Here is a 57,487-nt window from a genome sequence, read left to right on the forward strand (position 1 = left end):
CCCGACTCCACGCGCTTCAGCGCGTCCATGATCTGGCTGTCCGTAAATCTCGACTTCTTCATTCTGTAGAATCCTCTCAACGAGAAAATTCTACTTCTGATCCCGAGGGTTCTGCGGGGGGACTACCGATGTAGCAATTCGATTTGGCGACAGAAGGCCTGATACCGCACTCTGTTTCACCTATCCATGCTTAGTTTCGATACCAGAGCAAAGTAGATCCATAACAAAGCGATACCTTGCCTTGCTAATCGCTACGCTTGTTAGTGGCATTTGGGGGTGTCGACAGGGGCAACTGTGATGGGTGACACGCTGGTTGCCCCCGATTTTGCCCCCAGCTTTCAAGGAATCTCTTGGGACGGCTGCGAACAAAGAAAAAGGCCGGAACCCTCGCTGTTGCTTGGGCTTCCGGCCTTCTTAGTACGTCCGAGGACGCTTTATTGGTGGAGGTGGGCGGAGTCGAACCGCCGTCCGAAGGCGTTTGACGCCCGGTACTACATGCTTAGCTCACCGTTAGATCTCGTCCCGCGACAGCACAGTGTGCAAAGCGCATCGAAGGACCAGCCTGCTTTATTTAACCCTTACCGACAGGCGGCAGCTTCGGGCGATCTCGTGATAATGACCCTACATCCACGAGCACGAGCACAAGTGGGTTCGGGGCTAGGCCTTAAGCGGCCAGAGCGTAGTTGTCGTCGTTGGCAACTATAAGTTTGCTGCTGGATTAACGAGGAAAGCTGCCCCCTCGGCATGCACCAAGCCATCTCACTACCCCCGTCGAAGCCAGGACACCCCCGGGGAAAGCTAAAGCTGGTCAGTCAGTATATGGAGCTTGCGGGTCTTTCATCAAGGCCGCGCGTGGAGGTTATGGTGTGCGGGGTCCACCAACGGAGCGGAATAGCCATGGTGCGGATACGTCAGGCGGGTGTGCCCGATGCGGGCGTGATGACCGAGTTGCGTTGCGCGTTCCTGGAAGAAGAGCTTGGGCACTCGTTGCCTGATGGCTTTGCCGATCAGTTGCGTGGCTGGATTGAAGAGGCCGCGTTGGATGGGCGCCTGTTGTTCTGGCTGGCCGAGCTGGAGGGGAAGGTGGCCGGATGTGTAGCGGTGAATCCGTATCCGCATATGCCTTCGGCGTACTTCTCCGCCGGTGTTGGCTGGTATCTGCTCAACATGTACGTAAAGCCGGCCTATCGGCGTCAGGGCGTGGCGGCGGCCTTGCTGGCGACGGTGGGCGCTGCCGCCAGAGAGTACGGGGTGGATGCGATCAATCTGCATGCCACGCCCGAGGCGCACGATTTGTATGAGCGCTTTGGCTTTACCACCTCGATCGATGCGATGAATTTGTCGCTGACGGTGCGCGAGGAGGCACCGGTGGAGCGTGTGGCTGCGGGCGAGGGTGGTTGAGGGTGAGCGTGGGCGCCGGACGCGCGCTTGTTGACGGCCATCCCTGGGCAGGTGCGGCGCTTTTCAGCAGCCAAAGGGCGGCTGACCTGGCGTGTTGGTGATGGGCTGAAGTCGCTGGATGCCCGCTTTCGCGGGGATGACGGTCAATGGCGACGCGGCGTGTTCGCGGGATGATCGTCCACAGGGATACAGCGGGCTCGTCAGTGATGCCGGCTTAAAAGGGCAGTGGACCGCTGAGGTGGGGCCTCAGCGGTTGTGCGCGCGCATGGTGCGTTGCTTTTCGCGCTGCCAGTCGCGTTCCTTCTCCGCATCGCGCTTGTCGTGGGCCTGCTTGCCCTTGGCCAGGCCGATTTCCACCTTCACCTTGTTGCCTTTCCAATACATGGCCATGGGGATGAGGGTGTAGCCCTTGCGTTCGACGGCGCCGATGAGCGTGTCGATCTCTTCGCGATGCAGCAACAGCTTGCGGGTGCGTCGATCGTTGGCTACGACGTGCGTGGAGGCGCTGATCAGGGGCGGAATGGAGGTGCCTACCAGTTGGATCTCGTTGCGGATGACCATGGCGTAGCTGTCGCCAAAGTTGATACGACCGGCACGCAGTGACTTGACCTCCCAGCCTTGCAGCTCGACGCCGGCCTCGAAGCGCTGATCGATGTGGTACTCGTGGCGTGCGCGCTTGTTGAGCGCGATGGTGCCGCCAGCGTGTTTGTCTTTGTCCTTAGGCTTGGCCATGTCCGTTAAACTTCGGGCTGTTTGCCCTTATGAGGGTCCGGCCAAAGGGGCCTGGATCCAGAGATTTTAGAAGAGGCTGAAGTGATCGAGATCCGCCGTAGTGCCCTGGTGCGATATTCGCCGGCCCAGATGTTTGACCTCGTCAATGAGGTCGAAGCATACCCAAAGCGTTTCCCTTGGTGTGTTGGCGCCCAGATTCTGGAGCGCGGCGAGGATGTGCTGGTGGCGCGCCTGGATCTCAAGTACGCCGGATTCCGCCAGAGCTTTACTACCCGTAATACCACTGTGCGTCCGCAGCGTCTGCATATGAGCCTGGTGGATGGACCGTTCCGCAGTCTGGATGGGCTGTGGGAGTTCACCGCGCTGGGCGATGCCGGCAGCAAGATCACCTTTGCGCTGGATTTCGACTATGCCGGCAAACTGGGTGGCACGGCACTCAAGCTGGGTTTCCAGGGGCTGGCTGGCCGCATGGTCGACGATTTCTGTCGCGAGGCGGAGCGTACCTATGGGTGAGCAGGTCAGCGTTGAGGTGGTCTACGCCGAGGCGTCGAGCCAGGTGGTGCGTCGCGTATCGCTGGCGACCGGCAGCACGGTGATGCAGGCCATCGAGGCTTCGGGGATCGCGCAGGCGGTAAGCGGCCTGGTGATCGATCCGTCGCGGCTGGGCATCTTTTCGCGCAAGGTGACGCCGGAGCAGGTGGTTGCCGAGGGCGACCGGGTGGAAATCTACCGGCCGCTCATGCTCGATCCCAAGGAAGCACGCCGACGCCGCGCCCACGAGGGCTGACGCCGGCCGCAAAGGCCTTAGTGGCCCTCGTCGCCGCTGCCGCCGTCCTTCTTCTCGGGCGTGCCGCTAGTGTTCTTGTCGCCCTGGGTTTCGTCGACCGGATAGTTGGCGTGGTACTTCTTGCTGTCGTCGACCAGCTTCTTGGCGTCTTCGGCAAAGAAGTCACCTTCCGAGCGCACGAGCACGTCGTTGTTGAAGGTCAGCGTCAGCGTGCGGATCTTGATCGGGCCGCCACGGTGCTGCTGGGTGGAAACGTAGTCCCACTGGTTCTGGTTGAACGGTGAGTTCACCGAGGGCGAGCCCATCAGTACCAGCACCTGGCGCTTGGTCATGCCCGGCTGCAGCTGATCCACGTTTTTCTTGTCGAGCAGGTTGCCCTGCTGCACGTCGGGGGTGTAGATGAGGCGGCAGCTGGCCAGCGAGAGGGCCAACATGGCAAAACCCAGCGTGCGAATCAGCTTGTGCATGCGTGTTGCGTCCGGATCGTAAAGGTGTCGGATGATACACTAACGGCCTTGTGGCGCCGTGTGCGTGGAGCTTGAAATGGAACAGGAAACCAAAGAACTACGCAAAGCCGGGCTTAAGGTCACGCACCCCCGCATGCGCATTTTGCAGATCTTCGAGGACGAGGATGCGCGCCACCTCACCGCCGAAGACATCTACAAACGCCTGCTCGCCGACCAGGAAGACATCGGCCTGGCCACGGTTTACCGGGTACTGACCCAGTTCGAGGCGGCCGGCATCGTCGTCAAGCACAATTTCGAGGGCGGCCAGGCCGTCTACGAGCTGGACCGCGGCAAGCATCATGACCACATGATTGATGTGGACAGCGGCAAGGTCATTGAGTTCGTCAGCGAGGAGATCGAGCGCCTCCAGCACGAAATCGCCGCCCGCCACGGCTATGTGATCGAGGATCACAGCCTGGTGCTGTACGTGCGGCCCAAGAAGGGCGCCAAGTAGCCGCATTCTGCCCAAAAGGCAGCCGAGGCCGGTAGCGTTCCCACGCTGCCGGCCTTTTGCCTTTCAGGGGCAACGGTCGGGTGACTCAAGGGCCGTTTCAGCGCGGGATGCGCGGGCGCAGGGATGAGGCTGGCCCGCTGGCCTTGGTCAGTCAGGCGCGGCTGGCCTTGCTGGGCTTGGAGCAAGGCAGGGGCAGGGCCGGCGAGCAGGCAAAAAAAAGCCGCGGGAGGACTCCTGTCCGCCCTGCGGCTGAGCCGTTACCGGATGGCTCCTTTGGTAGGCGAGTTGCTCGCGCTACCCGGTTGCGCCACCGACTCCGGCGGAACGGCATCCTGCCGTTCTTCATGCCCACCGTCCCCACGGTTGGCATGGCTCACCATCTTGCGATGGTGGCTCCCCCACATCGATGGATTGAGACTAACGAAGCCTTCACGGCCCGGCTATTGGAAAATTTCCTATGTAACCGTTATTCAGGAGCGCGCCGGATCGGCGACGTTCGTGCTGCTTCGCAGCAAAATCCTGAGATGTACGCCCTGGGACTCAGGGCGTACGCGGAATAGGCCACCCAAAGACGTCACCCGGTCACGCATGCCCTGCATGCCCCGGCCGCCTCGTGGAATGCGCGCGGGCAGACCGATGCCGTTGTCGCGGATGTCCAGCAGGGCCAACGCCACGCCCTGGCGCGCGCCAATGCGCAGGCGCAGTTGGAACAGGTCGGCATGTGCGTGTTTGACGGCGTTGGTGGCGCTTTCCTGCACAAGTCGATAGACCACGGTGCGGGTGTCGTCGTCCAGCAGGCGGGGGTCGCCGTGCAGGTCGGTGCGATAGGCCACGCCAGCGGCGGCCAGCAAATCGCGGATCGGGCCTTCGTCCAGGGCGCGCAGCAGGCCGAACTCGTCCAGTACGGCCGGGCGCAGGTCGTCCAGCAAGCGATGCAGGGCGCGTCGCATGTGGCCAAGGATGGTGTTGATCGAAACCCCGATGTCGTCCATGCCGGCCTGGGCCAGGCGCGACTGGGCGAGCTTGAGGTGGGTCTGGATGGCGGTAAGGTTCTGGCCCAGCTCGTCATGCAGCTCGGCGGCCATATGGCGGCGCTGGTTCTCTTCCGTACGCAGGTTGCCGCGAGCGGCATCGCGTAGCTGGCGTGCCAGGTGATCCAGTCGGCGATTTACCGCGGCGAGGTATACGTTCTGCTCCGCCACGCGTTCGCTGCTGCGACGGAGCGCGTCGGTGGCCGAACCCAGCATCAGCGCACCGGTGCCCGCTACCGCCAGGAACAGCTCGCCGGCCGCGCCAGGCGCGCCGTGACCTGCGTAGTGGTCCACCAGGGTCATGCCCAGGCTGGAGATGAGCATGGCCAGGCTGGCGCCGCGCCAGCCATGACGAAAGGCAAAGAACAGCACCGGCGCCAGCGAGAGCACCCGGGCGAACTGGGGCTGCGGCGCCTCGTGCGAGGACAGCACCAGCAGGATCGCCATGGACGGCAGCAATACCAGCAGGCCATCCATCAGCAGCCGGCCCAGCGCGCGGCGTGCGAGGCGGGCGCGGGCCAGCATCACCAGCAGCGGGACTACCAGCAGTACGCCGACGTAGTTGCCGAGCAGGTCTTGCCCCAGCGCCTGCACCATCATCTGGGGGTTGGGGCTGGCGTGGATCAATGCGAGCAGCACCGCATCCGTGGCGGTGGTGGCCGCTACGGTGAAGGCAGCCGACAGGAGCAGGCGGGCGACATCTTCCGGGTCGCGCAGGCTGGCGTGCAGGTTGGCGCGGCGCATCAGCGAAAGGCAGATCGCCACCACCACCGGCTCGGGGAATTCGCCCAGGATGAAGCCGCTCCAGCCCAGGTTGAAGCCATGTACCAGGCCAATCAGTCCGCTGGCCGCGAATTCCGCGCCCAGCAACCACGGCCACATGCGCCAGGGTGCCAGCAACAGCGCCCCGAAACGCAGCCCATAAGGCAGCATCCAGTACGGTTGCTCGGTGGGCCATAGCAATAGCCAGAGCAGGAAATAGGCTACGCCGAACAGCAGGTCTGAGCCGGAAAGCGCAAAGGATTTCGATCGCATGCGCGGGATGTTACATGGCTGGCACAAAGGTATAGGCGCCCCCTCTCGGGACTGCTATACATACAGCCCATGTACAGCATCGTCTTGGTCGATGACCACGCCATCGTCCGCGAGGGGTTCAAGCGGCTTATCGAACTGGAACCGGATCTTGAGGTGGTGGCGGAGTGCCGCTGCGCCGACGATGCGGTGGAAGCGGTGGGTTCGCGGCGGCCAGACCTCGTGGCGCTCGATCTTTCGTTGCCCGACGGCAGCGGGTTGCCGTTGATCGAGCACCTGCGCAGCGTGGCGGCCGACACGCGCATCGTGGTGCTGAGCATGCACGACGGCGAGCCCTATGTTTCCGAAGCGCTGCGCCGCGGTGCCAGTGGCTACGTGACCAAAGGGGTGGCGCCGGAGGAACTGGTGGCCGGCCTGCGGGCGGTGATGCAGGGCGAGTGTTTCCTCAGTTCGGACCTGCGCAAGCGTCGCGCCGAGCGGCCCAACGAATCGCGCGATCCCATTCACCGCCTCACGGCGCGCGAGCGCGAGGTGTTCCTGTTGCTGGCGGCCGGGCGTGCGCCCAAGCAGGTGGCGGGCGAACTGGGTATCGGTCAGAAGACCGTCTACATCCATCGCGCCAGCCTGATGGGCAAGCTGGGCGCCGGCTCGGAACTGGATCTCTATCGCATGGCGGCTGAGCGCGGGTTGCTGCCGCAACGTAGCTGATGGCCCATGGCATCAGCCCTCGACTAGGGCTGGGCTGGCTAGGGCGACTTCGTTTGCATGCGGATAAAAGAAGCCCTCCTGGACAAGGAGGGCTTTGGGGCGTCAGTTGAGGATCCGTGGCATGGACCAGGCTTGCGCCACCGCGCCGCTGCAATGCCAGACTTGCAACGGCACGTCGTCGCTTGGTCGGGCATTGGGGACGTCCAGGCGCCGTCCATCTGACGAATCCGGGCTGCGCACTTCTGCGGCTGGCCATGCCTTTTCACCCCTTCATCCCTTTACGGATAAGGGGTGGTTCGGGGCCTTCCCGGCGGTTAAGCCTGCGCTCGCTCCAGCATCTGTTTGGCGTGTGCGCGGGTTTCACGGGTGATTTCCACACCGCCGAGCATGCGGGCCAGTTCGTCGCGGCGACCGTTGGCGTCGAGCTTCTCGATGCGGGTGCGGGTGGACTCGCCGTCGCTGGCCTTGCTCACGCGCAGGTGCGCGTGGCCTTGTGCCGCCACCTGCGGTAAATGGGTAACGCACAGCACTTGGCGCTGCCCGCCCAGGGCGCGAAGCTTTTGGCCGACCACTTCGGCCACCGCGCCACCGATGCCGGTGTCCACCTCGTCGAAGACCATGGTGCCAATGGTGTCCTTGCCCAACGTGGCGACCTCGATGGCCAGGCTGATGCGGGCCAGTTCACCGCCGGAAGCCACCTTGCGCAGGGCGCGCGGCGGCTGGCCCGGGTTGGCGCTCACCAGCAGTTCGCAGCGTTCGCGGCCTTGCGGGTCCGGATCGGTGTCGGCGGTGGCTTCGAGCTCCACCAGCAGGCGGCCGCCACTCATGCCGAGCTCATTCATCAGTGCGCTGACTTCTCCACCCAGGCGGCCGGCGGCCTCATGGCGGGCGTGACTGAGCTTGCCGGCCTGCTCGTCGTATTGCTGCTGCAGGCGGATGCGTTGACTGGCGAGTTTCTCCAGCGCATCGCCCGCGCCTTCCAGTTCGTCCAGTTCGCTGCGCAGCGTGGCGGCCTTGTCGTGCAATTCGGCCACGGTTACGCGATGGCGGCGCGACAGTTCGTGCAGGCGGGTGAGATGGGTGTCCACTTCCGCGTAGCGATCGGGGTCCAGATCGACATCCAGCGCGTAGCGGCCCAGGCCGTCGGCGGCTTCGCTGAGCTGGATGGAGGCGTTGTCCAGCAGCTCCAGCATGGGCGCCAAGCGGTCGTCGAGCCCGGCCAGCTTGCTCATTTCCAACTGGGCACGGCCCAGGGCGCGGCGCAAGGCGAATTCGCTTTCGCCATCGAGCAATTCGACCACGTTGCCGGCGCCTTCGGCCAGACGGCCGGCATTGGCGAGGCGTTTGTGGCTGGCTTCCAGCTCGGTGAGTTCGGCCACGGGCAGGGCCCATTTGTCCAGTTCGCCAAGCTCATGGCTCAGCAGTTCGATGCGCTGCTCGCGGTCGTCACCGCCGCTCAGCTTGCGGATGCGCTGGCCCAGCTCACGCCATTGCTGCGCCAGTTCGCGCACCTGGGCGACCAGGTCCTCGTTGCCCGCATAAGCGTCGAGCAGCTCCATCTGGTGGGCGCGCGAGAGCAGCGCCTGATGCTCGTGCTGGCCATGGATTTCCACCAGCAAGGTCGCCAGCTCGCCGAGCTGGCTGGCATTGGCCGGGCGGCCGTTGATCCAGGCGCGGGAGCTGCCTTCGGCGCGGATCACGCGGCGCAGCTGGCAGCTGTCTTCTTCGTCCAGTTCCTCGCGCTGCAGCCAGGCGCGGGCCTCGGGCAGGTGGGTAAGGTCGAATTCGGCGGTGAGTTCGGCGCGGTCGCTGCCGGCACGCACCATGCCGCTGTCGGCACGTGCGCCGGCCAGCAGCATCAGGGCGTCGACCAGCAAGGATTTGCCAGCGCCGGTTTCGCCGCTGACCACGGTTAAGCCGGGGCCGAAGGCAATCTCGGCTTCTTCGACGACGGCGAAATGACGAACGTAGAGCGAGGTGAGCATGGGCGCTGGTGTGGTGAAGTCGGTCGATTGTAAGGGGCGGGGGCTGGGGAACGGATAGAGGGTAGCCCTTCCGGTTGACGCCCCGGTGTCGGCGCGCCCTCCTGGATACCCGTCCCCTGGCCGATTCCAACCGGTTTCTTGCAAACTTTTTCCGGAGACCTTATTTCTTTGGTGTCTCACGGATTGCTACAGCATGCCCGCCGCCTATCTCGATGCACGCGCACGTCGCCTGTTGCGCACATTGATCGCCCAATACCTTGCCGATGGTGAGCCGGTGGGCTCGCGCACGCTTTCGCGTTCGTCCGGGCTCGATGTCAGCCCGGCCACCATTCGCAACATCATGGCCGACCTGGAAGAGGCCGGCCTGGTCGCCTCCCCGCATACCTCGGCGGGCCGGGTGCCCACGCCGCGCGGGCTGCGCCTGTTTGTGGACAGCCTGATCGAACTGCAGCCGCTGCCGCACGAGGAGATGGCGCGGCTGCGTCGCGAGCTGCCGCCGGGACCCACCACCACGCGCGACCTGCTGGGCAATGTCTCCACCCTGCTGTCGGCCATGACCCGCTTCGCCGGCGTGGTCACCGTGCCGAGGCAGGCGGACTTCCCGCTGCGCCATATCGATTTTGTCCCGCTGCCGGACGCCCGGGTGCTGGTTATCCTGGTGTTCGCCGACAACCAGGTGCAGAACCGCATCGTGCAGTTGCAGAAGCCGCTGGACAGCCGCGAGCTGGAACAGGCGGCCAATTACCTCAACAGCCAGTTCGCCGGGCTGCGCCTGGACGATATCCGGGCCCACTTATTGCTCGAGCTGCGCGAGGCCAGCAGCGAACTCAACCGCCTGCTCTCCAGCGCAGTGGAGCTGGCGGCCGCCTCCTTCGCGCCGCAGGCGGGCGGCGACGATGTGCTGGTGAGCGGCCAGACCAACCTGATGGGGTATTCGGAGCTGGCCAACCTGGACCGCCTGCGCGAGCTGTTCGAGGCGTTTCAGCAGAAGAACGAGCTGTTGCAGTTGATGGAGGTCTGCGCCAAGGCACCCGGCGTACGGCTGTTCATCGGCGAGGAATCGGGTTTTGCCGCGCTGGACGGTTGCAGCGTGGTCACCGCCAGCTATGGCGCGCAAGGGCGTGTATTGGGGGCGGTGGGGGTCATCGGCCCCACCCGCATGGCTTATGAGCGGGTGATCCCGGTGGTGCAAGCTACGGCCGGATTGCTCAGCGACGCCTTGAATCGCGTCGCAACGACCTTATAACGCGCCCGGGAGGCGGGTTTACCCGCAAGTTTCTTGACGGCTGGCGCCCTTGGGGGCCGGCCATGGATAAGGCTTGGAGTCTTTTTATGCAAAGCAACGATCCAACGACCTCGAACGAGGCACAGGGCGCGGGCGATACCCCGAACGCCGAACTGGCGGCGCTGAAAGCGCGCATCGCGGAGCTGGAAGCCAGCAATGTCGAGCTGCGCGACACCGTGCTGCGCGAAAAGGCTGAAATCGAGAACCAGCGCCGCCGCTTGCACCGTGACGTGGAACAGGCTCGCCGCTTTGCCAACGAGAAGCTGCTCAACGAGCTGCTGCCGGTGTACGACGGCCTGGAGCGCGGCCTGCAGGTGGAGGGTGGTGACGTCGCCAGCGTGCGCGAAGGTATCGCGCTCACGCTCAAGTCGCTGCTCAAGATTGCCGAGAACAACGGCTTGGTCCAGGTCGACCCGCTGGGCCAGCCGCTGGATCCGGAGAAGCACCACGCCGTGAGCATGGTGGAGGCCCCGGGCACGGCGCCCAACACCGTGGTGAACGTGCTGCAGAAGGGCTATGTGTTGAACGATCGGTTGTTGCGCCCCGCGTTGGTGGCGGTCGCCAAGGACTAACGCCGTCGTCGGCGGTCCAGGACGCCTGAACCGCGTCCTCCGCCGCCGCCACAGGCGAGGCATTGGGCGTCTTGCCGGCATTGAGTTGCCACACGGCGAGCCCCATCTGAAAACCAGTCGCGGCCGAGGGGTCGCTTAAAGCATTCGGGAGTAGACAAGTATGGGCAAGATCATTGGTATCGACCTGGGCACGACCAACTCGTGCGTCGCCGTGATGGACGGCACCACCGCCAAGGTCATCGAGAATTCCGAGGGCGATCGCACCACGCCGTCGATCGTGGCTTTCACCAAGGACAACGAAGTGATGGTGGGCGCGCCGGCCAAGCGCCAGAGCGTGACCAACCCCAAGAACACCTTCTACGCGGTGAAGCGCCTCATTGGCCGCAAGTTCACCGACGCGGAAGTCCAGAAGGACCTGCACATCGTGCCCTACGGCATCGTGGCGCATGAGAACGGCGACGCTTGGGTGGAAACGGCCGACGGCAAGAAGATGGCTCCCCAGGAGATCTCGGCCAAGGTCCTGATGAAGATGAAGAAGACCGCTGAGGATTACCTCGGCGAGCCGGTGACCGAAGCGGTCATCACTGTGCCGGCCTACTTCAACGACAGCCAGCGCCAGGCCACCAAGGACGCCGGCCGCATCGCGGGCCTGGACGTCAAGCGCATCATCAACGAGCCGACCGCGGCCGCCCTGGCCTATGGCCTGGACAAGAAGGGCGGTGATCGCAAGATCGCCGTGTACGACCTCGGCGGCGGCACCTTCGACGTGTCGATCATCGAGATCGCCGAAGTGGACGGCGAGAAGCAGTTCGAAGTGCTGGCGACCAACGGCGACACCTTCCTGGGTGGCGAAGACTTCGACATGCGCGTCATCGACTACCTGGTCGAAGAGTTCAAGAAAGACCAGGGCATGGACCTGCGCAAGGACCCGCTCGCGCTGCAGCGCCTGAAGGATGCCGCCGAGCGTGCCAAGATCGAGCTGTCCTCCAGCCACCAGACCGAAGTAAACCTGCCGTACATCACGGCCGATGCCTCCGGTCCGAAGCATCTCAACATCAAGCTCACCCGCGCCAAGCTGGAAGCGCTGGTAGAAGATCTGGTCAAGCGCACCATCGAGCCGTGCCGCACCGCGCTCAACGACGCGGGCCTGCGTGTGTCCGACATCAACGAGGTCATCCTCGTGGGCGGCCAGACCCGTATGCCCAAGGTGCAGGAGTCGGTGAAGGACTTCTTCGGCAAGGAACCGCGCAAGGACGTCAACCCGGACGAGGCCGTCGCTGTCGGCGCCGCCATCCAGGGCGGCGTGCTGGGCGGTACCGTGAAGGACGTGCTGCTGCTGGACGTGACCCCGCTGTCGCTCGGTATCGAGACGATGGGTGGTGTGATGACCAAGTTGATCGAGAAGAACACCACTGTGCCGACCAAGGCCTCGCAGGTGTTCTCCACCGCCGACGACAACCAGACCGCGGTGACCGTGCACGTGCTGCAGGGTGAGCGCGAGCGCGCCAGCGCCAACAAGTCGCTGGGCAAGTTCGACCTGCAGGGCATCGAGGCGGCGCCGCGCGGCATGCCGCAGATCGAAGTGACCTTCGATATCGATGCCAACGGCATCCTGCACGTGTCGGCCAAGGACAAGAAGACCGGCAAGGAACAGAAGATCGAAATCAAGGCCGGCTCGGGTCTGTCCGAGGAAGAAATCAACCGCATGGTGGCCGATGCCGAGGCCAACAAGGAAGAAGACCGCAAGTTCCACGAGCTTGTCGGCACCCGCAACAAGGCCGATCAGCTGGTGCACGCCACCCGTGGCGCGCTGAAGGAGCACGGCGGCAAGGTGCCGGCCGATCAGCTCAGCAGCATCGAAGGCGCGCTGTCGGATCTGGAAAAGGTCAAGGACGGCGACGACAAGGGTGCCATCGAGTCGAAGATCGAAAAGCTCGAGCAGGTGGCCCAGGCGCTGTATGCCGCCGCCCAGGGTGGCGCCCAGGCCGATGCCGGCGCACGCGCAGGCGCGCAGCAGGGCTCGGCGGCTCAGGACGACGTGGTCGATGCCGAGTTCACTGAAGTCAAGGACGATAAGAAGTAAAATAGGCCGGTCGGCGCTGCCGATCTGATGCAGCCCGCGCCCGGGACACGAACCTAGGCGCGGGCTGTTTGCTGAGGAGACATGGATCGGCCGATTCATGTGGCAAGAGCGATCCATGCCGGATGCAACGATGAGCAAGCGTGATTACTACGAAATCCTTGGTGTCGAACGCACCGTCACCGAGGTCGAACTGAAGAAGTCCTTTCGTCGCCTGGCGATGAAGTACCACCCGGACCGCTGTCCGGACGATCCGCATGCGCAGGAGAAGTTCAAGGAGGCCAAAGAGGCCTACGAAGTGCTCTCCGACGCGCAGAAGCGCAGCCTGTACGACCAGCACGGCCACGCCGCTTTCGAGCACGGCATGGGCGGGCGCGGCAACGCCGGTGGCTTTGGCGACATGGGCGACATCTTTGGGGACATTTTCGGCGACATCTTCGGCATGGGCGGAGGCGGCCGTGGCCGTACCCGTCGCGGCTCGGATCTGCGCTACATCATGGAGCTGGATCTCGAAGAAGCCGTGTTCGGCGTCGAGAAGAAGTTCGACATTCCCACCCAGGTGAACTGCCACCATTGCAATGGCAGCGGTTCGGCCGACGGCAAGACTGTGCCCTGCAAGACCTGCGCGGGCCATGGCCGCGTGCGCATGCAAAACGGCATCTTCTCCATCCAGCAGGCATGCCCGCATTGCGGCGGCAGCGGCCAGGCCATCGAAAAGCCGTGCAAGGCCTGCGATGGCGAGGGTCGCCTGGAAGAAACCCGCGCCTTGTCGGTGAACATTCCTGCCGGCGTGGACAATGGCGACCGTATCCGCCTGGCCGGGCAGGGCGAAGCCGGTCCGGCCGGCAGCGAGGCGGGCGACCTCTATGTCGAGGTGCGCGTGCGCGAGCACGCCATCTTCCAGCGCGATGGCAACGACCTGCATTGCGAGTTGCCGATACGCTTCTCGCACGCGGCGCTGGGCGCGGAACTCAAGGTGCCGACGCTGGACGGCGAAGTATCGATCAATATCCCGCCGGAGACGCAGACGGGTCAGCTGTTCCGTTTGCGCGGGCGTGGCGTGAAGTCGGTGCGCAGCACGCGCACGGGCGACCTGATCTGCCGCGTGGTGCTGGAGACGCCGGTGCGCCTCACCAAGCAGCAGCGCGATCTGCTGGAGCAGCTCGAGGCCACCTTCGCCAACGGCAATGCCGATACGCACTCGCCGCGCGCCAAGAGCTGGGTCGATGGGGTGAAGCAGTTTTGGTCCAAGGTGACATCCTAAATTCCATTGCCCATCCATACGCCCGCTTCGAACGAAGCGGGCTTTTTTTTGTGCCCTTGGTGTACGCCGGTCGATGGTGCCGCTAGCATCGCGTGTCCCTGTCGTTTTGCCCGATCCTGGGCCGGAGTCCACGCATGAGCCACCCCGTTCGCCTTGCCATCAATGGCGCCACTGGCCGCATGGGCCATGCTCTGCTGCAACTGGTGAAGGGCGATGCCCGCTTTGCGCTGGTGGTCGCCACCTGCTCGTCCGGCTCCCCCGTATTGGGGCAACGGGTGTATGCGGGTGAGGATGAGCTGCGCTACACGCACGGCTGGCCCGAACCCGGCACGCTGGATGTGGTGATTGACTTCAGTGGCCCGGCCGGGCTCGCCGAGGCGCTCACCTATTGCGAGTCCAACGGCGTCGCACTCGTCACCGGCACGACCGGGCTTGACCTCACCTTTGCGCAGCGACTCACCGCTTCGGCGCAGCGCATTGCGCTGCTGCGTGCCGCCAATTTCAGCCTGGGCGTGGCGGTACTGACGCGCTTGCTGCGACAAGCCGCTGCAGCGTTGCCCAACTGGGATCTGGATATCGTCGAGGCCCATCACAACCGCAAGGCGGATGCCCCGTCCGGCACCGCGCTGGCACTGGGCGAAGCCGCGGCCGCGGCGCGCGGCACCTCGCTGGCCGAGAGTGCGGTCTATTCCCGCGAAGGCCTGGTCGGGCCGCGCGAGCACGGCACCATCGGTTTTGCGGTGGTGCGCGGCGGCGATATCGTCGGCGAGCATGAAGCCTTGCTGATGGGCGAGGGTGAGCGCATCGAACTGGTGCATCGCGCGACCGATCGCTCGATCTTCGCGCGTGGCGCGCTGGAGGCGGCGCATTGGATCAGCGGACGTGCCGCGGGCGACTACGATCTCGACACGCTTTTGAGCGAACGCGCGGGACACTGACGATTACACGCGCCGGACGGTGCGCCTTACCTACGAAGGAACGCCATGAGCCAGCCATTGGAAGATCATCTGCTCCACGGCCGTCGCCAACGCCCCGAGGGGCCGGCGCCGGTGGACATCATCTCGGTGCAGTCCCAGCTCGTCTACGGTTACGCGGGCAATAGCGCAGCGGTGCCGCCGCTGCGGCAGTGGGGTTTGCGCGTGGCCGAGGTGCCCACGACCTTGCTGAGCAACACGCCGTTCTACGCCACCATGCGCGGCAAAGTGCTGCCGGTCGATTGGTTTGGCGGCTTGCTGCAGGGCGTGCGAGAGCGGCAGCTGCATGCGCGCGCGCAGGTATTGTTGTCGGGCTACCTGGGTAGCGTCGATAACGGCCACGCGTTCGCCGATTGGGTGGAGCAGGTATTGCAGGAGGCGCCGCGACTGCGCTTTTGCCTGGACCCGGTGATAGGCGATACGCATACCGGGCCCTATGTCGAGCCGGGTTTGGAGGCGGTGTTCCGGGAGCGTCTGTTGCCGCTCGCGTGGCTGGTCAGCCCCAATGCGTTCGAGCTCGAGCGCCTCAGTGGATTGCCGGCGGTCACCGAGCAGGAAGGGCTCAAGGCCGCGCGCGCCTTGCTCGTGCGTGGCCCGGAATGGGTGGTCGCCCATAGCGTGCGTCATGCTTCTGGCCATCTGGTCACGCTGGCGGTCAGCGAAGGCGAGGCCTGGAAGGTGGTTTCACCGGAGCTGCCGATCGATGTCGCCGGCACGGGTGACGTGCTTACCGCCTTGATTATCGCCAGCCTGCTGGATGGCGAAGCCATGCCGCGCGCGCTGGAGCGCGCCGTGGCGGGCGTTCATGCGGCCCTGGAGGCTACCCTGTCCCATCAGCATGAGGAGCTGGACATCATGGTGGCGGCCCCTGCCGCGCGCTTTGATGGGGCGCCGCGCTTTACCGCCGAGCGCGCCTGACCGGGCGGGCGCCTCGCTTGTCCGCCTGGACAGGGCTGGGTACCATGCACGGGTTGTCATTGGGGAGTAGCCATCCTCACCCCCTTCACCCGCCTGGCGGGTGACTTCAGAGGAGTCCGCGTCAACAGACTTGAAGCCTCGGCTTCATGGTGCGGATGGCCTTCGATATCGACTGATATCGATCGCCCGGCGAGACCTTTGGCCGCGACGCGCTCACCTTTGCCGGGCGAGCTCGCGTCGTCGCGCCATGGGTATTGTGCTCGCTCGGCATTGGAAAACGCATGCTTACTGCCTTGTTGTTCCTGCTCTCGGCCGGTGCGATCTATCTCGCTTGCGAATACTTCGTCAATGGCGTGGAGTGGTTTGGCCAGAAGCTCAGCCTGGGCGCCACCGCCACCGGCACCATCCTGGCCGCCTTCGGTACGGCCTTGCCAGAAAGCGCGGTGACCTTTGTAGCGGTGATACTGGGGCGTACGCCCGAGCAGAAAGATATCGGCGTGGGCGCCGCCCTGGGTGGCCCGCTGGTGCTCGCCACGATTGCCTACGCGGTGGTGGGCGTGGCGTTGTGGATGAATCGCCGACGCCTGCAGCGTGCCGACAACCTGGTGCGCGTGGCGCATGGCCGGCTGGCGCGCGATCAGTCGTGGTTCCTGGCGATCTTCGTGGTGAAGTGCGGCCTGGGCCTGGTGGCCTTCGCGTTCAAGCCGTGGCTGGGCGTGCTGTTCCTTGCCGCGTACGCCGTGTATGTGTGGCGCGAACTCAAACACAGCGATACCGCGCCCGAGGAAGAGGCGCTGGAGCCGCTGAAGTTTCAGCCGAAGGCGGCCGACCCGTCGTGGTGGTGGGTAGCGGCGCAGACCTTGCTGGCGCTGCTGGTGATCGCCCTGGCCTCGCACGTGTTCGTTAAGCAGATCGAGGCGATCGGCATAGCGCTGCAATGGTCGCCGCACCTGGTGGCGTTGGTGTTGAGCCCGGTGGCGACCGAGTTGCCCGAGACCGTGAATGCGTTGATCTGGGTGCGTCAGGGCAAGGAGCGTCTGGCGCTGGCGAACATTTCCGGCGCCATGATGATCCAGGCCACCATTCCCAGCTCGCTGGCGCTGTTCGCCACGCCCTGGCTATTCGACGCGCCGCTGATGGTGGCCGGCGTGCTTACCGGCGTGGCGGTGATCTACCTGTGGTGGCTGTTCCGCCGCGGCCAGGTGGATGCGCGCTGGCTGCTGCCGGTAGGGCTGTTGTACGGCGTGTTTGCGGCCTACATCGCCTGGCACTACGGCACTCAGCTCTAGGCGTGCCGAGTGGGTCAGTCCGGATGCGACGCGTTGCGATCGCGTCCGGCGCCCAGCTTGCGATCGAGCGAGCCGAAGAGCTTTTTGAAGGCGCGCGAGAACTTGCCGCGCTTGGTCTTGCGCAGCTTTTCGTCCTCGCTGGTGAGCCACGCCACCTGGATTACGCGGCGTTCGCCTTCGAATGGCAGGTGGCCGTGGAAAGAGTTCTCGCAGCGCTTGAACACGGCGAATTCGCCGTACAGCGGCTTGAGTTCCGGCGCCACGATGCTGTCGATGTTGTCGATGCTGCCCAGGAAGCGCAGGCAGCCGTCGCTGGTGTCGGGCCACTGGTTATTGAGGTAGAGCAGGGCCGTGGCGACCTTGGAGCGGCTATCGGTGTGGATAGTGCCGTGGCGCTTGTTCAGCGATCGGCAGATCGTGATGAGCGTCGGGTATTGGCCCAGGTTTTCGATGCCCAGACGCTTGCCGATGGCGCTGGCGAACTCCGCCGAGCTCAGGCGCTGCACCAGCGCGTTGATCGTGGGGCCGCAGTCGGCCGGGTCATAGGGAAAGAAACCAGCGCTGGCGTAGCGGGGAAAATCACGCTCCAGGTCCCCTCGCGCCTCGTCCGGCAACTGGCCGTGGGCGATCATGAAGGGGAAAGGCTCCAGCCGCACGTCCGTGTCCGGTCGGTCGAGACGGGCTGGATCGAGGAGCGCGGCAGTGTTCATGGAGATCCGGGGCTGGCGAGACGCTACGTAGTGTAGCGCTCGCCGTGGCTCCCGTTAGAGCTTTCCGGAAGCGTCGCGTTCAGCTGTTTTTTGGTGGACACCAAGGGGTCTCTCACCTATCATTGCCACCCGCCCTGAAACGTTCCTCGACCAAGGTCCACAAGCTGCCTTTGCAGCGGCTTGCGGACTTTGCTGCACCTAAAAGGCGGTCTCCCATGCCTATCCCTGCTCTGCTTGCCCTCGAAGACGGCAGCGTGTTCCACGGTCATGCCGTGGGCGCGACTGGTGAAACCGTCGGCGAGGTGGTTTTCAACACCGCCATGACCGGCTACCAGGAGATCCTCACCGATCCCTCGTACGCCAAACAGATCGTCACCCTGACGTATCCCCATATCGGCAATACCGGCGTCAACGTCGAGGATGCCGAGTCCGATACCGTCCACGCCGCCGGCTTGATCGTGCGCGACGTGCCGCGACGCGCCAGTAACTGGCGCAGCACCGAAAGCCTGCCCGATTACCTCAAGCGTCACGGCATCGTGGCGATTGCCGGCATCGACACCCGTCGACTCACCCGCATCCTGCGTGACAAGGGTGCGCTGGCCGGCTGCATCGTGGCCGGTGAGACGGTGGATGCCGAGGCCGCCCTGGCCAAGGCGCGCGCGTTCCCCGGCCTCAACGGCATGGACCTGGCCAAGGTGGTCAGCGTCGGTGAATCGTATGGCTGGAACGAAGGTGTCTACGATCTGGACAAGACGGCCTTCAATCAGCCGTCCAAACGCTTCAAGGTCGTGGCCTACGACTTTGGCGTGAAGCAGAACATCCTGCGCCTGCTCGCCGAGCAAGGATGCGACATCACCGTGGTGCCCGCGCAGACGCCGGCCGCCGACGTGCTGGCGATGCAGCCCGATGGTGTGTTCCTCTCCAACGGCCCGGGCGACCCGGCCGCGTGCGACTACGCCATTGTCGCGGCGCGCGCGTTCCTGGACGCCAAGATCCCGCTGTTCGGCATCTGCCTGGGGCACCAGATCATGGGCCTGGCGCTGGGCGCCACCACGCTCAAGATGAAGTTCGGCCACCACGGCGCCAACCACCCGGTGAAGGATCTGGACGACGGCCGCGTGCTGATCACGTCGCAGAACCACGGCTTTGCGGTGGACCCGGCCACGCTGCCGGCCAACGTGCGGGTTACCCACGTTTCGTTGTTCGATGGTTCGCTGCAGGGCTTCGCGCTCACCGACCGTCCGGCGTTCTGCTTCCAGGGTCACCCGGAAGCCAGCCCCGGTCCGCACGACATTGGCTACCTGTTCGATCGTTTTGCTGCCCTGATGCAGGAGGCCCGCAAGCATGGCTAAGCGCACCGATATCAAGAGCATCCTCATCATCGGCGCCGGCCCGATCGTCATCGGCCAGGCGTGCGAGTTCGATTACTCCGGCGCGCAGGCCTGCAAGGCGCTGAAGGAAGAGGGTTACCGCGTCATCCTGGTGAACTCCAACCCCGCCACCATCATGACCGACCCGGAGACGGCCGATGCCGTCTACATCGAGCCGATCAACTGGCAGACGGTGGAGCGCATCATCGCCAAGGAGCGCCCGGATGCCGTGCTGCCCACCATGGGCGGCCAGACCGGCCTCAACTGCGCGCTCGACCTGGCCGACAACGGTGTGCTGGAGAAGTACAACGTCGAGCTGATCGGCGCCTCGCGCGAGGCCATCCGCATGGCGGAAGACCGCGAGCTGTTTCGCGTCGCCATGGCCGAGATCGGCCTGGAATGCCCGAAGGCCGAAGTGGTGCGCACCTTCGAGCAGGCGCTGCTGACCCAGGCCAAGGTGGGTTACCCCACCATCATCCGCCCCAGCTTCACGCTCGGCGGTTCCGGCGGCGGCATCGCCTATAACCGCGAAGAGTTCGAAGAGATCGTCAAGCGCGGCCTGGAGCTGTCGCCGGTGGGCGAAGTGCTGGTCGAGGAATCCGTGCTCGGCTGGAAGGAATTCGAGATGGAAGTGGTCCGCGACAAGGCGGACAACTGCATCATCGTGTGCTCGATCGAAAACCTCGACCCGATGGGCGTGCACACCGGCGACTCGATCACCGTCGCGCCGGCGCAGACGCTCACCGACAAGGAATACCAGCGCCTGCGCGATGCCTCCATCGCGGTGCTGCGCAAGATCGGCGTGGATACCGGTGGCTCCAACGTGCAGTTCGGCATCAATGCCGAGAACGGCCGCGTGGTGGTCATCGAAATGAACCCGCGCGTGTCGCGCTCCTCCGCGCTCGCCTCCAAGGCCACCGGCTTCCCGATCGCCAAGATCGCCGCCAAGCTGGCCGTGGGCTACACGCTCGATGAACTCAAGAACGACATTACCGGCGGCCTCACGCCGGCGTCGTTCGAGCCGACCATCGATTACGTGGTCACCAAGATTCCGCGCTTTGCGTTCGAGAAGTTCCCGGCCGCCGACGCCCGCCTCACCACCCAGATGAAGTCGGTGGGCGAGGTGATGGCGATGGGCCGCACCTTCCACGAATCGCTGCAGAAGGCCCTGCGTGGCCTGGAGATCGGCAAGAACGGCCTCAACCCGACCGGGCTGGATCTCAGCACCGAGGAAGGCCTGGCCGTGCTCAAGCGCGAACTGCGCGAGCCGCGCCCGGATCGCGTGTTCCACCTGGCCGACGCCTTCCGCGCCGGCCTGTCGCTGGAGGAGGTCTACGGCCTTAGCCGCGTCGATCCCTGGTTCCTCGCCGCGTTCGAAGACATTGTGCTGACCGAGAAGGACGTCCAGACGCAGGGCATCGCCGCTGTCGACGCTCACCGCATGCGCGAACTCAAGCGCATGGGCTTCTCCGACGCGCGCCTCGCCGAGCTGCTGGATACCAACGAAGCCGCCATGCGTCACCTGCGTCGCACGCAGGGTGTGCGCCCGGTGTACAAGCGCGTGGACTCCTGCGCGGCCGAGTTCGCCACCACCACGGCCTACATGTACTCAACCTACGAGGAAGAGTGCGAAGCCAACCCGACCAACCGCGACAAGATCATCGTGCTGGGCGGCGGCCCGAACCGTATCGGGCAGGGCATCGAGTTCGACTACTGCTGCGTGCATGCCGCACTGGCGCTGCGTGAAGACGGGTTCGAGACCATCATGGTCAACTGCAACCCGGAAACCGTCTCCACCGACTACGACACCTCCGATCGTCTGTATTTCGAGCCGCTCACGCTGGAAGACGTGCTGGAAATCGTGGACCTGGAAAAGCCCAAGGGCGTGATCGTGCAGTACGGCGGCCAGACCCCGCTGAAGCTGGCGCGTGCGCTGGAAGCCGCGGGCGCGCCGGTCATCGGTACCTCGCCGGACAGCATCGACCTGGCCGAAGACCGCGAGCGCTTCCAGCAGATGATCGAAAAGATCGGCCTGAAGCAGCCGCCGAACCGCACCGCACGCACGCCGGAAGAAGCGCTGGCGTCGGCTCGCGAGATTGGTTATCCGCTGGTGGTGCGCCCCAGTTACGTGCTGGGCGGCCGCGCCATGGAAATCGTCTACGGTGACGCCGATCTCTCGCGCTACATTCGCGAGGCCGTGCAGGTCTCCAATGATTCGCCGGTGCTGCTGGATCGCTTCCTCGACCACGCGGTGGAAGTGGACGTGGACATCATCGCCGACGCCGAAGGCAACGTGCTGGTCGGCGGCATCATGGAGCACATCGAGGAGGCGGGCGTGCACTCGGGCGACTCCTCCTGCTCGCTGCCGCCGTACTCGCTCACGCCGGAAGTGCAGGACGAAATGCGCCGTCAGGTTACGGCGATGGCCAAGGAGCTGAAGGTCGTCGGCTTGATGAACACCCAGTTCGCCATCCAGGGCGACACCGTGTACATCCTCGAAGTGAACCCGCGCGCTTCGCGCACGGTGCCCTTCGTGTCCAAGGCCACGGGTGTGCCGCTGGCCAAGATCGCGGCGCGCGCCATGGCTGGCCGCACGCTCAAGGCCCAGGGCGCCACCAGGGAAGTGATCCCGAGTTACTACTCGGTGAAGGAAGCGATCTTCCCGTTCCTGAAGTTCCAGAACGTGGACCCGATCCTCGGCCCCGAAATGCGCTCCACCGGCGAAGTGATGGGCGTGGGCCGCAGCTTTGGTGCCGCGTTTGCGCGCGGCCACGATGCGGCCGGCATCAAGACGCCGCCCAAGGGCAAGGTGTTCGTGTCGGTGCGCGATGCCGACAAGGATCGCTTGCTGCCGATCGCCCGCGAAGTGCTGGAGCGCGGTTTCAGCCTGGTCGCCACCGAAGGCACGGCCAAGTACCTGGCCGAGCATGGCGTGACCTGCGAGCGGATCAACAAGGTGGCTGATGGCCGACCGCATATCGTCGACCTGATCAAGAATGGCGAGATCGTCTATATCGTCAACACCACCGAGGGCAAGGCAGCCATCGCCGACTCGTTCTCGATCCGACGCGAAGCCTTGCAGCATCGTGTCACGTACTCCACCACGGTGGCTGGCGCGCGCGCGCTGGTGCACTCGCTGGACTACCATGGTGACGGTCAGGTGCACAGCCTGCAGGAACTTCATAAGGAATTGAACGCATGAGTCGTGCGCCCATCACCAAGGCAGGGTCGGAACGCCTGCGCGGCGAGCTGGAAAAGCTGAAGTCCGTCGATCGGCCAAACATCATTGCGGCCATCGCCGAGGCGCGCGCGCATGGTGACCTGAAGGAAAACGCGGAGTACCACGCCGCGCGCGAGCAGCAGAGCTTCATCGAGGGACGCATCGCCGCGCTGGAGGCGTTGCTGTCCACCGCGGAGGTCATCGACGTCAGCCGTCTCGCGGCCGGCTCACGCGTGGTGTTTGGCGCCACCGTGGATCTGGAAGACGAGGACAGCGGCGAAGCCGTGACCTACCAGATCGTGGGTGACCTGGAGGCGGACATCAAGCTGCGCCTTATCGCCGTGTCCTCGCCGATTGCGCGCGCGCTGATCGGTAAGAGCGAAGGTGACAGCTTTGAGTTCAATGCGCCCAACGGGGTGAAGCGCTACGAAATCACTGGCGTGCGTTACGCCTGAGGATCATTACCGCCAAGCATGGGCTTGGCGGTGGCGTGATCTGTCCAAGAGCCGGCGGCGGTGTCACGATGACGTGGCGCCGCCGCCGGCTTTTTTGTTGGCGGCGCTTATGGCCATTTGTTTTGGGGCAGGGCATGGCTTATGGCGGTGTTTGGCACTGGCGCAATCATGTCCACGATCGTCCCGTGGTTTACGACGCTGGGCTGCCGCCAGAAGGGGGAGCTCCTGGCGCCGGAATACGCCGCCCTGTTGCATCGGTCTTACTACGATCAATTTCTGAAGCCTGCCGTCCTCAGCCGGAGGGTGTTGTTCCTGGGGCCGGTGCCCTCGGAAGCCAGGGCGAGCGTGCGCTTGCTGCGTCAGGTCCGCGCATGCAGGCTGGTGATATCCGTGGCGTTCTTCATCACCCTGATGCTCACGGTCCTGATGATGGTTTCTTGATACCGTCTTTTGCAGACCACTTGCCGGGTGACCCGCTCATCAAGGCCTGGGCCATCGCCGGGTCATCGTGGCTGGGCCAGTACATGGCGAGCACCTGAAGATCGATCAGCACATGCAACAGCATCGGCGCGGCGAGGCTGCCGGTGGTGCAGGCCAGCAGGCCAAAGAGCATCCCGCTGATGCTGGTGGTCAGCACGCCGCGCTTTCCCTGATACAGGTGGCCCAGCCCGAATACGATCGAGCTGGCCACGAGGGCGCCGACGAGTCCCAGTGAGGGGCCATGCCAGCGTCCTGCCAGGTACTGCATGAGGAAGCCGCGATAAAGCCATTCTTCGCAGATGCCGGCCGTCAGGCTGGTCAGTGCCCACCAGGCACGCTCGCGAGGCGACACGGGCAATACGAATTGCAGCCGGCCCAGGGCGCGCAGGTAACGGGGGCGCGCACCCTTGACCAGCAAGGCGTGCAGGCCGGGCCAGAGCGCCAGGGCGAAGTAGATCGTCAACAGCACCGCGCCTGTGGCGCGGAACCAGGGCAGGTTGAGCCAGCCGCTGCCGGCAGCCGGTAGCTGGATGACCCAGGGCGCGCCCCAGGGCGCAATAACCGCCACCACCAGGGCGGACAGCCACAGCCAGGCAATTGATTGGCGGTAGAACGCCAATCGGCCCCGGGTGTCGCTGCGGCGCTGCAGTCGTCGACCCGTGGAAAGATCCAGCCAGGGGGCCACGCCTACCAGCCACGCGGCGCATAGCGCCAACAGCACGTCTGTCGTTTGCATGACCGTCCCTTTAAAGTAAATGTAAATTTACATTCGCATTTAATCGGGGCATTGTCCAGGGCATGACGACTAAGACGATTTCAGGGGTGCGCGAACCCAGGCAGCAGCGTAGCCGGGAAACCCTCGACCGACTGCTGGCCGCCACGGTGAAAGCGCTGGACGAGGAGGGCCTGGACGGGGCGGTGGTGCCCAGGATCGCGGCGCTGGCTGGCGTGGCGCCGGCCAGCATCTATCGCCGCTTTCCCGACAAGGATGCGTTACTGCGGGAGGCGTTTCTGCACATGTTGCGCGCAAGCAACACGGCCAATCGCGATCATCTGAGCAAGATGCTGGTGCGCGATACGCTGGAGGCGTCAGCGGCGCAGTTGATGGAGTTGCTGTTTGCGCAATATCGTCGCCACCCGCGGCTGATGCGGTCGCTGCTGCGTTTTCTGGAAAACGAGGGGGCGTCCGAATTCGCCAGGGAAGTGCATGGGCACATCGCACAGAACATGGCGCAGGTGGTCGATGTGCTGCAGGTGTTCAAGGCGGAAATCCCGCATCGGGTGCCGCGTCGAGCGCTTCAGTTTGCGGTGCTGTCGGCGGCTGGCGCGATCGAGAGTTTTGCGCTCGAGCCGGTATCGTTGTGGCAGACGGTGTTGCCTATGTCCGACCGGCAATTCCAGGCCGAGCAGGCGCGCAGCTTCGTGGCTTATTTGCGCATGGCCTGAGGGCATGCAACAAAAAAGGCCGCTTGCGCGGCCTTTTTCTAAACTCATCGCAGCTAGAAATTAGCGCTGACGAGCCTTGAAACGCGGGTTGCTCTTGCAGATCACGAACACCTTGCCGCGACGACGCACAACCTTGCAGTCACGGTGCCGCGCCTTGGCGGACTTCAAAGAGGAAAGCACCTTCACGGCCAGCTCCTGAAACTAACGAATTGGAAAAATACAAGAACGAAACTATAAACAGTTTGTTGACTTTGCACAAGTCTTTGGATGCCTTGGGCAAAAAGCCGTCAAGCTCCCATTTGCGCGGATTTTTGTGACGCCTCGGCGCCGCCGCGGGGCTGGAAATGAACGCGCCGTTTATTCCGGCTCGGTCATGGCGCTGAGGAAGCGTTGCACCACAGGCGACGGGTCGTCCGCGCGGCTGGCGAGGGCCAGCAGCATAAAGGCATCCGGATCTTCCAAGCGCAGATAGGTGACACCCGGCAGGCTCACCGAGCGCATGGAGGCGGGCACCAGCGCTAGGCCCATGCCGGCGGCCACCAGAACCAGCAGGCCGTTGATCTGCTGGGCATGCTGGCGGATCAAGGGGTGAAAGTTTGCCTTGGCCGCGATCTGCGCCAGGCGGTCATACAGCGTGGCGGCCAGTTCGCGTGGCTGCACCACAAAGGCCTCCATGGCGACTTCGCGCAGCCAGATGCTTTCGCGGTCGGCCAGGGGGTGGTTGGAGGGCAGGGCCAGCACCAGCGGTTCGCGGTCGATCACGTCCAGGCGCAGGTTGCGCGCCATGCCTGGGTGTTCCGGCTCGTCGCGTACAAAACCCACGTCCAGCTCGCCCGCCAGGAGCGCGGCATACTGCTGCTCGGTATACATCTCCGTGAGCATCAGCCGTACCTGTGGGGCAAAGCTGCGGTAACGGAGCAGGGTGCGCGGCAGTGCCGGGTGGAAGGTGACCGACACCGTGTAGGCCAGCCGCAGCTTGCCGCTGAAGCCGGTGGCGGCGTCTGCCATCTGAATGCGCACCTCTTCGGCCTTGGCCAGAATCTGGCGCGCTTGTTCCAGGAAGAGCTTGCCTGGCTCGGTCAACGACACGTTGCGCTTGTTGCGCTCCAGCAGGCGCACCCCCAGGTCGTTCTCAAGCGCCTGTATTTGCTGTGAAAGAGGGGGCTGTGAGATGTACAGGCGCTGGGCCGCGCGGGTAAAGCTGAGCTCCTCGGCGACGGTTACAAAGTAACGAAGCTGACGGAAGTCGAACATGGCGGGGTCTTTAATAGTTTTTTCGACTAAGTTGGACGCAAAATATATATTTGTTTCTATAACCCGTCGATCATATTATTTCTTCCGTCCCGCCACCGTCCCCTCCCCCCAGGTGGCGGCGACCCTCGCCCCGCTGCGACGCTACCCCCGCGATATCTGGTCCTCCTCCCCCCTGGGCCCATATCGACGCGTCGTCTAGCGGGGCGCTTTCTTTTCCAGACAACGCCCGGCCTTGCGCCGGGCGTTGTCGTTTTCGGGGTGGCTATCGTGCTTGCCGCGCGCACCCCGGCATCACCCCGACTTTCGCCGGGGTGGTGTCGGGTGAGGCTTACAGCGTTGCCGCGAGGCGGGTGCCCTGGTCGATGGCGCGCTTGGCATCCAGTTCGGCGGCTACGTCAGCGCCGCCGATCACGTGTGCGGTGACGCCGGCGGCCAGCAAGGCGTCGGCCAGTGCGCGATGGGGCTCCTGGCCGGCGCAGACAATCACGTTATCCACCGGCAACACCTGCGTCTGTCCATTCACGCGGATATGCAGGCCCTGGTCGTCGAAGCGTTCGTAGGTGACCCCGCCGAGCATGGTCACGCGCTTGGCCTTCAGGGTGGCGCGGTGTACCCAGCCGGTGGTCTTGTTGAGACGGGCGCCGGGGCGGCCTTCGCTGCGCTGGAGTAGCCAGACTTGGCGGTCGGGCGCTTCCGGCGCGGCAGTCGCCAGGCCGCCACGAGTGTCGAGCTGACGGTCCACGCCCCATTCGCGCGTCCAGCGCGTGACGTCGAGGGTCGGCGAGGGTGAGTGCTCGACCAGGAATTCAGCGACGTCGAAACCGATGCCGCCGGCGCCGATGATGGCGACGCGCTCGCCGACCGGGGCGTTGCGCGCAAGCACATCCAGGTAATTGAGTACGCGCGGATCATCGCTGCCGGGGAAGCTCACCTTGCGCGGCGTAATGCCGGTGGCCACGACCACTTCGTCATAGCCATCGGCGGCGAGTGTCTGGGCTTGCGCGTGCTCGCCCAGGCGTAGCGTGACGCCGGTATCGGCCAGCCGGTGGCGGAAGTAGCGCAGCGTCTCGTGGAATTCTTCCTTGCCCGGTATGCGTTTGGCGTAATTGAACTGGCCGCCGATCTCGCTCGCTTGATCGAACAGCGTGACGGTATGGCCACGCTCGGCCAGCGTGCTCGCGCAGGCGAGTCCAGCCGGCCCGGCGCCCACCACGGCCACGCGCTTGCGGATTGGGGCCGGCGTGATCGTCAGCTCGGTTTCGTGGCAGGCGCGCGGATTGAGCAGGCAGCTCGCACGTCGATTCTGGAAGACATGATCCAGGCAGGCCTGGTTGCAGGCGATGCAGGTGTTGATGCGTTCGCTGCGGCCGGCCCGGGCTTTCTTGGCCCAGTCGGGATCGGCCAGCAGCGGGCGCGCCATCGACACCATATCGGCTTCGCCGCTGGCCAGGATCCGCTCGGCGACGTCGGGCATGTTGATGCGGTTGGTGGTAATCAGCGGAATCGCCACTTCGCCCTTGAGCTTTTGCGTAACCCACGCAAAACCCGCGCGCGGCACACTGGTGACAATGGTGGGTATCCGCGCCTCGTGCCAGCCGATGCCGGTATTGATGATGCTGGCGCCAGCCGCTTCGATGGCCTTGGCGAGCGTCACGATCTCGCTCCAATCCTGGCCTTGCTCCACCAGGTCGAGCATCGAGAGGCGATAGATGATGATGAAATCGCGCCCAACCGCTGCACGCGTGCGGCGCACGATATCCACGGGAAAGCGCATACGCTTGTCGGCATCGCCGCCCCAGGCGTCGTTGCGCTGATTGGTGCGCGCGGCCAGGAACTGGTTAATCAAATAGCCTTCCGAACCCATGATCTCCACGCCGTCGTAGCCGGCGTCCTGTGCCAGCTTGGCGCAGCGCACGAAGTCCGCGATGGTGCGCTCCACGCCGCGCGTCGACAGTGCCTTGGACGTAAACGGCGTGATCGGCGATTTCAGTTTGGATGGCGCCACCGACAGGGGGTGATAGCCATAGCGCCCCGCATGCAGAATTTGCATGCACAGCTTGCCGCCTTCTGCATGCACGGCACGCGTGAGCTTGCGGTGGCGGGCTACATGCCAAGGCATCGAGAGGCGTCCGCCGAAGGGCTTGAGCCAGCCCTGGATGCTGGGCGCGATGCCGCCCGTCACCATCAGGCCCACGCCGCCGCGTGCGCGTTCGGCGAAGTACGCGGCGAGCTTGTCGTAATCGCTCGCTTTGTCCTCCAGGCCGGTGTGCATGGAGCCCATCAGGATGCGATTGGGCAGCGTGGTATGCCCAAGGTCGAGCGGGGAGAACAGGCGAGGGAAGTGCATGGCAGGCCGTTGGCGAGTTCAAACGATCGTATGAATGTGCCTGGGCGCGGTGTTTGAAAGCAAGGGGGAGTGGCGACTGTGGGGTGCGCGACCGGGAAAAGGCAAGTCAAACTTGCCAAGTATCGCCTGTGGTTTTGCGGCGACGGTCTTCACGATCGGCGGCCGGGAGTGGGGCTTTTGGCGACGCTGGGCAAGCGCGAAAGGGTTTCGCCGCCCGCTTTGGCGGGAAGGTGGCGAGCTTGCCGGGGTCATCCCGGTGGGGTTGGGTAATCGGGTTTTCGGGCGCCGGGTGGGCGCCGCTCACGCCGGCCGCCGGGTGTGCCGGTGGCTTGCCGCAAAGGGCCGGCTCAGCTCAAAAGTTCGTGCACCAGTGCGATATAGCGTTGCATGGCATCGTCTTCCGAGACCCCGCGCAACTGCGCCCAGGCTTCGTACTTGGCCGTGCCGATAAAGTCGAAAAAGCCCGGCTGCTCCCCGTGCACATCGCCTTCGGAGCCTTGCTTGTAGAGCGCGTAGAGGCGCAACAGCGTGTCGTTATCCGGTCGCTGGCCAAGCCCTTGCACATCTTCAACGGCTTGTTCGAATTCGCGACGCAGATCATTCATGGTGTGGACGTGCATGGGCCTGACGGACTAACGAAGAGGGAGGATGGAAATCCCGCGTTCCGTGCGAGGACCAACGCGATAGCATATGCGTTTTCCCTTGCCGCCGTCAGGAGTCCCCATGAGTGCATCGTCCGTTCCCGTTCTGACCATCGACGGACCCTCGGGATCGGGCAAGGGCACCATCAGTCGCCGGGTCGCCGAGCAACTGGGTTGGCGCCTGCTGGATTCGGGCGCCTTGTACCGGGCGGTGGGCTACGCCGCGGGTGCCGAGGGGCTGGACCTGTCGGACGCCGAGGCGATTACCCGTTGTGCCCAGACCACCAAGATCCGCTTCCAGGCGGTTACCGATGGCAGCGACACCCGGGTGCTGGTGAATGGTCACGACGCCACCGACGAATTGCGCACCGAAACCGCTGGCGCAGCGGCCTCTGCGATTGCCTCGATTCCCTCGGTGCGTCAAGCACTTGTGGATATGCAGCTGGCCTTCCGCAAGGGGCCGGGCCTGGTGGCCGACGGCCGCGATATGGGTACCGTCATCTTCCCGGACGCGCCCTACAAGGTGTTCCTGACCGCCAGCGCCGCCGAGCGCGCCAAAAGGCGCTATAAGCAGTTGAAGGAAAAGGGGCTCAGCGTTACACTTGCCACTCTTCAGCGCGAGATCGAAGCGCGTGACACCCGCGATGCCTCGCGGACCGTCGCGCCGCTCAAGCCGGCCGCAGATGCGGTTTTCATCGACACCACCGGCATGGGCATCGACGACGTCGTCGCGAAAGTATTGGCTGTCGTGCGGCCCTGATGGGTCGCCGATAGCCGTTGGTGCCTCTACCGCGGTAGGGGTTTTGGTCAACGGTGCCGACGGAGCTTTTTCCCTAGGACACCCATAACCGGTGGGCTGATCGTCCGTGCGCTTTTCATCCGACGGCGCGCAAGGATCTAAGGCCTTTTATCATTTCTGGAATCAACATGACTGAAAGTTTTGCCGAACTGTTTGAACAGAGCCAACAGGCTATCTCCAAGCTGAAGCCGGGCGCGATCGTCACGGGTATCGTTGTGGAAATCCGCAACGACGTCGTCGTGATCAACGCTGGCCTGAAGAGCGAAGGCATCGTCCCGATCGAGCAGTTCAAGGACGAGAGCGGAGAGCTGGAAGTGCAGGTAGGCGACGAGGTGAAGGTTGCCCTCGACGCCCTGGAAGACGGTTTCGGCGAGACCAAGCTCTCCCGTGAGAAGGCCAAGCGTTCCATGGTGTGGGACGACCTGGAAGCAGCCTTCGACAAGGAAGAGACCATCACCGGCAAGATCTCCGGCAAGGTCAAGGGTGGTTTCACCGTCGACATCAAGGACGTCCGCGCATTCCTGCCGGGTTCGCTGGTCGACGTGCGTCCGGTCCGCGATCCGGTTTACCTGGAAGGCAAGGACCTCGAGTTCAAGATCATCAAGCTCGACCGCAAGCGTAACAACGTGGTCGTCAGCCGCCGCGCCGTCGTCGAGACCGAGTTCTCCGAGGAGCGCGAGAAGCTGCTGGAGCGCCTGACCGAAGGCGCGGTGGTCAAGGGTACCGTCAAGAACCTCACCGACTACGGCGCGTTCGTGGACCTGGGTGGTATCGACGGCCTGCTGCACATCACCGACATGGCGTGGAAGCGCGTGCGTCACCCGTCCGAAGTCGTCAACGTCGGCGACGAGCTGGATGTGCGCGTGCTCAAGTACGACCGCGAGCGCAACCGCGTTTCGTTGGGCCTCAAGCAGCTGGGCGATGACCCGTGGGTCGCTATCGCTCGCCGCTACCCGGTCGGCAGCCGCCTGTTCGGCAAGGTCTCCAACGTCACCGATTACGGTTGCTTCGTTGAGATCGAGCCGGGCGTGGAAGGCCTGGTCCACGTCTCCGAAATGGATTGGACCAACAAGAACGTCAACCCGGCCAAGGTGGTGCAGGTCGGCGACGAGACCGAAGTGATGGTGCTGGACGTGGATGAAGAGCGTCGCCGCATCTCGCTGGGTATCAAGCAGACCCGCTCGAACCCGTGGGAAGCGTTCGCCGCCATGCACAAGAAGGGCGACAAGGTGTCCGGTCAGATCAAGTCGATCACCGACTTCGGCATCTTCATCGGCCTGGACGGTGGCATCGACGGTCTGGTCCACCTGTCCGACATCTCCTGGCAGGTGTCCGGCGAAGACCTCGTCCGCAACTTCAAGAAGGGCGACGAGATCGAGGCCGTGGTGCTGGCCGTGGATCCGGAGCGTGAGCGCATCTCCCTCGGCATCAAGCAGATGGAGCAGGATCCGTTCGGCCAGTTCATGGCCAACAATCCGCGCGGCACCATCGTCAACGGTACCGTGAAGGAAGTGGACGCCAAGGGCGCCGTGATCGATCTGGGCGAAGGCGTCGAGGGTTACCTGCGCGCCAACGATATCGCCAAGGAGCGCATCGAAGACGCCACCCTGCACCTGAAGGTTGGCGACAAGGTCGAAGCCAAGTTCACCGGCATGGACCGTAAGGGCCGCCAGCTGCAGCTGTCGATCCGCGCGAAGGACGAAGAAGAACTGCACGATGCCATGGCTGAGTACTCGTCCGCCTCCGGCGGCACGACCAAGCTCGGTGCGCTGCTCAAGGAGCAGCTGAACAAGGCTGACTAAGCAGTAGCTGTAGGAATGCGGGGCGGCGTAGAGCCGCCCCGCGGTTTTATGTCACGGACATTGGGGACCCATGACCAAATCCGAATTGATTGAGGCGCTGGCACGGCGTCAGACCCACCTCGCATTTGCAGATGTGGAGTTGGCGGTAAAGAGCGTCATCGAACAGATGAGCCACGCCCTCTCCCATGGCGAGCGTATCGAGGTTCGTGGTTTCGGCAGCTTCGCGCTGCACTACCGTCCGCCGCGCATGGGGCGCAACCCCAAGACCGGCGATGCGGTGGCCCTTCCGGGCAAGCATGTCCCGCACTTCAAGCCGGGCAAGGAACTGCGTGAACGCGTCAATATGAATCTGGTGTGATAGCCCTCAGGGCCGTCACTGCAGAGTCTTTGGAGGGCAGGCGGCGATGCGTCGTTCCTGCCTTCTTTTTGTTTGGAGCCCGGGCCGGCAGCGCCCCTTGCTGGGCTGTTTTCTCATTTTCTGAAGCCCGACCAAACGCGCGCCTGTGACGCTTAACGGCAATCGGTTAAAGTCGCGGCATGCGATTGATCGTAACGCTGATTCTCCTATTGTTCGTGGCCGCCGGCATTGTGCTGGGCGCGCTTAATGCCGACCTGGTCGGCTACGACCTTGGCTTTGCGCGCATCGATCTGCCCAAGGGGGCGGCCTTGCTGTCGGCCCTGGTGATCGGTTGGCTGCTGGGCGGCCTTACGGCATGGCTTGGGGTCAGTACGCGGCATCGCCGGCTGCGCCGCCAGGCCTCGGCCGAGGCCCGCAGCAAGGCCAAGACCTCCCCGGCCGGTGCATGAGCCCACTTCTTTACGTTCTTCTCCTGCTCGTACCCGCAGCGTTCGCCAGTGGCTGGTGGACCGCCAGGCGGGCAGGGGCGCGTCGCTCCGGCGCGCAAGTCAGTGAACTTTCTTCCGATTACTTCCGTGGCCTGAACTACCTGCTCAACGAGGAGCAGGACAAGGCCATCGAGGTTTTCCTCAAGCTGGCCGAGTACAACCGCGACACGGTGGAAACCCATCTGGCGCTGGGCAATCTGTTCCGTCGGCGCGGTGAAGTGGATCGGGCCATCCGCCTGCACCAGCACCTGGTGTCGCGCCCGGGCCTGTCCGAAGCCATGAAGACCGTGGCGCTGCTGGAGCTGGGCGAGGACTATATGCGCGCCGGCCTGCTGGACCGCGCCGAAACGCTGTTCTCTGACCTGGTGGCGATGGATGCGCATGCGCCTTCGGCGTTGCGTCATCTGATCGCGATCTACCAGCACGAGCGTGACTGGCACAAGGCCATCGAACACGCTCGCCGCCTCGAGGCCATGACCGGGGAGGACGAGTCCGGCATGATCGCGCAGTTCTACTGCGAGCTTGCCGAACAGTCGCGCCAGCATGGCGCGCGGCAAGAGGCGCGCGAATACCTGCGCCAGGCATTTGCCTGCCAGCCCGATTGCGTGCGCGCCTTTATGCTCACCGGGCGCCTGTATGCCGAAGAAGGGCTGCACGCTGAGGCCGCCAAGGTGTACGAGCAGGCGGTGGAGGCGGATATCGCCTTTGTGCCGGAAATCCTGCCGCCTTTGCTCAACAGTTATGCGCGCTCGCAGCAGATGGAGCACGCCGAGCATTTTCTGCGTGACATCCTGGAGCGTTATCACGGCATTTCGCCGGTGCTGGCGTTGACGCGGCTGTATCAGCAGCGCGATGGCGAACGCATGGCCATCGAGTTCCTCACCTCGCAGTTGCGTCTGCGGCCTTCCGTGCGTGGCCTGATGGCGTTGATCGATGCCACCATGGACAAGATGGAAGGCGAGGCGCGCGAGAATTTCCTGATCCTGCGCGATCTCACCAAGAAGCTGCTGGAAGGCCAGGCGATGTACCGCTGCAGCCGCTGCGGCTTCGGTGCCAAGGCACACCACTGGCAGTGTCCCAGCTGCAAGAGCTGGAGCACCATCCGGCCGATTCACGGCGTCGCCAACGAATGAGGCACGGATGAGTTTCTCCTGGCTGGCGTTAGGGATGGTGCTGGCGTCGTTGTTGATCGCTGTCGCGGTGGTTCGTGGCGCGATGGCCTACGCGCATCGCCGCAATATGCTGGATCTGCCCGGGCAGCGGCGCTCCCATACCATCCCCACGCCCCGTGGCGGCGGCATTGGCATCGTGGTGGCGGCGTTACTGACCATGCCGGCGAGCCTGTGCCTGCTGCCGTCGCCCTGGCCCGTGGGCATGGCGCTCATGCTCGCCCTGGCCACCGTCCTGGTGGCGGCCGTGGGCTGGTGGGACGACCACCGCCCCTTGCCGGTGCTTCCCCGGTTCTGCGTTCAGCTGCTCGCCTCCGGGGTGATCGCCGTTGCGTTCGCCTGGGGCGGTTTGTCCTGGTGGTGGCTGCCGGTGCTGGTGCTTGCCGGCGGGTGGAGCATCAACCTGCACAATTTCATGGACGGCATCGACGGGTTGCTGGCCCAGCAAGTGATCTTTGTGAGCCTGGGCCTGGGCCTGCTGGCCCTCTCGGTCGGCCAGTCGGCCCAGGCGGTGGCGTCGGCTTGCCTGGCGGCGGCGGCGCTGGGCTTCTGGTTTTTCAATCGCCCTAGGGCCCGTATTTTCATGGGGGACGTGGGCAGTGGCACCATGGGGCTACTCTTATTTGCCTTGACAGCTATGCTGTGGCGGGTGGAAACCCGGCTGTTATGGCCGGCCTTGATCCTCAGTTCATCTTTTGTAGCGGACGCTAGCCTTACGCTTCTCAGTCGTATGGCGAGCGGTCGCCGGTGGCACACTGCGCATCGCGAACACCTTTATCAGTGGTTGGTTCGCAGTGGGTTTACGCATGCCACGGGAGGGGCGTGCTATCTGGCCTGGAACCTGGTGGTCGCGGCGCCTCTTGCCGTGCTTGCCTGGGCCTGGCCAGTGGGATCGGTGCCGGTGTTCATGGGCACCTACCTGGTAGCGATGACCGCCTGGATTTTCATGAAGCGCCAGTGCTTGGGGCGCGTTTTGCACAAGGGCCGACATGTCGCTTCGTAAACTCATCGGCGTTATCCATCCCCGCATGGCCGTGGTGCTTCACGACCTGCTGATGGCGGCGGTTGCCTGGTGGGTAGCCAAGGCCCTGCGGTATGCGCTGATCGACAACGCGGGGATCAGTTTCCATCCGCTGGAGTTTCCGCTGGTGCTGCTGGTCCAGGGCGCGGTACTGAGCTGGACCGGGCTCTACAAGGGCGTGTGGCGCTTTGCCAGCCTGCCGGACTTGTGGAACATCCTGCGCGCGGCGGTATTGGGCGCGCTGGCCATTGCCGCGGCGCTGATGCTCTACAACCGCCTGGACGATGTGCCGCGTTCGGTGCTGCTGTTGTATCCGGTGGTGCTGTCCATTTTGCTGGGCACGCCGCGCCTGACCTATCGCTTTTGGAAAGACAGCCGCGTCGACCTGTTCCAGGCCAAGCCCCTGCAGCGCGTGCTGATCGTGGGCGCCGACCGGGCGGGTGAGGCACTTTCACGCGATCTACAGCGCGATAGCGGCTACACCGTGGTCGGCTTTGTCGACGACAAGGAAAGCCTGCGCGGCGCCAGCATCAATGGCCGGCCCGTGCTGGGTCGCATCGACCAAATTCCGGAGCTGTCGCGAGAAGTCGCCGCACAGATGCTGCTGATCGCCATGCCAGCGGCGAGCACGCCCGAGATGCGTCGCGTGGTCGAACTGTGCGATCGCAGCGGGCTGCCATACCGAACGGTGCCCAAGCTCGAAGATGTCGTTTCCGGGCGGGCGCACTTCAACGAGATCAAGGAAGTCGCCATCGAAGACCTGCTCGGTCGCGACACGGTGGAGTTGGACTGGACAGCCATCCGCGTCACGCTCACCGGGCGCCGTGTGCTGGTAACGGGCGGTGGCGGCTCGATTGGCTCGGAACTGTGCCGCCAGGTGGCGCGCCTGGGCGCGCAATCGTTGTGCGTCGTCGACAACAGTGAGTTCAATCTCTACAAGATCTCGCAGGAGCTGCGCTCGGAATACCCCGAGTTGATCTACGACGCCGTGCTCGCCGACTGCGGCGATCCCGCCGCCATGCGCAAGCGCTTTGCCGAATACAAGCCGCAGGTAGTTTTCCATGCGGCGGCCTACAAGCACGTGCCGATGCTGCAGGGGCAGCTGCGCGCGGCGTTCCGCAACAATGTGCTCGCCACGCGCAACGTGGCCGACCTGGCCGATCGCCATGACGTGGAATGCTTCGTGCTCATTTCCACCGACAAGGCGGTCAACCCCACCAGTGTCATGGGTGCCTGCAAGCGCATGGCCGAGATCTGGTGCCAGAACCTCAACGCGCATTCGCAGACCCACTTCATCACCGTGCGGTTTGGCAACGTGCTCGACTCGGCGGGCTCCGTCGTGCCGCTGTTCCGTCAGCAGATCCGCAACGGCGGCCCGGTTACCATTACGCACCCGGAAATCTCGCGCTATTTCATGACCATTCCGGAGGCTTGCCAGTTGATCCTGCAGGCCGCGAGTTTGGGCAAGGGGGGCGAGATCTTTGCGCTGGACATGGGCGAGCCGATCAAGATCCGCGACCTGGCCGAACAAATGATCCGTCTGGCCGGGCGTAAGCCAGGCACGGAGATTCCCATTATCTATACGGGCTTGCGTTCGGGTGAAAAGCTGTTTGAAGAACTGTTCCATCCGCTCGAGAACTACAGCGAGACCACGCACGCGAAGATCTTCCTCGCGCAGTATCGGCCGGTGAAATGGGATCATCTCAATGCTCAGATGGCCAAGGCCGCCGATGCCGTGGTTGTGTATGACGACGAAGTGCTGCGCCAGTGCGTATCCAACCTGTTGCCGTCGTTCCGCTGGAGCGAAGCGCCGCAACCGGACAACGTGGTGGCGTTGCGTCGCAATGAATCAGGAGATAAGTAAGTGAGCCAGCCGTTGCGCAAAGTGGTTTTCCCGGTTGCGGGATTGGGTACACGCTTTCTTCCCGCCACCAAGGTGGTGGCCAAGGAGATGTTGCCGGTACTCGATCGCCCGCTGATCCAGTACGCCGTGGACGAGGCGGTGGATGCCGGTGCCGATACGCTGATCTTTGTCACCAATCGTTACAAGCATGCCATTGCCGATTACTTCGACAAGGCCTATGAGCTGGAAGCCAAGCTTCTGGAGAAGGGCAAGGATGATTTGCTGGCGCTGGTGCAGGGCACGCTGCCCAGGCACGTGCGCGCCATCTTTGTCACGCAACCCGAGGCGCTGGGTCTGGGGCATGCGGTGCTTTGCGCCAAGGCGGTAGTGGGTAACGAGCCGTTTGGCGTGGTTCTGCCGGACGACCTGATCTGGAACAAGGGCAAGGGCGCATTGCGCCAGATGGCGGAGCTGGCCCAGGCGCAGCATGCGGGCGTTATCGCCGTGGAAGAGGTGCCGCCCAGCGATACCGACAAGTACGGCATCGTCGACGCCACGCCGATCGATGAGCGCAGCGCACAGATTCACCATATGGTGGAAAAACCCAAGCCTGCCGACGCGCCGTCCAATCTGGCCGTGGTGGGGCGCTACGTGCTGCCGGGGCGCATCTTCGAACTGCTGGAGTCCACCACGCCGGGCGCTGGCGGCGAGATCCAGCTTACCGACGCCATCGATGCGCTGCTCAAGGAGCAGGGCAAGATGCTGGCCTATCGCTTCGAAGGCACGCGCTTCGATTGCGGCAACAAGGCCGGCCTGGTTCGGGCCACCATACACATGGCCCTGCAGGACCCCAAGTTGGTGCCGGTAGTGCACGAGTTGATGGCTAGCCTGTAAATCCGTACTCAACGCGATCAACGCTCTCCGCGCCGAGCCGAAGTGCCGGCGCGGGGAGGTATATGTGGTCGAACAAAAGGCCCGCGATCGCATCCGGTTCTTTTATCGCATGGCGTTCTTCTAAGGATGCGCCGATTTCGCTCGCCCTTCCCGCGAATGCGCGAATTGAGCGCCTTTGCTCAGCGTAAGGGCATCGAATATCCGTCATCGCATGAATGATGATGATCGATCACATCATTCTTGGCCCTTCCCGTATTTGCTGAAAGCAGTCCGCGCATTCGCGGGGCCGCTTGGCGCTGATCTGTCATCGCGCCTCTTTCCCATCAGTGCCGTTTCAAGGCATGCGCCAAGCTGCTTCTCTCGGCTTGCGCAGGGCGTGCGTGCGCAATGCGGGCCTGGTGTCACGTGTGGCTGGCTGGCGCCGCATCACGGCGCGTGCCTAGCACAGCTCTTGATGCGGTACTGAGGATCGTCCGAGGATTAAATGGGAATCGGCTGAAACCTACATCGCCGCTTGTGTGGTTGGCCGATAATTCTCGAGTCACTGAGGCGGCGCGTTCTGCGTGGGCATGATGGTGAGGGTGCCTGTAGGCAGCTCGCCCCGAATCACGTGCCTGGCTAAGGATGTCCAGCGACGCCTGGATGGTCGGATAAGAACGTCGTGCGTCCACAGGTGGTGCTAATCCATGTTCATAGAGCGCAGCCAGGCGCGCTGCAGGGCCTCGCTTGCTTATGTCCCAGCCCTGCGCTAGCGGAAATAGGACTGCCCCAGGTGCCATCGCTAACGATGCGTGCAAGGCCCACCGGTGTCGTTCGCATTGCGGCTGCCCATGCGGGACGCCCGCATCGCAGTGTCACTGGATAGCTGCACGTTTCTTGACTCGGCGCCCTTACGGACTGAATTGATCATAGAAGGCGAATGTTATGTACCCTTGTTTGAGGTGGTTGGTTGGCTTGCTGGTGTTCATCGGTGCGATGGGCGAGGCTGCCGCCGCTTGCACCTTCAGCTCGCTCTCCGATGGCTCGTCGTATTACAAGGCGACGCTTGCTGGCATAAGCCCTCCCGCTTTCGATCCGGCGGCATATGCGGTGGGGCAAACTATCTATAAGGGCACGGGCGCCGTGACCATCCTGAATGGCCTGAGCAATGGTGCGGCGTATGTCTCCTGCTCGCCAACGGCCAGCTATTGGGTAGCAGGTGTCGGTACACCAGACGCCAATGCTGTTTACCCTACCTCGGTGCAAGGCGTCGGTTTGCGCATGGTGCATAGTGACAAGACCGTGCCGTACCAAACGTCCATTTATATTGGACCGAACGACACCGTCGCGTTTTATTCGGGCTTTACCATGCAAGTGGAGTTTGTGAAAACCGGCACCATTCCAGAGGCCGGCGGTACGCTGTCGGGCGCGTTCCTCGCTTATCGCGCTGGCGGCGTGTCAGGTCAAACGTTGATGGAGTTCAGCTGGGCATTGCCGGTAGTCGTCAAGCCGCAGATTCCCACGTGCGTGGTCAAAACCACCGATATTCGAGTGAGCCTGGGTAGTGTTGCGGCCGGGACAGTGTTCAAGGGGGTGGGTTCGGTATCGCCGACCGTCAGTGACCAGATCACCTTGACCTGCTCGGGCGGTTTCGCGGCGTCGAGTACCAACGCATCCCTCACGTTCACCGACGCAACCAAACCGAGCAATGTCTCCAATACCTTGACGCTTACCTCCGCGTCGACCGCCAAAGGCATCGGCATCCAAGTGTTGTCCGGTGGCATCGTGCGCAGCTATGGCCCGGACTCCAAGGTGGCGGGCAACACCAACCAGTGGCTGGCTGGCAACATCGCGCAGGGCAAAAGTTCGTTCACTATCCCGCTGCAGTTCCGCTATATCCAAACGGCGTCGTCGGTCACGGCGGGCAGTGCCAACGGAAACATGACCTTCACCATGAGCTACCAGTAAAGCTTGCGGCCGATTCAGCCCCTCCCTTGGAGCCTCCTCTCCATCAAGGCGGCGAGGGGAGGGGCGATAGTTTGAGTCGGCCATGCATCCGGCAGGGGCGGGTGGAATCACGGCGAAGCCGTTGCATCGGTCGTAAGAGCATCTCCCTCACGAAAGGACATGCCCCCTGGCATTCGCAGGGTTGGTGCCGTGCGGCCTTTCTCAAGATATCGCGCCCCGCTTCCACGCGATGCAGTTGAATGCTTGCCTGGAGCATGTCGCTGTTCGCCTCCGTGCGTTCAGCGGTCTGCTGTTCGGTCTTGTCGTGCTTCACTGCGCTGATCCATGGATACGAGCTGCGGGGCGAAACACCGATCGCCGCTTCGTTGAAATGCGGGCAGCTCACCGACTCCCGTTCCGAATGTCTAAAAACCGGAACGACGTCACAGTTGGTGCGCTCATTCTATTAAGCATTTTCCTACATACCAGGCTTATCCCATTGTCAATAATGCCGCCGCGGTTAAAGCGGCGTTGATGCTGCCCGCATAACGGGCGGAGCTAACCATGCTGGCGCTGGCCGCAACCTGGGCGTTCGCCTCTCCGTGTTTCAATTCAGGAACAGACAAATCATGAAAAAGATTCTCCTCTCGGCAGCTACGGCTTCCGTTCTGGGCATCGCTGCGCTCGCCTCGTCCTCCGCATACGCGTACGACGGCCAGATCACCGTGACGGGTAGTGTTACGGCAGTCACCTGCACCATCACGCTGGGTGGCGGCGCTACCGGCTCCGCGTCGGATATCAAGGTTGACCTGGTGGCTGTTTCGCAGGCGGCGCTCAAGTCTGGCCAGCGTGCGGGTGACAAGGCGTTCTCGATGACCGTCGGTGGCACGGGCCAGACCGGTTGCACCAATGGCGGCACGGCTTCCTTGAGCATGGACACCACCAACGTCAATGCCAGCGGCCGTATCAAGAACAGCGGCACCGCCACTGGCGTAGAGATCGAGTTTGCAGACGCTGGCGGCACCGCACTTGATCTGACCAAGCAGGGCCCGAAGGTCGTGATCGCTGGCAACACCGCAGTCCTCAACTACGTCGCGCGCTACTACGCCACCGCCAACGCTGGCGCTGGTTCGGTCTTGGGTACGGTCAACTATTCGATCGCCTACAACTAAGCCAAGTCTTTAGGCGCGCCAATCGTCGCGGGATTTCCCGGCTTGGTGCTCTCGGGGTCGCGCGAGACTCGCGCTATCCCGTGCTGGTCTATTCCAATCGACTGGTAGCGGCGCAGGTTTCATCGTGAAAACGCATGAATGAAGAGCGCCGCTGCCATCGACGGGACAAATTAAGGAATCGTCCAATAGGAGATTCCTGATGACGAGGAATACTCGTCTTGCCGGGCGCTCGCGCCATGCGACGACCTGGTGCTCCCCTCGTGCGCGGAGTGGCCTGCTGCCACGCCTAGCACGTACCGACTCGAACTCTTAGGAATACTTAATAATGAAGAAGATTCTCCTCTCCGCCGCCCTGGCCTCGATTGTGGGTTTTGCCGCCGTTGCACCGCAGTCGGCACAGGCTTATGACGGTAAGCTGACCATCAACGGCAAGATCAACGACTCCACCTGCGTGGTGACGCCGGGTAACGGCGCGTCGGGCACGGCTGGTGACGTGACGGTGACCATGCCGGAAGTGCAGAAGGCTGCACTGGCCGCTAAGGACGCGGTTGCGGGCGAGCAGGCCTTCACCCTCACGATTGGTGGCCCGGGCCAGTCCGGCTGCACGAACGGCATGGTCGCCCAGATGACGTTCGACAAGACCAACGTCAATGCCGCTGGCCGCCTGAACAACACCGGCAACGCCACGAACGTTGACGTTGAGCTGGCCAATGCCGCCGGCGCCGCTGCCATCAACCTGCTGAACAATGCGCAGACCCCGCAGATCACCATCGCCAACAACACCGCGCAGCTGAACTACGTTGCACGCTACCACGCAACGGGCGTTGCCACCGTCGGTTCGGTGTCCGCCGTGGCGAACTACAGCGTCACCTACAACTAAGTCTACTCGGCTTGGTTTAGTTGGAGTGGTCGGTGTACCGGCCACTCCGTTTTCCCCATTTCTTTGCTTTCCAATGCTCTGGACGTCGCTCCCATGAAAGTCGCGATTCGATCAAAAATAGCTGCTGCGTTACTTGGTTTTGCGTGGGCGGGCGGCGCAAGCGCCGGCGTACAGGTCATGGGTACCCGCTTCGTTTACAACGAAGGCCAGCAAGAGATCATGATCAAGCTGAGCAACGGCGACGATGCACCGCGTTTGGTGCAGGCATGGGTTGACGATGGGGATGCTACGGCGACAGCGAAAGACAGCAAGGCGCCCTTCATACTGAACCCACCCATGGCGCGCATGGATACCAATAAGGGCCAGACGCTGCGCCTGATGTACACCGGTGGACAATTGCCAGCCGACCGTGAGTCGGTGTTCTATCTCAACGTGCTCGAAGTACCGCCGCGTCCCAAAGCAGGCGCGGAGGGAGAGCAGCCAAACTATATTCAATTCGCCGTGCGCACGCGCCTGAAGATCTTCTATCGCCCCAAGGGGCTGCCTGGAAACGCAGCGTCGGCGGTGGGCGGCCTGCAGTGGCACCTGGTCGAGCGCGATGCCGACCGTGTGGTGGTGGAATGCCGCAATCCTACGGCGTTCAATGTGTCCTTCAATAAGATCGTCATGAAGGGCTCAAAGCCTTCGGATGAATTTACCGGCGGCGGCATGTGTCCGGCCAAGGGTAGCGAGCGCTTTACGGTCGCGCCGGGAACGTCCGATGAGATGGATCTAGGTGTCATCAATGATTACGGCGGTTCGGAGGCGAAGAGCGCGCCCGTAACGCACTAGCTTTAAGTGCTGGCTGAGTACAACTCAGCTTTGCCCCGGTTTCTCGTTCGCACAAATGGATTGCCAGCTACCACGTGGCTGGCCGTCGTGAGCCGGCTTTGTCCTTTTTCTGGTATTTGATGTCATGAAGACCTCCGCGTTCCCCAGTTTCGCTCAGCTGCCGCAAGAACACGCTATCAATATGCCGCCCCGGCGGCTGTGGCTTTGGATGCTCTTGGCACTGGGGCATCTGCCGTCGATGGCGCACGCAGCGAGCGCAGCGGGCGCGAGCGGTGGCGCCGAGCCTGCAGGGGGCTATGTCGAGTTCAATACGGACTTCACCAGCAATCCGGATGAGAAGGTCGATTTGTCGCGGTTTGAGCGCAGTGGCGTTCCCGCGGGCACGTATGTGGTCGATCTTTATGTAAACGATCGCAGGATCGGACGCGAGGGCATCGTGTTTCGCGATGCCAATGGCAGCGGCACGGCGACGCCCTGTTTCAATAAGTCGTTACTCGACCGTGCCGGCATTGATACCAGCAAGCTGGATCCAGCCGCGTTGGTCAGCGATTGCTTGGTGTTGCCCGAATTGATCGAGCGCGCAACGGTTTCGTACGACGCGGGCGAGCTTCGCCTGAATGTCGACGTACCCCAACTTTACACGCGCAAGCAAGGCGCCAACGACGTGGACTCCAGCCAGTGGAGCGAAGGGCAAACGGCCGCCACGTTGGCCTATAACGTCAACAGCTATCGTTCCGATATCAAGGGTGGCCAAAGCGCCACCAATACCTATGTTGGATTGAAGGCAGGCCTCAACGTGGACGGCTGGCGCTTCCGTGCGCAGACAGCCCTCACCACGGGCACGAACCGGCCGTCGCACTGGCAAACGTCCAACGTTTACGCCCAGCACGACGTGACGGCACTGCGGTCGCAGTTCACCGTTGGCGATATCTTTACGCCCGGCGATCTATTCAACTCGACATCGCTGCGCGGTGCGAATCTTCGTACCGATGAACGTATGTTGCCCAGCGGCATGGTGGGCTTCGCACCGGTGATCCGAGGAGTTGCGGAAACCCGCGCTCGGGTGGAAGTCCGACAGAGCGGGTATCTCGTGTATGAGACCTCCGTGTCGCCGGGTCCTTTCGAGATCACTGATCTCAATGGTGCCGCCGGTACGGGAGACCTTGAGGTTCTGGTGATCGAGGCCGACGGCCGGGAACGCCGCACTATCGTTCCCTATGCGCAGGTGCCGCGCTTGTTGCGTCCGGGTCAGGAGCGTTACTCGGTAACGGTGGGGCAAGTTCGCGATAACGGTCAGGGCCTGGGCAACCTGCCTACGGTGGCTGAAGGCACGTATCAGCGCGGCATCAACAATTGGCTCACCGGTTACGGTGGTGTGCAGGCCACTAACGGGCAGCTGTATCGCAGTGCGCTGGTCGGTGCCGCGGTAACAACTCCCGTCGGAGCTTTTTCGCTGGACGTCACCGAGTCGTGGGCCAAGCCGGTGCAGGGGCAGGGCACGCAAACAGGCCATAGCACACGCGCCACTTATAGCAAGATGCTGGAGCAGACGGGGACGAATTTCTCCCTGGCGTCGTATCGCTACTCCAGTGCCAATTACATGGATCTGGATTCCGCGGTGCGCGTTCGCGCTGCCGCGCGTAAGGACGTGATCCTGGCGTTGTCGCCGGCCACCGGTGCCAAAGACCAGCTTCAGATCGCGTTGAATCAATCGTTGGGTGATCGGGCCGGCTCGCTGTATGCAACGGGCGCCTTCTATAGCTATTGGAACAACGGTGGGCATTCATCCACCTATCAGGCGGGCTATTCCAACCGTTTCAAGCAGCTCTCGTACAGCATCTCCATGGGGCGTGATTTCACCCCTGGCATGCGAGCGTCCACGACGGTGATGTTCTCGGGCTACCTGCCCTTGGGTAAAGAGGTTATTTCGTCGCCGACGTTGTCGACATCGCTTTCCCATAACAGCCGGAATGGCAACAACAACCAGGCTTCGGTCAATGGCGCGGTGGGCGAAATGTCGCCGCTGTATTACAGCGTGGGCGCCCAGTCCCAGGACACGGTTCCCACCACGATAAACGCCAGTGTCAATTGGTCCGCTCGTTATGGTCAGCTCGGGGCAGGTTATAGCGGTTCAAGTCATAGCCACCAGCTGTCGGCATCCGCGGCGGGCGGTGTCGTCGTACACGGTGGCGGTATAACGCTAGCGCCGCGCATCGGCGAAACGATGGCTATCGTATCTGCACCGGATGCAGCCGGTTCGTACATTGATGGTCGTCGTGATGCCCGCCTGGATAGCCGTGGCTATGGCGTGATGTCGGACCTCATGCCGTATCGTCTCAATGATGTATCCCTTGATCCATCCGGCGCCACCATGGATGGCCAGCTCGATTACACGAGCACCAGTGTCGCGCCCAGGGCAGGTGCGGTAGTGGCAGTCAAATTCACCGGCAGCTCGGGGCGCGCCGTCATGTTGCGCATTACCCAGGCCGATGGTTCCGTGGTGCCCTTTGGCGCCCAAGTGCTGGATGAGCAAGGTAACGAAGTCGGCGTCGTGGGACAGAATGGTCAAGTGTTTGTCCGTGGGGGCGAAACGGGCGGCTCGTTGCAGCTCAAGTGGAACGATGAGCAGGGTGGCGGTTGCAGCGTGAACTACCAATTGGCTGGCCGCGACGCAAGCAGGACTAAGACCTCGTTTGAAGTGCTGGAGAGTCGCTGCCGCGGCTGATGGCTGGGGCCTGCGTCAACGGCCTGTGCGAACAAAGTGCATACGGGCGCCATCGGCGCCCGTATGCTTTTCAGAGGCAGTTGGACGTGTGCAGCGAGACCTGTCCCCGGCGTCATGCAGGCTCAGGCTCGGCGCTCTATTGGCAGCTGATTGCAAAGGTCAGCTTTGCGCAAGCCGGTGTCACACTGCTCAGTGGCATCCGCGAAACGTCTGGTGGGGAGGCGCCACAGGATGCCGGGCGCGTGTCGTCTGAGGAGGATCCTGGCGCCTCTCCTGTGCTTTTGTGTTGCGTGCCGAGCGTCGTGGCGGCTTGTAGGGCAATCGTCTTGACTGAGGTCAGTCGCCAGAATCTTGAAGGCAGACGCCAAGCCTCAGCACAAAATTTGCCGATTTCGTGGGCGTCGCAAAGGATGTGACATCGTAATCTGCCTTCGCCATTCGTTCACGGTAGTGGGACTTAGATGAGCGCAAGCACGCCTTTTATTGGCGAATGCTTAACAGGGCGTCGCTCCGATAGGGCGTAATGCGGTTGATGGGGCGATGGGAGGGGATATGCAGACGCAACGTCACGGGGCGATCGTGAGCGATGTGCGGCGTGGCGGCGCCGGTGCTCGATCGTTGCTCTATCGGGCACTGATGGTGGGCTTGGCCATGTCGGCTCCGGGACTGCATGCGCAAACCGTTAGCGCGGTTGCCAACGGAGCGTGGGACGCGGCCAGCACCTGGAGCAACGGCTCCGTGCCCAGCGCGGGCAACAGCTACATCGTTGGCACGGGATTCAATGTCAATAGTCCCGCTGTTACCGCGTCAGGTAACTTCTCTTATAACTTTGGCGGCTCTGCTCTGGCGGTACAGAGTGGGGGCACCTTAAGTCTTCCGGGCAGTCTCTCCGGGGGCACCGCCACCGTCGGTTATACGATTCCCACTCTTTCCATGGCCAGTGGAGCGACGTTAGCGCTGACTGCGTCGGTCGGGAGTATGGATCGCACCCTGCAGTCGGGCCTGTCTTTGGCCTCGACGGGAGCGGCGACCATCAGCATTCAGAACCCCGCCGGTTCAAGCAATAACTCGCTCACCTTGAGCAGCGGCGCGGCGCTCACGGGTGGTGCCGATATCAATTTGAATATCGACGCCAATGGTCAGTCGGGGCTATTTCGCAAGTTCGTTGCCATCAATAGCGCCAATAATGCTTATAGCGGCAACTGGACGGTGACCTCCACCAATGCCACGGCGGGCAGCCAGCTTGGCGGGCTGTATGCTGGCGCGGTCAATGCCCTGGGTACGGGTTCGGTCACACTGAACTCTTCCGGGCTGATCAATCAGGTCAATGGCGGATTGGATTCGCTCAAGGGCGTCAATGCTGGCGTCAATTCCATTGTTCAATTGAACGGCAACTGGACTAACGCCAACGCAGCGCTCGCGCTTACGGGTAGTGGCGCTTCGGTGACGCTCAATGGCGCGGGGCTCGCCGTAAGCATAGGCAACCTGACTGGTGTTGCAGGTACAACGATCAATGGTGCGGGCGCCTCGCAACGGTTCACGGTCAATATGACCAGTGACGGCGAATACGCCGGCGCGCTCAAGGGCACCCTGGGGTTTACCAAAGACGGCGGCTCCGCCTTGATTCTAAGTGGCACTAACACGTACACCGGTGGAACCACGATCACGAGTGGCCTCTTGCAATTAGGCAATGGCGGCGCCAGCGGTAGTGTCACAGGGGATATAACCAACAACGGCACGCTTGCCGTCAACCGATCGGACACCTACCAAATAACGGGTGTCATCTCGGGCACGGGGAGCTTCGCTCAGATGGGTTCCGGTACCACCGTATTCTCCGGTAACAACACCTACACCGGTGGAACCACCATCAGCGCCGGCGTGCTTCAGATCGGCAATGGTGGCGCAACGGGAGCGTTGGTCGGCGATGTGATTAACAACGGAACCTTGTCCATCCTTCGAACGGGCAACATTACCTTGGCAGGGAACATCTCCGGTACTGGTTCACTGCTTCAGCTTCAAAGTGGCACGACGACGCTGACGGGTGACAACACGTTCACGGGCGGCGCCATCATCAATTCAGGGTCGTTACGTTTCACCGGTAACACCGTTGGCTTCGCCAGCGACATATCACTCAACGGCACGTCTCGCGTCAATTTTGACAGTAGCTTCAATCTGACGTTTACCCCGACCATTTCGGGTACGGGTTCTATGCTGCAATCTGGCACGGGCACGACGATATTGACCGGCAACAATACTTACACCGGGCTAACCACCATATCGTTCGGAAATCTGCAGCTGGGCGATGGCGGTGCAACAGGCAGTATCGTTAGCAATGTCAACGTGTTGGGCGCTTCAAGGTCACTCATCGTCAATCGCTCGAATACCGCCATATTGGCAAGCACCATATCTGGTACTGGTCAATTGGTTCAGAGTGGCACCGGCGTGACGGTGTTGACGGCTGCCAATACCTATACGGGTGGCACCACCATCAATAGTGGAACACTCCAGCTTGGAAATGGCACTACGGCGGGTAGCATCGTCGGAAACGTCCTCGATAATGGCACCCTCGCCATCGATCACAGCGACAGCTATACCTTGGCAGGCGTCGTTTCCGGTAGCGGCGCACTCACGCAAAGTGGCTCGGGTACGACGATTCTTACTGCCGCCAACACCTATACAGGTCCAACGAACATCGATGCCGGTACGTTGCAATTGGGCAATGGCGGCACGTCCGGTAGCGTCGTCGGCGATATCGTCGACAACAGTGTATTGGTGGTTGATCGCAGCGATAGCGTGACGTTGCCAGGCGTGATCTCCGGCAGCGGTTCGCTGGTGCAGAGCGGGTCAGGTACCACGATCCTCACTGCGGACAGCACCTACACAGGTGGCACCGCGATCAATGCCGGCACATTGCAGCTGGGCAATGGCGGCAGCACCGGCAGCATCGTGGGTAATGTTGTCGATAACACGGCCTTGGTGGTCAACAATGCCGGCACGGCTATGTTGCCCGGCGTGATCTCCGGCAGCGGCAGCTTCTCGCAGGTGGGCACCGGCACCACGGTACTCAGCGGGAACAACACCTATACGGGTGGCACGACAATCAGTGCAGGCACCCTGCAGTTGGGCAACGGTGGAAGCACGGGGAGCATCGTTGGCGACGTAACGGACAACGGTGCACTCGTCGTCGACAATTCGGGTTCGGTCACGCTTTCCGGGGTGGTGTCAGGCTCTGGAAGTTTGTCGCAGAACGGCACGGGCACAACCTTGCTGACCGCCGACAACACTTACTCTGGCGGCACGCTGATCGGTGCGGGCACGCTTCAACTCGGCAATGGTGGAGCTTCCGGAAGCGTCACTGGCAGCATTCTCAATCAGGGCGCGCTAGCCATTGATCGATCCGACAGCTACACCTTCAGCGGTGTGATATCCGGGTCTGGCGCTCTCGCACAGATCGGGCCGGGCACCACTGTCCTCACCGCGGATAATACCTATACGGGGTTAACCAGCATCCAGGCAGGTACGCTGCAGTTGGGTAACGGGGGCACGTCGGGCAGTGTGGTGGGCAATGTCCTCGACAACAGTGTATTGGTGGTTGATCGCAGCGATAGCGTGACGTTGCCAGGCGTGATCTCCGGCAGCGGTTCCTTGGTGCAGAGCGGGTCAGGTACCACGATCCTCACTGCGGACAGCACCTACACAGGTGGCACCGCGATCAATGCCGGCACATTGCAGCTGGGCAATGGCGGCAGCACCGGCAGCATCGTGGGTAATGTTGTCGATAACAGTGCGTTGGTGATCAACAATGCCAGCACGGTGACGCTACCCGGCGTGATCTCCGGCAGCGGCAGTCTGTCGCAAGTGGGCACGGGTACCACGGTGCTTACCAGTGACAATACCTATACGGGCGGCACGACGATCAGTGCAGGCACCTTGCAGTTGGGTAATGGTGGCACCCAGGGCATGGTGGCTGGAAATATCATTGACAATGGGGCCCTCGTCTTTGATCGCGCCGACAACGTTACCTACGCAAGCGTGATCAGCGGAACGGGCAGCTTGACCCAGTTGGGCTCGGGAACTCTGGTACTGCAAGGTGACCAGACCTACGCCGGTCACACGAACGCGTTGGCTGGCACGCTGATCATCAATGGGTCCATTCAATCGGATATTGCCAATGTAGCGTCCGGCGCAAGGCTTGCGGGTTTTGCGAATGTGTACGCGGATGTCTACAACCAAGGCACGGTATGGCCTGGCAATCCCGTGGCCGGTGATACGAACTACGGCACGTTCACGGTGCATGGAAACTATATCGGGCAAGGTGGCGCGCTCGCATTGAACACCTACCTTGGTAGCGATGGCTCGCCATCCGACCAGTTGATCATCAGCGGTGGTCGCGCGAGCGGTGTCACCAGTGTCTTGGTCAACAACACCTCTTCCGGAAGTGCGCCGACCATGGGAGATGGCATTTTGGTGATCTCGGCGCTGGATGGCGCCACGACCGACCCCGGCGCATTCAAGCTGGCGGGTGAAGTGCGCAGCGGTGTGTTGGACTACCGCTTGTTCCGTGGCGATATGGACGGCTCTTTGCCCGACAACTGGTACCTGCGCAATGAGTTCGTGGTCCCCCCCGAGCCGGGGCAACCACCACCGGAGCCGGAGTTGCCGAGCGAACCTGAGCCGGTGTTGCCTGTGGACCCGCCACCGGCGGTGTTGCCACCCGGGATCTATCCGATCATCGGGCCAGAGGTTGCGACCTACGGCTTGGTGCAGCCTGTTGCGCGCCAATTGGGCATGCTGACGCTTGGCACCATGGACCAGCGCGTGGGTGACAGCGCATTGCTGGCCTCACGCCTCGGTAGCACCGACAACGGGCCGTCGGCCTGGGGGCGCGTGTTTGGCAGCAATATCAACAATAGCTATTTGGCTTTTGCGGCGCCGCAGGCTAAGGGTACTTTGTCGGGTATCCAGGTGGGGGCTGACCTGTGGCAAGGAGAGCTGTGGTCCGGGCATGTGGATCGTGCCGGCGGCTACCTGGTCTACGCGCACGCTAACGTGCGTGCCTATGGTTTGGTAACGAATGCCGCCGCCACGGGATACGAAATGGAGCGGACGGGCCAGATCAATCTCAACCAGACCGGAGCCGGCATCTATTGGACGCACTATGGCCCGGGTGACTGGTATCTGGATGCCGTGGCGCAAGTGAGTTCCGAGCACGGTGCTACCAGCACCGACAATGCTCGGCTCAGCACCAAGGGGGTGGGCTACATGGGGTCGCTGGAATTTGGCTACCCCTTCGCATTACCTCAGTTAGGCGGCAACTTTGTTCTCGAGCCGCAGGTGCAGGTAGTGTGGCAGCGACTTCGGTTCCTGGATGCACCCGATGGGCTGGGTGAGGTTTCACTGGGCACCACGGATGGCACAAGCGGAAGGCTGGGTGTGCGTGGCCGCTGGAGCATGGCAACGGAGGGTGGCCAGCTTTGGATGCCTTTCCTCTCCCTGGATCTTTGGCGGGATGCGGGAGGAAATGCCGTAAGCGCCTATGACGGCGTGGGCTCTGCGCCACTGCATGCCCAGGCTACGCGGCTGACGCTCAATGGCGGCGTCACCGGTCAATTGCTCCAGCGACTGGCGGTGTATGGGTCGCTGGGATATCAAGAGAGCGTCGGCGCGACCGACAATGCTCAGCGAAAAGGCTTCAATGGTACCGTCGGTCTGCGCTACACCTGGTAGCAGTGTTGATCGGTAGATGACGCAAAGGCCGTGCTTGTCACGGCCTTTGCGTTTTTGAATCTCCGATATCGGACGTTTCTCCTCTAGACGGCGCGTTTGTGCTGTCTGAGGTTACTTTTTGGGGTATGTCTCATACTCTGATTGCCATTCTTTTGATTAGATGGCGCCTGGTATTTTCGTCTCCCAAGACCTTCCATGAAGACCGAAGGTGAGGGACAGTATCCGCACCTATCTATGGATCAGCGCGGGCAATCGCCGCCCAGATGCAGACGGCCAGGCGACGCAAGGTGGATAAACAATGAATGTTATAACCGAGGTAAAGATTGCCCCGCTGCTCTCGGGCTTTGCGATGTTGAGCAAGGCCCAGCAAGATCGGTTCATGGATGGTCTTAACCGGTATGTCATGGCATCTCCGCGTCAGCGGCTTGTCTTGCGCAACCATTGGGCGACCGTGCATACGGGTAGTCCCGCAGCAGTTCGAGAGACGCCATTAGTGTTGTCCGCCCGAGAAGATACGCAGGCTAACGCCGCGTAATTCGACGCTGGTTGCGCATGCAACTTCAGGCGCGGTGAGGCTGTCGGCGTCATGAAGGTGCGCCCGGGTTACTCAGGCAGAACCGCCGCTGCATTGCCTTGCGACATTCCGCTGTGCCAAGCACGCGTCGCGGTGGAGTATGCTTGCCGGCCACACCACGACCTGAGCACGCTCCTGGCATGACCTTGTCCTCGGTTGCTTCCTATTACCGCGCCACGGCTACGGCCTACGATGCGTTCGAACCGCTGCAGGGCATCAATGATGCCAAGGTGGTGATTATCGGCGGCGGCTTTGCCGGTCTGCATACCGCGCTCGAGTTGGCAGAACAGGGCGTGCGCGATGTGGTCTTGCTGGAGCGCGAACAGGTTGGTTTCGGTGCCTCGGGTCGTAACGGTGGATTTGTGTTCGCTGGCTATTCGCTGGGTGAACAGGCGCTACTCGATCAGCGGGGCGCCGATCATGCGCGTGCGTTGTTTCAGTTGACCACCGAAGGCGTGCAGCGTATTCGCCACCTTGCCTCCCATTACAGCATCCCGTGCGACGTGGTGGACGAAGGCGTGATATGGGCCAACTGGTTTCGCGACCCAGCCGTGCTGCGCGGACGGCAGGCGCTTTTGGCTGAGCGTTATGGTGTAGCTTGGGATTGGTTGCCACAGGCGGCATTGCGTCAGCGTATTCATACCACGCGCTATTTCGATGGCCTTTACGAGCGCAACGCGCTGCATCTGCACCCACTCAATTTCGCCATTGGGCTGGCGCAGGCCGCCGCCGCGCAAGGTGTTGCCGTGCATGAGCAGTCCCGGGTTACACGGTTGCAGCGTGAGGGCGAGGGCTGGCTTGTGGAAACTGGCCAAGGCAGCATTCGCACCGAGCAGGTGGTGCTCGCCTGCGGGGGATATCTCGCAGGGCTGCGCAACGAAGTGGATCGCGCCATTTTGCCCATCGCCACTTACATCATGGTCACCGAGCCGTTGGGTGATCGTTTGCGCGCATGCCTGGAAACGCGTTCGGCCGTCTATGACTCGCGCTTCGCTTTCGATTACTACCGCCCCCTGCCAGATACTCGCCTGCTATGGGGCGGGCGCATTTCGGTGCGCGACCGGTCGCCGGCATCGGTGCAAGCGCTGTTGCGCGACGACCTTGCCAAGGTATTTCCGCAGCTCAAGGGCGTGAAGATCGACTACGCATGGTCGGGCCTGATGAGCTATGCCCGCCACCAGATGCCGCAGATCGGCAGTAGTGGCGATGGCCTGTGGTGGGCACAGGCCTTTGGCGGCCATGGCCTGGCCCCCACCTGTGCGGCGGGTAGCGTGCTTGCGGCGGCCATAGCGCAAGGTGATCAGCGTTGGCGACAGTTTGCCGACTACGGCCTCGATCGCACCTATCGCCCCTTCGGCTACCTGGGCGCGCAGGCAAGCTATTGGTGGCAACAGGGCAAGGACTGGTTCAAGACGAGGTTGGAAGGATGAGCGATTCCGTAGCCCCCATCACATGGGATGACTTTGAAAAGGTATTGATCGTGGTGGGCACGGTGACACGCGTGGAGCCTTTTCCGGAAGCCCGTAAGCCGGCCTGGAAGGTATGGGTAGACTTTGGACCTTACGGCGAAAAGAAGACCAGTGCGCAGATCGCCAAGCTCTATCGGGTAGAGGATCTGCTCGGGCGCCAGATCGTGGGCGTGCTTAATTTTCCCGAGAAGCAGATCGGCCCTTTCCGCTCGCAGTTTCTGCTTACCGGCTTTCCAACCGACGATGGCGTGGTGCTCACCGCCGTGGAGCGTCCCGTGCCCAATGGCACCCGCCTGGCCTGATCAGCGCGCAGCGCGTGCCGCGGTTGCGGGCGCGCTGTGGCGCTGGATGAGCATGGGCAGTGCGGCGGCGAACAGGCCGCTTCAAATGAGCCAGTCAATATCGGCAGGGCGAAGGCCTGATGATGCGCAGACGGTGGACCCCCGCATTCGCGGGGATCACGTCTCCATAGCGCAGATGATTCGTCATTCCTGCGGATGCAGGAATCCAACGACCGTCTGGGGCTTTCCTCGCGTGGTGCCGACCATTACGGCTCGGCATCCACCAGCACCAGCTCCGCATCTTCGAGCGCGGTGACCTTGATGCTCGCTTCGTTACGGATGGCGGCGCCATCGCGTGTGTCGATTTCCACGCCATTTACGGACACCTTGCCCTTGGATGGTACGAGATAAGCGAAGCGATGCGGACCCAGGTCGTACTCGGCCGATTCTCCGGCCTTAAGGGAGGCGCCCAGGACGCGCGCGCTTGCACGCAAGGGCAAGGCATCGGCGTCTTCCTTGAAGCCACTGGCCAGTGCCACGAAGCGGCCCGAGCGATCGCCTTCCGGGAACGGTTTGGTGCCCCACGACGGCGGGTTGCCCTGCTGATTCGGGATAATCCAGATCTGGAAGATCCGCGTGGTGCCTGGCTCCAGGTTGTATTCGGCATGGGTGATGCCCGTGCCCGCGCTCATTACCTGCACGTCGCCCGCCACGGTGCGCCCTTTGTTGCCCAGGTTGTCCTGGTGGGTGATGGCGCCTTCGCGCACGTAGGTAATGATCTCCATGTCGCCATGCGGATGCGGGGGAAAGCCCGTCTGCGGTGCGATGGTGTCGTCGTTCCACACGCGCAGCGAACCCCAGCCCATGCGGGCGCCGTCGTGGTAGTTGGCAAAGGAGAAGTGGTGCTTGGCGTCGAGCCAACCGTGGTTGGCACCACCCAGCGAAGCAAAGGGACGACGTTCGATCATGGTGCTCTCCTTGAATGGGGTACGCCGTTTGGCGCCTGACACCAATGTAAGGGAGCGCGCCGGATTCACCAGCCGCCATGGAACGAACGGACTGTTGCGCCAGCGTCGCTGATGGGCACCAGGGTCTGGGATGGCTAGCGATAGGGTTGTGAACGCCCCGGGGCGGCTTCCAGCTCCGGCGGGCGAGTAAGGGCGCCTTTTTGTAAAAAAATCTTCCCAGACTCTTCACAAATGCCAATCTTCTGCTATTATTTCTTGCTCCAGCGCGGGAATAGCTCAGTTGGTAGAGCACGACCTTGCCAAGGTCGGGGTCGCGAGTTCGAGTCTCGTTTCCCGCTCCAAATTCCATGTACGAACCCAACGTCGTACATAAAAAAAAGAGGCTTCGGCCTCTTTTTTTATGCGTGCGGTTTGCCGGCCGGCGCTTGCGCCCCGGTTGCGCCGCGTGGCGCAACCGGGGCGTTCGCTCTCAATGCGTATGTTCGCGGTGCTTGATGGCTTGCTTACGATAGAACGGGTAGCAGATCGCCAGCGCCACGAACCAGATCGGCGTGTAGATCAAGCCGGCCAAGGTGTCTTCCTTCTGCGCGAACACCCACAGCACAAAGGCGAAGAACGCCAGCACCAGCCAACACAAGAGCACGCCGCCGGGCATCTTGAAGATCGAGCGGCTGTGACGCTCCGGGTGGAGCTTCCGGTAGCGCATATAGGCAATCATGATCAGCGACCACACGAAGATGAAGCAGATGCTGGAGATCGTGGTGACAATGGTGAATGCCTTCATGATGTCGCCTTCCTGATAGAGCAGGAATACGCCGATGAAGAGCAGCGCGCAGGAATAGGCCAGGCCGTTGGCAGGCACGTTGTTGCTGCTGAGCTTGGCGAACGGGCGCGGGCCCAGCTTGCCGGCCGAGAGGCCGTAAAGCATGCGACCGGTGGAATAGATGCCGCTGTTGGCCGAGGATGTGGCCGAGGTCAGCACCACGAAGTTGATCAGGGTTGCCGCGATCGGAACGCCGATAAGCATGAACAGGTTTACGAACGGACTCTTGTCCGGCGCCACCTGGCTCCACGGCGTAACCGTCATGATCACCAGCAGCGCCAGGATGTAGAACACGATCACGCGGATGGGGATGGAGTTGATCGCCTTGGGCAGGGTGCGCTCGGGGTCCTTGGTCTCGGCCGAGGCCGTGCCCACCAGCTCGATGCCAACGAAGGCGAATACCGCAATCTGGAATGCCGCCATAAAGCCGGCCCCGCCATGCGGGAACCAGCCGCCCTGGGTCCACAGATTGGACACCGCGGCCTTGGCGCCGGAGGGCGAGGTAAAGCCCATCCCGATGAGCACCAGGCCGATGGCGATCAATGAAACGATGGCGACGATCTTGATGAGGGCAAACCAGAACTCCAGCTCGCCGAACAGTTTCACCGTCAGCAAATTGAGGCCCAGCAGAAGGGAAATACAGAACGTGCCGGGCAACCACAGTGGCACGGCGGGCGCCCAGAACTGGATGTAACCAGTGATGGCCACCACGTCGGCAATGCCCGTGACCACCCAGCAGAACCAGTAAGTCCAGCCGGTAAAGAAGCCCGCGCAAGGGCCTAGCAGGTCGTAGTTGAAGTCGACGAACGATTTGTAGTTCAGGTTGGAGAGCAGCAGCTCGCCCATTGCACGCATCATGAAAAACAGCACGCTGCCGATGATGGCGTAGGCAAAGATCACGGAGGGACCCGCCAGGCTGATGGTCTTGCCCGAGCCCATGAACAAACCGGTGCCGATGGCGCCACCGATAGCGATCAATTGCAGATGGCGGTTGTGCAGGTTGCGCTGCAGGTGATGTTCGGCGCCGGCGGGTGCGGCGGTGGGTTCGTGGTTCTGCATCGGCGACACGATCCTTGGGGCAACGGGCGAAGCAGCCATCCTAAAGGATTCCCGCCCGTGCGTGCGGAGCGCTCCGGGGCACTCTTAGGCGGCGTCGTGGAAGAGGACGCCAAGCGCGTAACGTCGCCCGCCCAGCAGCCGGCTCACGCCGTGGCGCATGGTTACCCGGTACGGGCCGCGCGTGCCTTTGGCCGGCCGGTGCTGGACGGCGAAGACCACGCCATCCCCCTGGCGTAGCGGCACCACCTCGACGCGCGATTGCATGCGCGGACGTTGCTCGGTGAGCACAAACTCGCCACCGCTGAAATCCGCGCCGGGTTCGGACAGCAGGATCACCGCCTGCAGCGGAAATACGTGCTCGCCATAGAGATCCTGGTGCAGGCAGTTGTAGTCGCCCGCACCGTATTGAAGCAGCAGCGGGGTAGGGCGCCGCTGGCCGGCCTCATGACAGCGCGTGAGGAAATTCGCATGCACCGCTGGATAGCGAACATCGATGCCCAGGCTCGCATTCCAGTCGTTGGCTACGGTTGCCAGGTGGGGGTAGAGCGTGTCGCGCAGGGCTTGCACGGGAGCGGGCAGGGGGTAGCGAAAATACTGGTACTCGCCGAGGCCGAAGCCGTGTCGCGCCATCACCACGCGACTGCGGTAAAGCGTGTCGTTGCCATAGTCGTTAGCCAGGTCGCGACAGGCCTGTGCTCCCAGCAGGCCCGGAATGATGGCGTAGCCGTATGCGTCAAGGTGCTTGCGGACACCTGCCCAGTCAAGCGCGTCCACGCGCGTGGCAGCGATGGGGTCTTGCGGGGCGGCGTGGCGTGCGAGCATGCGCATGAAGTCCTGGGGCGGGGACGTCAGGCTAGTGTTCGGCTCCGTTCACGACACTCCGTTTCTTGCGGTCACGTCGACCGCAGGCGTCACCAGACCAGGTCGTCAGGCACCTTGAACTGGTCCTGGTCGTAGAAATCATCGCTCTCGCCCGCCGATGCGCCATCCGTTGCCTTGCCGTGATCGAGCACGATGGCCGATGCGTCGCGTTCGCGGATCTTCGCGGCCGCCACACGCGGCAACAGCTCGTAGTGGTCGCCCGAGCGCACGATCACCAGCGCGCCCTTGGCCAACTGCGCGCGCAGCGTTTCGTTCACCAGGATGCTGTGGATGGCCTCGCCGTCGGTGAAGCGGTAGCTTATTTCACCCTCGCGCTTGACCTTGTTGGTCTCGATGATCTGGCGCACTTGCGCAGCGATCTCACGCGCCTGGGCCTGGGCGTTGCGCTCGGCGGCGAGGGCGCGATCACGCTCCGCCTTCTCCGCCTGCAGGCGCTGGGCGTCAATTGTGGCCTCGGGCGCCGCCGTGGGCGCCTTGCCTTGGCGCTGCTTCGCCTGATCGCGTGCGATCTGGTCCACCTTGCCCTTCTTGGCAAGGCCGGCTTTGAGGAGTTGTTCCTGGAGGGGGTTGCGCATGACGGGCACTATCGGGATGGAAGCGTGGTTTCCGATTGTAGCGCGCGTTCTTGCTTCATCCGGTGCGTCACTCGCCGGGCCATGGGGCGGGCATGGCATGATGGGGCGCCAGGGCGTGAGGCCCGCGGAAAGGGATGCCCCGTGATTCCTCGTTTCTCCGAGCACTCGGCCAACGAACGCACCTACCTGGCCTGGGTACGCACCGCGATTTCGGTGATGGCGTTCGGCTTTCTGCTGGAACGGTTCGACATCTTTCTGCTCTTCACCTCCCGTGCGGCCG

The 57,487-nt window shown here is 62.9% G+C and carries 48 protein-coding genes, 1 tRNA gene, 1 other RNA gene and 1 riboswitch (1 of these 51 cut by a window edge); of the genes, 35 read left to right on the forward strand and 15 right to left on the reverse strand.

The annotated features are described in order from the left end of the window. Positions 1-438: 438 nt before the first annotated feature. Positions 439-790, reverse strand: a transfer-messenger RNA (tmRNA) gene (gene ssrA, locus JHD67_RS06595). 107 nt (positions 791-897) lie between these two features. On the opposite strand from ssrA, the gene JHD67_RS06600 reads away from it, so the two are divergent. Then, a complete protein-coding gene (locus tag JHD67_RS06600) occupies positions 898-1,401 on the forward strand; it encodes a GNAT family N-acetyltransferase (RefSeq protein ID WP_199098375.1) in 504 nt (167 codons plus the stop codon). Positions 1,402-1,647: 246 nt separating this feature from the next. On the opposite strand, the gene smpB is transcribed toward JHD67_RS06600, so the two are convergent. Next, entirely contained in the window at positions 1,648-2,133 is a 486-nt protein-coding gene (gene smpB, locus JHD67_RS06605) for an SsrA-binding protein SmpB (protein ID WP_199098376.1), read from the reverse strand. Positions 2,134-2,214: 81 nt separating this feature from the next. Between smpB and JHD67_RS06610 the strand changes: the two genes are divergently transcribed. Together JHD67_RS06610 and JHD67_RS06615 are read left to right on the forward strand one after the other, a co-directional pair. Then, complete coding sequence (locus JHD67_RS06610) at positions 2,215-2,646, forward strand: type II toxin-antitoxin system RatA family toxin (RefSeq protein ID WP_199098377.1); 432 nt, start codon at positions 2,215-2,217, stop codon at positions 2,644-2,646. Further along, positions 2,639-2,920 (forward strand): RnfH family protein, encoded by a 282-nt coding sequence (locus JHD67_RS06615; protein WP_199098378.1) that lies wholly within the window; start codon positions 2,639-2,641, stop codon positions 2,918-2,920. Before JHD67_RS06610 ends, JHD67_RS06615 begins: the two co-directional genes overlap by 8 nt. 17 nt (positions 2,921-2,937) lie before the next feature. On the opposite strand, the gene bamE is transcribed toward JHD67_RS06615, so the two are convergent. Further along, the gene (gene bamE / locus JHD67_RS06620) at positions 2,938-3,387 is read right to left on the reverse strand and encodes an outer membrane protein assembly factor BamE (protein ID WP_199098379.1); all 450 of its coding nucleotides are present in this window, start codon (positions 3,385-3,387) and stop codon (positions 2,938-2,940) included. Positions 3,388-3,463: 76 nt separating this feature from the next. Between bamE and fur the strand changes: the two genes are divergently transcribed. Continuing rightward, positions 3,464-3,880: a ferric iron uptake transcriptional regulator gene (gene fur, locus JHD67_RS06625; protein ID WP_199098380.1), complete on the forward strand. Its 417-nt coding sequence runs from the start codon at positions 3,464-3,466 to the stop codon at positions 3,878-3,880. Between the two features lie 470 nt (positions 3,881-4,350). On the opposite strand, the gene JHD67_RS06630 is transcribed toward fur, so the two are convergent. Beyond that, positions 4,351-5,946, reverse strand: coding sequence for an MASE1 domain-containing protein (locus JHD67_RS06630; protein WP_199098381.1), 1,596 nt, complete (start codon positions 5,944-5,946; stop codon positions 4,351-4,353). Positions 5,947-6,015: 69 nt separating this feature from the next. Here JHD67_RS06630 and JHD67_RS06635 point away from each other — a divergent pair, with 69 nt between their 5' ends. After that, positions 6,016-6,651 (forward strand): response regulator transcription factor, encoded by a 636-nt coding sequence (locus JHD67_RS06635; RefSeq protein ID WP_199098382.1) that lies wholly within the window; start codon positions 6,016-6,018, stop codon positions 6,649-6,651. A 314-nt stretch (positions 6,652-6,965) separates the two neighbouring features. Here JHD67_RS06635 and recN read toward each other — a convergent pair whose 3' ends face one another. Next, on the reverse strand, positions 6,966-8,636 hold the full coding sequence (recN, locus tag JHD67_RS06640) for a DNA repair protein RecN (RefSeq protein ID WP_199098383.1): 1,671 nt from the start codon (positions 8,634-8,636) through the stop codon (positions 6,966-6,968). Positions 8,637-8,829: 193 nt separating this feature from the next. On the opposite strand from recN, the gene hrcA reads away from it, so the two are divergent. The 7 genes from hrcA (at position 8,830) to JHD67_RS06675 (ending at position 17,018) form a co-directional block, all read left to right on the forward strand. Next, positions 8,830-9,882 carry a heat-inducible transcriptional repressor HrcA gene (gene hrcA, locus JHD67_RS06645; protein WP_199098384.1) on the forward strand — a complete coding sequence of 351 codons (1,053 nt, stop codon included), beginning with the start codon at positions 8,830-8,832 and terminating at the stop codon, positions 9,880-9,882. Positions 9,883-9,968: 86 nt separating this feature from the next. Then, on the forward strand, positions 9,969-10,493 hold the full coding sequence (gene grpE / locus JHD67_RS06650; protein WP_199098385.1) for a nucleotide exchange factor GrpE: 525 nt from the start codon (positions 9,969-9,971) through the stop codon (positions 10,491-10,493). A gap of 160 nt (positions 10,494-10,653) precedes the next feature. Then, complete coding sequence (dnaK, locus tag JHD67_RS06655; protein ID WP_199098386.1) at positions 10,654-12,576, forward strand: molecular chaperone DnaK; 1,923 nt, start codon at positions 10,654-10,656, stop codon at positions 12,574-12,576. A gap of 130 nt (positions 12,577-12,706) precedes the next feature. After that, a complete protein-coding gene (dnaJ, locus tag JHD67_RS06660; protein WP_199098387.1) occupies positions 12,707-13,837 on the forward strand; it encodes a molecular chaperone DnaJ in 1,131 nt (376 codons plus the stop codon). Positions 13,838-13,971: 134 nt separating this feature from the next. Beyond that, positions 13,972-14,775, forward strand: coding sequence for a 4-hydroxy-tetrahydrodipicolinate reductase (gene dapB, locus JHD67_RS06665; RefSeq protein ID WP_199098388.1), 804 nt, complete (start codon positions 13,972-13,974; stop codon positions 14,773-14,775). A 45-nt stretch (positions 14,776-14,820) separates the two neighbouring features. Continuing rightward, positions 14,821-15,729: a pyridoxal kinase gene (gene pdxY / locus JHD67_RS06670; RefSeq protein ID WP_199098389.1), complete on the forward strand. Its 909-nt coding sequence runs from the start codon at positions 14,821-14,823 to the stop codon at positions 15,727-15,729. Between the two features lie 49 nt (positions 15,730-15,778). After that, positions 15,779-15,943: riboswitch (yybP-ykoY riboswitch) on the forward strand. Between the two features lie 67 nt (positions 15,944-16,010). Then, positions 16,011-17,018, forward strand: coding sequence for a sodium:calcium antiporter (locus JHD67_RS06675; RefSeq protein WP_199098390.1), 1,008 nt, complete (start codon positions 16,011-16,013; stop codon positions 17,016-17,018). Between the two features lie 14 nt (positions 17,019-17,032). Here the strand turns inward: JHD67_RS06675 and JHD67_RS06680 are convergent, their stop codons facing one another. Beyond that, positions 17,033-17,728, reverse strand: coding sequence for a 2OG-Fe(II) oxygenase (locus tag JHD67_RS06680; protein WP_199098391.1), 696 nt, complete (start codon positions 17,726-17,728; stop codon positions 17,033-17,035). Between the two features lie 215 nt (positions 17,729-17,943). Between JHD67_RS06680 and carA the strand changes: the two genes are divergently transcribed. The 4 genes from carA to JHD67_RS06700 all read left to right on the forward strand — a co-directional run bounded on the left by carA (position 17,944) and on the right by JHD67_RS06700 (position 23,214). After that, on the forward strand, positions 17,944-19,080 hold the full coding sequence (carA, locus tag JHD67_RS06685; RefSeq protein WP_199098392.1) for a glutamine-hydrolyzing carbamoyl-phosphate synthase small subunit: 1,137 nt from the start codon (positions 17,944-17,946) through the stop codon (positions 19,078-19,080). Beyond that, a complete protein-coding gene (carB, locus tag JHD67_RS06690; RefSeq protein ID WP_199098393.1) occupies positions 19,073-22,300 on the forward strand; it encodes a carbamoyl-phosphate synthase large subunit in 3,228 nt (1,075 codons plus the stop codon). Before carA ends, carB begins: the two co-directional genes overlap by 8 nt. Continuing rightward, positions 22,297-22,773 (forward strand): transcription elongation factor GreA, encoded by a 477-nt coding sequence (gene greA / locus JHD67_RS06695; protein WP_199098394.1) that lies wholly within the window; start codon positions 22,297-22,299, stop codon positions 22,771-22,773. Before carB ends, greA begins: the two co-directional genes overlap by 4 nt. 168 nt (positions 22,774-22,941) lie before the next feature. After that, a complete protein-coding gene (locus tag JHD67_RS06700; protein ID WP_199098395.1) occupies positions 22,942-23,214 on the forward strand; it encodes a hypothetical protein in 273 nt (90 codons plus the stop codon). Here JHD67_RS06700 and JHD67_RS06705 read toward each other — a convergent pair. Next, positions 23,189-23,989, reverse strand: coding sequence for a type II CAAX endopeptidase family protein (locus JHD67_RS06705; protein ID WP_199098396.1), 801 nt, complete (start codon positions 23,987-23,989; stop codon positions 23,189-23,191). The two genes, JHD67_RS06700 and JHD67_RS06705, sit on opposite strands and share 26 nt — an antisense overlap. Positions 23,990-24,051: 62 nt before the next feature. On the opposite strand from JHD67_RS06705, the gene JHD67_RS06710 reads away from it, so the two are divergent. Continuing rightward, a complete protein-coding gene (locus JHD67_RS06710) occupies positions 24,052-24,699 on the forward strand; it encodes a TetR/AcrR family transcriptional regulator (protein ID WP_199098397.1) in 648 nt (215 codons plus the stop codon). 60 nt (positions 24,700-24,759) lie between these two features. Here the strand turns inward: JHD67_RS06710 and ykgO are convergent, their stop codons facing one another. The 4 genes from ykgO to JHD67_RS06730 form a co-directional block, all read right to left on the reverse strand. Then, complete coding sequence (gene ykgO / locus JHD67_RS06715; protein WP_010342887.1) at positions 24,760-24,885, reverse strand: type B 50S ribosomal protein L36; 126 nt, start codon at positions 24,883-24,885, stop codon at positions 24,760-24,762. Positions 24,886-25,056: 171 nt separating this feature from the next. After that, positions 25,057-25,953, reverse strand: a complete 897-nt coding sequence (locus tag JHD67_RS06720) for a LysR family transcriptional regulator (protein ID WP_199098398.1) — start codon at positions 25,951-25,953, stop codon at positions 25,057-25,059. Between the two features lie 328 nt (positions 25,954-26,281). Continuing rightward, complete coding sequence (locus tag JHD67_RS06725; RefSeq protein ID WP_199098399.1) at positions 26,282-28,300, reverse strand: NADPH-dependent 2,4-dienoyl-CoA reductase; 2,019 nt, start codon at positions 28,298-28,300, stop codon at positions 26,282-26,284. A 347-nt stretch (positions 28,301-28,647) separates the two neighbouring features. Continuing rightward, positions 28,648-28,905 (reverse strand): acyl-CoA-binding protein, encoded by a 258-nt coding sequence (locus tag JHD67_RS06730; protein WP_199098400.1) that lies wholly within the window; start codon positions 28,903-28,905, stop codon positions 28,648-28,650. Positions 28,906-29,023: 118 nt separating this feature from the next. On the opposite strand from JHD67_RS06730, the gene cmk reads away from it, so the two are divergent. The 16 genes from cmk (at position 29,024) to JHD67_RS06810 (ending at position 52,921) form a co-directional block, all read left to right on the forward strand. Then, entirely contained in the window at positions 29,024-29,701 is a 678-nt protein-coding gene (gene cmk / locus JHD67_RS06735) for a (d)CMP kinase (protein ID WP_199098401.1), read from the forward strand. A 167-nt stretch (positions 29,702-29,868) separates the two neighbouring features. Beyond that, a complete protein-coding gene (rpsA, locus tag JHD67_RS06740; RefSeq protein ID WP_199098402.1) occupies positions 29,869-31,542 on the forward strand; it encodes a 30S ribosomal protein S1 in 1,674 nt (557 codons plus the stop codon). A gap of 70 nt (positions 31,543-31,612) precedes the next feature. After that, the gene (locus JHD67_RS06745) at positions 31,613-31,900 is read left to right on the forward strand and encodes an integration host factor subunit beta (RefSeq protein WP_199098403.1); all 288 of its coding nucleotides are present in this window, start codon (positions 31,613-31,615) and stop codon (positions 31,898-31,900) included. A gap of 179 nt (positions 31,901-32,079) precedes the next feature. After that, a complete protein-coding gene (locus JHD67_RS06750; protein ID WP_199098404.1) occupies positions 32,080-32,349 on the forward strand; it encodes a LapA family protein in 270 nt (89 codons plus the stop codon). Further along, entirely contained in the window at positions 32,346-33,521 is a 1,176-nt protein-coding gene (gene lapB, locus JHD67_RS06755) for a lipopolysaccharide assembly protein LapB (protein WP_199098405.1), read from the forward strand. Before JHD67_RS06750 ends, lapB begins: the two co-directional genes overlap by 4 nt. Positions 33,522-33,528: 7 nt before the next feature. Further along, positions 33,529-34,560 carry a glycosyltransferase family 4 protein gene (locus JHD67_RS06760; RefSeq protein ID WP_199098406.1) on the forward strand — a complete coding sequence of 344 codons (1,032 nt, stop codon included), beginning with the start codon at positions 33,529-33,531 and terminating at the stop codon, positions 34,558-34,560. Continuing rightward, entirely contained in the window at positions 34,547-36,442 is a 1,896-nt protein-coding gene (locus JHD67_RS06765) for a nucleoside-diphosphate sugar epimerase/dehydratase (RefSeq protein ID WP_199098407.1), read from the forward strand. The genes JHD67_RS06760 and JHD67_RS06765 overlap by 14 nt, the downstream gene beginning before the upstream one ends. Then, positions 36,443-37,315 (forward strand): UTP--glucose-1-phosphate uridylyltransferase GalU, encoded by an 873-nt coding sequence (gene galU / locus JHD67_RS06770; RefSeq protein WP_199098408.1) that lies wholly within the window; start codon positions 36,443-36,445, stop codon positions 37,313-37,315. A gap of 924 nt (positions 37,316-38,239) precedes the next feature. After that, positions 38,240-39,262 (forward strand): fimbrial protein, encoded by a 1,023-nt coding sequence (locus JHD67_RS06775; RefSeq protein ID WP_199098409.1) that lies wholly within the window; start codon positions 38,240-38,242, stop codon positions 39,260-39,262. 608 nt (positions 39,263-39,870) lie between these two features. Next, a complete protein-coding gene (locus JHD67_RS06780) occupies positions 39,871-40,413 on the forward strand; it encodes a type 1 fimbrial protein (protein ID WP_199098410.1) in 543 nt (180 codons plus the stop codon). Positions 40,414-40,738: 325 nt separating this feature from the next. Further along, the gene (locus tag JHD67_RS06785) at positions 40,739-41,293 is read left to right on the forward strand and encodes a fimbrial protein (protein WP_199098411.1); all 555 of its coding nucleotides are present in this window, start codon (positions 40,739-40,741) and stop codon (positions 41,291-41,293) included. A gap of 93 nt (positions 41,294-41,386) precedes the next feature. After that, positions 41,387-42,124 carry a molecular chaperone gene (locus tag JHD67_RS06790; protein ID WP_199098412.1) on the forward strand — a complete coding sequence of 246 codons (738 nt, stop codon included), beginning with the start codon at positions 41,387-41,389 and terminating at the stop codon, positions 42,122-42,124. A 124-nt stretch (positions 42,125-42,248) separates the two neighbouring features. Next, positions 42,249-44,849 (forward strand): fimbria/pilus outer membrane usher protein, encoded by a 2,601-nt coding sequence (locus tag JHD67_RS06795; RefSeq protein ID WP_199098413.1) that lies wholly within the window; start codon positions 42,249-42,251, stop codon positions 44,847-44,849. Between the two features lie 552 nt (positions 44,850-45,401). Then, positions 45,402-50,576, forward strand: a complete 5,175-nt coding sequence (locus tag JHD67_RS06800; protein WP_199098414.1) for an autotransporter-associated beta strand repeat-containing protein — start codon at positions 45,402-45,404, stop codon at positions 50,574-50,576. A gap of 714 nt (positions 50,577-51,290) precedes the next feature. Next, positions 51,291-52,580, forward strand: coding sequence for an FAD-binding oxidoreductase (locus JHD67_RS06805; protein ID WP_199098415.1), 1,290 nt, complete (start codon positions 51,291-51,293; stop codon positions 52,578-52,580). Next, positions 52,577-52,921 carry a tRNA-binding protein gene (locus JHD67_RS06810; RefSeq protein WP_199098416.1) on the forward strand — a complete coding sequence of 115 codons (345 nt, stop codon included), beginning with the start codon at positions 52,577-52,579 and terminating at the stop codon, positions 52,919-52,921. The genes JHD67_RS06805 and JHD67_RS06810 overlap by 4 nt, the downstream gene beginning before the upstream one ends. A 245-nt stretch (positions 52,922-53,166) precedes the next feature. Here JHD67_RS06810 and JHD67_RS06815 read toward each other — a convergent pair whose 3' ends face one another. Beyond that, the gene (locus JHD67_RS06815) at positions 53,167-53,868 is read right to left on the reverse strand and encodes a pirin family protein (RefSeq protein ID WP_199098417.1); all 702 of its coding nucleotides are present in this window, start codon (positions 53,866-53,868) and stop codon (positions 53,167-53,169) included. 265 nt (positions 53,869-54,133) lie between these two features. Between JHD67_RS06815 and JHD67_RS06820 the strand changes: the two genes are divergently transcribed. Further along, positions 54,134-54,209 (forward strand) — tRNA-Gly (locus JHD67_RS06820). A gap of 128 nt (positions 54,210-54,337) precedes the next feature. Here the strand turns inward: JHD67_RS06820 and cycA are convergent. The 3 genes from cycA to JHD67_RS06835 all read right to left on the reverse strand — a co-directional run bounded on the left by cycA (position 54,338) and on the right by JHD67_RS06835 (position 57,207). Then, positions 54,338-55,750 carry a D-serine/D-alanine/glycine transporter gene (gene cycA / locus JHD67_RS06825; protein WP_199098418.1) on the reverse strand — a complete coding sequence of 471 codons (1,413 nt, stop codon included), beginning with the start codon at positions 55,748-55,750 and terminating at the stop codon, positions 54,338-54,340. An 84-nt stretch (positions 55,751-55,834) separates the two neighbouring features. Beyond that, the gene (locus tag JHD67_RS06830; RefSeq protein WP_199098419.1) at positions 55,835-56,572 is read right to left on the reverse strand and encodes a 2OG-Fe(II) oxygenase; all 738 of its coding nucleotides are present in this window, start codon (positions 56,570-56,572) and stop codon (positions 55,835-55,837) included. A gap of 89 nt (positions 56,573-56,661) precedes the next feature. Next, positions 56,662-57,207: a DUF2058 domain-containing protein gene (locus tag JHD67_RS06835; protein WP_199098420.1), complete on the reverse strand. Its 546-nt coding sequence runs from the start codon at positions 57,205-57,207 to the stop codon at positions 56,662-56,664. Between the two features lie 141 nt (positions 57,208-57,348). Here JHD67_RS06835 and JHD67_RS06840 point away from each other — a divergent pair, with 141 nt between their 5' ends. Beyond that, positions 57,349-57,487: the 5' portion of a DUF202 domain-containing protein gene (locus tag JHD67_RS06840; protein ID WP_199098421.1), read on the forward strand. 245 nt of this gene lie beyond the right edge of the window; the window shows 139 of its 384 coding nt (coding positions 1-139); the start codon lies at positions 57,349-57,351; its stop codon lies beyond the right edge, outside the window.

Source organism: Dyella sp. ASV21, assembly GCF_016428975.1.
Lineage (GTDB): Bacteria > Pseudomonadota > Gammaproteobacteria > Xanthomonadales > Rhodanobacteraceae > Dyella.

Excerpts from the sequence above, each read along its gene's own strand:
- dnaJ (WP_199098387.1), top strand. The coding sequence starts at position 12,707 with ATGAGCAAGCGTGATTACTACGAAATCCTTGGTGTCGAACGCACCGTC.
- JHD67_RS06745 (WP_199098403.1), top strand. The coding sequence starts at position 31,613 with ATGACCAAATCCGAATTGATTGAGGCGCTGGCACGGCGTCAGACCCAC.
- greA (WP_199098394.1), top strand. The coding sequence starts at position 22,297 with ATGAGTCGTGCGCCCATCACCAAGGCAGGGTCGGAACGCCTGCGCGGC.
- rpsA (WP_199098402.1), top strand. The coding sequence starts at position 29,869 with ATGACTGAAAGTTTTGCCGAACTGTTTGAACAGAGCCAACAGGCTATC.
- pdxY (WP_199098389.1), top strand. The coding sequence starts at position 14,821 with ATGAGCCAGCCATTGGAAGATCATCTGCTCCACGGCCGTCGCCAACGC.
- JHD67_RS06700 (WP_199098395.1), top strand. The coding sequence starts at position 22,942 with ATGTCCACGATCGTCCCGTGGTTTACGACGCTGGGCTGCCGCCAGAAG.
- JHD67_RS06725 (WP_199098399.1), bottom strand. The coding sequence starts at position 28,300 with ATGCACTTCCCTCGCCTGTTCTCCCCGCTCGACCTTGGGCATACCACG.
- recN (WP_199098383.1), bottom strand. The coding sequence starts at position 8,636 with ATGCTCACCTCGCTCTACGTTCGTCATTTCGCCGTCGTCGAAGAAGCC.
- dapB (WP_199098388.1), top strand. The coding sequence starts at position 13,972 with ATGAGCCACCCCGTTCGCCTTGCCATCAATGGCGCCACTGGCCGCATG.
- JHD67_RS06765 (WP_199098407.1), top strand. The coding sequence starts at position 34,547 with ATGTCGCTTCGTAAACTCATCGGCGTTATCCATCCCCGCATGGCCGTG.
- JHD67_RS06760 (WP_199098406.1), top strand. The coding sequence starts at position 33,529 with ATGAGTTTCTCCTGGCTGGCGTTAGGGATGGTGCTGGCGTCGTTGTTG.
- JHD67_RS06750 (WP_199098404.1), top strand. The coding sequence starts at position 32,080 with ATGCGATTGATCGTAACGCTGATTCTCCTATTGTTCGTGGCCGCCGGC.
- JHD67_RS06805 (WP_199098415.1), top strand. The coding sequence starts at position 51,291 with ATGACCTTGTCCTCGGTTGCTTCCTATTACCGCGCCACGGCTACGGCC.
- JHD67_RS06830 (WP_199098419.1), bottom strand. The coding sequence starts at position 56,572 with ATGCTCGCACGCCACGCCGCCCCGCAAGACCCCATCGCTGCCACGCGC.
- bamE (WP_199098379.1), bottom strand. The coding sequence starts at position 3,387 with ATGCACAAGCTGATTCGCACGCTGGGTTTTGCCATGTTGGCCCTCTCG.
- JHD67_RS06780 (WP_199098410.1), top strand. The coding sequence starts at position 39,871 with ATGAAAAAGATTCTCCTCTCGGCAGCTACGGCTTCCGTTCTGGGCATC.
- JHD67_RS06675 (WP_199098390.1), top strand. The coding sequence starts at position 16,011 with ATGCTTACTGCCTTGTTGTTCCTGCTCTCGGCCGGTGCGATCTATCTC.
- JHD67_RS06730 (WP_199098400.1), bottom strand. The coding sequence starts at position 28,905 with ATGAATGATCTGCGTCGCGAATTCGAACAAGCCGTTGAAGATGTGCAA.
- JHD67_RS06630 (WP_199098381.1), bottom strand. The coding sequence starts at position 5,946 with ATGCGATCGAAATCCTTTGCGCTTTCCGGCTCAGACCTGCTGTTCGGC.
- JHD67_RS06635 (WP_199098382.1), top strand. The coding sequence starts at position 6,016 with ATGTACAGCATCGTCTTGGTCGATGACCACGCCATCGTCCGCGAGGGG.
- lapB (WP_199098405.1), top strand. The coding sequence starts at position 32,346 with ATGAGCCCACTTCTTTACGTTCTTCTCCTGCTCGTACCCGCAGCGTTC.
- JHD67_RS06785 (WP_199098411.1), top strand. The coding sequence starts at position 40,739 with ATGAAGAAGATTCTCCTCTCCGCCGCCCTGGCCTCGATTGTGGGTTTT.
- JHD67_RS06775 (WP_199098409.1), top strand. The coding sequence starts at position 38,240 with ATGTACCCTTGTTTGAGGTGGTTGGTTGGCTTGCTGGTGTTCATCGGT.
- JHD67_RS06835 (WP_199098420.1), bottom strand. The coding sequence starts at position 57,207 with ATGCGCAACCCCCTCCAGGAACAACTCCTCAAAGCCGGCCTTGCCAAG.
- JHD67_RS06790 (WP_199098412.1), top strand. The coding sequence starts at position 41,387 with ATGAAAGTCGCGATTCGATCAAAAATAGCTGCTGCGTTACTTGGTTTT.
- JHD67_RS06720 (WP_199098398.1), bottom strand. The coding sequence starts at position 25,953 with ATGTTCGACTTCCGTCAGCTTCGTTACTTTGTAACCGTCGCCGAGGAG.
- hrcA (WP_199098384.1), top strand. The coding sequence starts at position 8,830 with ATGCCCGCCGCCTATCTCGATGCACGCGCACGTCGCCTGTTGCGCACA.
- carB (WP_199098393.1), top strand. The coding sequence starts at position 19,073 with ATGGCTAAGCGCACCGATATCAAGAGCATCCTCATCATCGGCGCCGGC.
- JHD67_RS06705 (WP_199098396.1), bottom strand. The coding sequence starts at position 23,989 with ATGCAAACGACAGACGTGCTGTTGGCGCTATGCGCCGCGTGGCTGGTA.
- JHD67_RS06680 (WP_199098391.1), bottom strand. The coding sequence starts at position 17,728 with ATGAACACTGCCGCGCTCCTCGATCCAGCCCGTCTCGACCGACCGGAC.
- grpE (WP_199098385.1), top strand. The coding sequence starts at position 9,969 with ATGCAAAGCAACGATCCAACGACCTCGAACGAGGCACAGGGCGCGGGC.
- cmk (WP_199098401.1), top strand. The coding sequence starts at position 29,024 with ATGAGTGCATCGTCCGTTCCCGTTCTGACCATCGACGGACCCTCGGGA.
- JHD67_RS06600 (WP_199098375.1), top strand. The coding sequence starts at position 898 with ATGGTGCGGATACGTCAGGCGGGTGTGCCCGATGCGGGCGTGATGACC.
- fur (WP_199098380.1), top strand. The coding sequence starts at position 3,464 with ATGGAACAGGAAACCAAAGAACTACGCAAAGCCGGGCTTAAGGTCACG.
- smpB (WP_199098376.1), bottom strand. The coding sequence starts at position 2,133 with ATGGCCAAGCCTAAGGACAAAGACAAACACGCTGGCGGCACCATCGCG.
- carA (WP_199098392.1), top strand. The coding sequence starts at position 17,944 with ATGCCTATCCCTGCTCTGCTTGCCCTCGAAGACGGCAGCGTGTTCCAC.
- JHD67_RS06800 (WP_199098414.1), top strand. The coding sequence starts at position 45,402 with ATGCAGACGCAACGTCACGGGGCGATCGTGAGCGATGTGCGGCGTGGC.
- JHD67_RS06795 (WP_199098413.1), top strand. The coding sequence starts at position 42,249 with ATGAAGACCTCCGCGTTCCCCAGTTTCGCTCAGCTGCCGCAAGAACAC.
- cycA (WP_199098418.1), bottom strand. The coding sequence starts at position 55,750 with ATGCAGAACCACGAACCCACCGCCGCACCCGCCGGCGCCGAACATCAC.
- dnaK (WP_199098386.1), top strand. The coding sequence starts at position 10,654 with ATGGGCAAGATCATTGGTATCGACCTGGGCACGACCAACTCGTGCGTC.
- JHD67_RS06815 (WP_199098417.1), bottom strand. The coding sequence starts at position 53,868 with ATGATCGAACGTCGTCCCTTTGCTTCGCTGGGTGGTGCCAACCACGGT.
- JHD67_RS06615 (WP_199098378.1), top strand. The coding sequence starts at position 2,639 with ATGGGTGAGCAGGTCAGCGTTGAGGTGGTCTACGCCGAGGCGTCGAGC.
- JHD67_RS06710 (WP_199098397.1), top strand. The coding sequence starts at position 24,052 with ATGACGACTAAGACGATTTCAGGGGTGCGCGAACCCAGGCAGCAGCGT.
- JHD67_RS06810 (WP_199098416.1), top strand. The coding sequence starts at position 52,577 with ATGAGCGATTCCGTAGCCCCCATCACATGGGATGACTTTGAAAAGGTA.